At 63.8% G+C, this 54,650-nt stretch carries 57 protein-coding genes and 1 riboswitch (2 of these 58 only partly in view); of the genes, 33 read left to right on the top strand and 24 right to left on the bottom strand.

The genetic code is table 11. The features are described from left to right. Positions 1–265 carry the beginning of a CmpA/NrtA family ABC transporter substrate-binding protein gene (locus G8O24_RS00855; RefSeq protein WP_188095553.1) on the bottom strand. It extends 1,115 nt beyond the left edge of the window, so the window shows 265 of its 1,380 coding nt (coding positions 1–265); it begins with the start codon at positions 263–265; the stop codon falls past the left edge of the window. A gap of 160 nt (positions 266–425) precedes the next feature. Here G8O24_RS00855 and G8O24_RS00860 point away from each other — a divergent pair, with 160 nt between their 5' ends. Next, positions 426–2,351, top strand: a complete 1,926-nt coding sequence (locus G8O24_RS00860) for a sigma 54-interacting transcriptional regulator (RefSeq protein ID WP_188095554.1) — start codon at positions 426–428, stop codon at positions 2,349–2,351. A 119-nt stretch (positions 2,352–2,470) separates the two neighbouring features. On the opposite strand, the gene G8O24_RS00865 is transcribed toward G8O24_RS00860, so the two are convergent. Beyond that, the gene (locus G8O24_RS00865) at positions 2,471–4,012 is read right to left on the bottom strand and encodes a bifunctional AfsR/SARP family transcriptional regulator/alpha/beta hydrolase (RefSeq protein WP_188095556.1); all 1,542 of its coding nucleotides are present in this window, start codon (positions 4,010–4,012) and stop codon (positions 2,471–2,473) included. A gap of 136 nt (positions 4,013–4,148) precedes the next feature. Between G8O24_RS00865 and mddA the strand changes: the two genes are divergently transcribed. The 3 genes from mddA to G8O24_RS00880 are packed head-to-tail and all read left to right on the top strand — an operon-like array spanning position 4,149 to position 6,695. Then, positions 4,149–4,904 carry a methanethiol S-methyltransferase gene (mddA, locus tag G8O24_RS00870; protein WP_188095559.1) on the top strand — a complete coding sequence of 252 codons (756 nt, stop codon included), beginning with the start codon at positions 4,149–4,151 and terminating at the stop codon, positions 4,902–4,904. Continuing rightward, entirely contained in the window at positions 4,901–5,902 is a 1,002-nt protein-coding gene (locus G8O24_RS00875; RefSeq protein WP_188095560.1) for an NADPH:quinone oxidoreductase family protein, read from the top strand. Before mddA ends, G8O24_RS00875 begins: the two co-directional genes overlap by 4 nt. A gap of 37 nt (positions 5,903–5,939) precedes the next feature. Further along, positions 5,940–6,695, top strand: coding sequence for a hotdog family protein (locus tag G8O24_RS00880; RefSeq protein ID WP_188095562.1), 756 nt, complete (start codon positions 5,940–5,942; stop codon positions 6,693–6,695). A gap of 38 nt (positions 6,696–6,733) precedes the next feature. Here G8O24_RS00880 and treZ read toward each other — a convergent pair whose 3' ends face one another. After that, positions 6,734–8,596 carry a malto-oligosyltrehalose trehalohydrolase gene (gene treZ, locus G8O24_RS00885; protein WP_191093000.1) on the bottom strand — a complete coding sequence of 621 codons (1,863 nt, stop codon included), beginning with the start codon at positions 8,594–8,596 and terminating at the stop codon, positions 6,734–6,736. Between the two features lie 337 nt (positions 8,597–8,933). Here treZ and glgA point away from each other — a divergent pair, with 337 nt between their 5' ends. From glgA to G8O24_RS00905, 4 genes are all read left to right on the top strand, one after another. Beyond that, entirely contained in the window at positions 8,934–10,343 is a 1,410-nt protein-coding gene (gene glgA / locus G8O24_RS00890; RefSeq protein WP_188095564.1) for a glycogen synthase GlgA, read from the top strand. A 223-nt stretch (positions 10,344–10,566) separates the two neighbouring features. Continuing rightward, positions 10,567–10,848 carry a DUF3606 domain-containing protein gene (locus G8O24_RS00895; RefSeq protein WP_188095566.1) on the top strand — a complete coding sequence of 94 codons (282 nt, stop codon included), beginning with the start codon at positions 10,567–10,569 and terminating at the stop codon, positions 10,846–10,848. Positions 10,849–10,871: 23 nt separating this feature from the next. Further along, positions 10,872–13,109, top strand: coding sequence for a glycogen debranching protein GlgX (gene glgX / locus G8O24_RS00900; protein ID WP_188095568.1), 2,238 nt, complete (start codon positions 10,872–10,874; stop codon positions 13,107–13,109). A gap of 168 nt (positions 13,110–13,277) precedes the next feature. Beyond that, a complete protein-coding gene (locus G8O24_RS00905) occupies positions 13,278–14,498 on the top strand; it encodes a GGDEF domain-containing protein (RefSeq protein WP_188095570.1) in 1,221 nt (406 codons plus the stop codon). A 45-nt stretch (positions 14,499–14,543) separates the two neighbouring features. On the opposite strand, the gene G8O24_RS00910 is transcribed toward G8O24_RS00905, so the two are convergent. Continuing rightward, positions 14,544–15,440 carry a LysR family transcriptional regulator gene (locus G8O24_RS00910; RefSeq protein WP_188095572.1) on the bottom strand — a complete coding sequence of 299 codons (897 nt, stop codon included), beginning with the start codon at positions 15,438–15,440 and terminating at the stop codon, positions 14,544–14,546. Positions 15,441–15,553: 113 nt separating this feature from the next. Between G8O24_RS00910 and G8O24_RS00915 the strand changes: the two genes are divergently transcribed. From G8O24_RS00915 to G8O24_RS00925, 3 genes are all read left to right on the top strand, one after another. Continuing rightward, positions 15,554–16,306: an SDR family NAD(P)-dependent oxidoreductase gene (locus tag G8O24_RS00915; RefSeq protein ID WP_188095574.1), complete on the top strand. Its 753-nt coding sequence runs from the start codon at positions 15,554–15,556 to the stop codon at positions 16,304–16,306. Between the two features lie 174 nt (positions 16,307–16,480). Continuing rightward, positions 16,481–16,864 carry a nuclear transport factor 2 family protein gene (locus tag G8O24_RS00920; RefSeq protein WP_188095576.1) on the top strand — a complete coding sequence of 128 codons (384 nt, stop codon included), beginning with the start codon at positions 16,481–16,483 and terminating at the stop codon, positions 16,862–16,864. Between the two features lie 578 nt (positions 16,865–17,442). Beyond that, positions 17,443–19,098, top strand: coding sequence for an amidohydrolase (locus G8O24_RS00925; RefSeq protein WP_376708067.1), 1,656 nt, complete (start codon positions 17,443–17,445; stop codon positions 19,096–19,098). Between the two features lie 262 nt (positions 19,099–19,360). Here G8O24_RS00925 and G8O24_RS00930 read toward each other — a convergent pair whose 3' ends face one another. After that, complete coding sequence (locus G8O24_RS00930; protein WP_188095579.1) at positions 19,361–20,557, bottom strand: TrmJ/YjtD family RNA methyltransferase; 1,197 nt, start codon at positions 20,555–20,557, stop codon at positions 19,361–19,363. A 360-nt stretch (positions 20,558–20,917) separates the two neighbouring features. On the opposite strand from G8O24_RS00930, the gene G8O24_RS00935 reads away from it, so the two are divergent. Then, positions 20,918–22,132: an NADP-dependent isocitrate dehydrogenase gene (locus G8O24_RS00935; protein WP_188095581.1), complete on the top strand. Its 1,215-nt coding sequence runs from the start codon at positions 20,918–20,920 to the stop codon at positions 22,130–22,132. Positions 22,133–22,233: 101 nt separating this feature from the next. Beyond that, positions 22,234–22,734 carry a DUF3455 domain-containing protein gene (locus G8O24_RS00940; RefSeq protein WP_188095582.1) on the top strand — a complete coding sequence of 167 codons (501 nt, stop codon included), beginning with the start codon at positions 22,234–22,236 and terminating at the stop codon, positions 22,732–22,734. A gap of 4 nt (positions 22,735–22,738) precedes the next feature. Here the strand turns inward: G8O24_RS00940 and G8O24_RS00945 are convergent, their stop codons facing one another. Both G8O24_RS00945 and alaS read right to left on the bottom strand, forming a co-directional pair. Continuing rightward, positions 22,739–23,968: a cyclic nucleotide-gated ion channel gene (locus tag G8O24_RS00945; RefSeq protein ID WP_188095584.1), complete on the bottom strand. Its 1,230-nt coding sequence runs from the start codon at positions 23,966–23,968 to the stop codon at positions 22,739–22,741. A 5-nt stretch (positions 23,969–23,973) separates the two neighbouring features. Further along, a complete protein-coding gene (alaS, locus tag G8O24_RS00950; protein WP_188095586.1) occupies positions 23,974–26,652 on the bottom strand; it encodes an alanine--tRNA ligase in 2,679 nt (892 codons plus the stop codon). A 235-nt stretch (positions 26,653–26,887) separates the two neighbouring features. Next, positions 26,888–26,976, top strand: a riboswitch (glycine riboswitch). 145 nt (positions 26,977–27,121) lie between these two features. On the opposite strand from alaS, the gene gcvT reads away from it, so the two are divergent. The 3 genes from gcvT to gcvP all read left to right on the top strand — a co-directional run bounded on the left by gcvT (position 27,122) and on the right by gcvP (position 31,653). Further along, a complete protein-coding gene (gene gcvT, locus G8O24_RS00955) occupies positions 27,122–28,270 on the top strand; it encodes a glycine cleavage system aminomethyltransferase GcvT (protein ID WP_188095588.1) in 1,149 nt (382 codons plus the stop codon). Between the two features lie 9 nt (positions 28,271–28,279). After that, positions 28,280–28,648, top strand: a complete 369-nt coding sequence (gene gcvH, locus G8O24_RS00960) for a glycine cleavage system protein GcvH (RefSeq protein WP_188095590.1) — start codon at positions 28,280–28,282, stop codon at positions 28,646–28,648. Positions 28,649–28,788: 140 nt separating this feature from the next. Continuing rightward, complete coding sequence (gene gcvP / locus G8O24_RS00965) at positions 28,789–31,653, top strand: aminomethyl-transferring glycine dehydrogenase (RefSeq protein WP_188095763.1); 2,865 nt, start codon at positions 28,789–28,791, stop codon at positions 31,651–31,653. A 130-nt stretch (positions 31,654–31,783) separates the two neighbouring features. On the opposite strand, the gene G8O24_RS00970 is transcribed toward gcvP, so the two are convergent. The 3 genes from G8O24_RS00970 to recA form a co-directional block, all read right to left on the bottom strand. Further along, the gene (locus G8O24_RS00970; RefSeq protein WP_188095592.1) at positions 31,784–32,314 is read right to left on the bottom strand and encodes a type II toxin-antitoxin system VapC family toxin; all 531 of its coding nucleotides are present in this window, start codon (positions 32,312–32,314) and stop codon (positions 31,784–31,786) included. Between the two features lie 72 nt (positions 32,315–32,386). After that, complete coding sequence (locus tag G8O24_RS00975) at positions 32,387–33,124, bottom strand: hypothetical protein (protein WP_188095593.1); 738 nt, start codon at positions 33,122–33,124, stop codon at positions 32,387–32,389. A gap of 352 nt (positions 33,125–33,476) precedes the next feature. Then, positions 33,477–34,565, bottom strand: coding sequence for a recombinase RecA (recA, locus tag G8O24_RS00980; RefSeq protein ID WP_057747344.1), 1,089 nt, complete (start codon positions 34,563–34,565; stop codon positions 33,477–33,479). A gap of 280 nt (positions 34,566–34,845) precedes the next feature. Here recA and G8O24_RS00985 point away from each other — a divergent pair, with 280 nt between their 5' ends. Continuing rightward, positions 34,846–35,031: a hypothetical protein gene (locus tag G8O24_RS00985; RefSeq protein ID WP_188095595.1), complete on the top strand. Its 186-nt coding sequence runs from the start codon at positions 34,846–34,848 to the stop codon at positions 35,029–35,031. Positions 35,032–35,485: 454 nt separating this feature from the next. Here G8O24_RS00985 and G8O24_RS00990 read toward each other — a convergent pair whose 3' ends face one another. Further along, positions 35,486–35,689, bottom strand: coding sequence for a hypothetical protein (locus G8O24_RS00990; protein ID WP_188095597.1), 204 nt, complete (start codon positions 35,687–35,689; stop codon positions 35,486–35,488). Positions 35,690–36,208: 519 nt separating this feature from the next. After that, the gene (locus tag G8O24_RS00995) at positions 36,209–36,388 is read right to left on the bottom strand and encodes a hypothetical protein (RefSeq protein WP_188095599.1); all 180 of its coding nucleotides are present in this window, start codon (positions 36,386–36,388) and stop codon (positions 36,209–36,211) included. 212 nt (positions 36,389–36,600) lie between these two features. On the opposite strand from G8O24_RS00995, the gene G8O24_RS01000 reads away from it, so the two are divergent. Further along, positions 36,601–36,768: a hypothetical protein gene (locus G8O24_RS01000; protein ID WP_188095601.1), complete on the top strand. Its 168-nt coding sequence runs from the start codon at positions 36,601–36,603 to the stop codon at positions 36,766–36,768. 905 nt (positions 36,769–37,673) lie between these two features. Continuing rightward, positions 37,674–37,874, top strand: coding sequence for a hypothetical protein (locus G8O24_RS01005; RefSeq protein WP_188095602.1), 201 nt, complete (start codon positions 37,674–37,676; stop codon positions 37,872–37,874). 18 nt (positions 37,875–37,892) lie between these two features. On the opposite strand, the gene G8O24_RS01010 is transcribed toward G8O24_RS01005, so the two are convergent. Together G8O24_RS01010 and G8O24_RS01015 are read right to left on the bottom strand one after the other, a co-directional pair. Next, a complete protein-coding gene (locus G8O24_RS01010) occupies positions 37,893–38,147 on the bottom strand; it encodes a hypothetical protein (RefSeq protein WP_188095604.1) in 255 nt (84 codons plus the stop codon). A gap of 98 nt (positions 38,148–38,245) precedes the next feature. Continuing rightward, positions 38,246–38,545: a lysozyme inhibitor LprI family protein gene (locus G8O24_RS01015; RefSeq protein WP_188095606.1), complete on the bottom strand. Its 300-nt coding sequence runs from the start codon at positions 38,543–38,545 to the stop codon at positions 38,246–38,248. Between the two features lie 348 nt (positions 38,546–38,893). On the opposite strand from G8O24_RS01015, the gene G8O24_RS01020 reads away from it, so the two are divergent. Continuing rightward, positions 38,894–39,358: a PaaI family thioesterase gene (locus G8O24_RS01020; RefSeq protein ID WP_188095608.1), complete on the top strand. Its 465-nt coding sequence runs from the start codon at positions 38,894–38,896 to the stop codon at positions 39,356–39,358. A 135-nt stretch (positions 39,359–39,493) separates the two neighbouring features. Here G8O24_RS01020 and G8O24_RS01025 read toward each other — a convergent pair whose 3' ends face one another. After that, entirely contained in the window at positions 39,494–39,787 is a 294-nt protein-coding gene (locus G8O24_RS01025) for an HdeA family protein (protein WP_188095610.1), read from the bottom strand. Between the two features lie 186 nt (positions 39,788–39,973). Here G8O24_RS01025 and G8O24_RS01030 point away from each other — a divergent pair, with 186 nt between their 5' ends. Next, positions 39,974–40,216, top strand: a complete 243-nt coding sequence (locus G8O24_RS01030) for a PilZ domain-containing protein (protein ID WP_188095612.1) — start codon at positions 39,974–39,976, stop codon at positions 40,214–40,216. A gap of 337 nt (positions 40,217–40,553) precedes the next feature. Here G8O24_RS01030 and G8O24_RS01035 read toward each other — a convergent pair whose 3' ends face one another. Continuing rightward, positions 40,554–40,787 (bottom strand): hypothetical protein, encoded by a 234-nt coding sequence (locus tag G8O24_RS01035; RefSeq protein ID WP_188095614.1) that lies wholly within the window; start codon positions 40,785–40,787, stop codon positions 40,554–40,556. 152 nt (positions 40,788–40,939) lie between these two features. Between G8O24_RS01035 and G8O24_RS01040 the strand changes: the two genes are divergently transcribed. Beyond that, positions 40,940–41,344 (top strand): hypothetical protein, encoded by a 405-nt coding sequence (locus G8O24_RS01040; protein ID WP_188095616.1) that lies wholly within the window; start codon positions 40,940–40,942, stop codon positions 41,342–41,344. 113 nt (positions 41,345–41,457) lie between these two features. Next, positions 41,458–41,787, top strand: coding sequence for a hypothetical protein (locus G8O24_RS01045; protein ID WP_188095618.1), 330 nt, complete (start codon positions 41,458–41,460; stop codon positions 41,785–41,787). A gap of 70 nt (positions 41,788–41,857) precedes the next feature. Here G8O24_RS01045 and G8O24_RS01050 read toward each other — a convergent pair whose 3' ends face one another. The 3 genes from G8O24_RS01050 to G8O24_RS01060 are packed head-to-tail and all read right to left on the bottom strand — an operon-like array spanning position 41,858 to position 43,136. Beyond that, a complete protein-coding gene (locus tag G8O24_RS01050) occupies positions 41,858–42,214 on the bottom strand; it encodes a carboxymuconolactone decarboxylase family protein (protein ID WP_188095621.1) in 357 nt (118 codons plus the stop codon). 21 nt (positions 42,215–42,235) lie between these two features. After that, positions 42,236–42,703, bottom strand: coding sequence for a YeeE/YedE family protein (locus G8O24_RS01055; protein WP_188095622.1), 468 nt, complete (start codon positions 42,701–42,703; stop codon positions 42,236–42,238). 4 nt (positions 42,704–42,707) lie between these two features. Beyond that, positions 42,708–43,136 (bottom strand): YeeE/YedE family protein, encoded by a 429-nt coding sequence (locus G8O24_RS01060; RefSeq protein WP_188095624.1) that lies wholly within the window; start codon positions 43,134–43,136, stop codon positions 42,708–42,710. Positions 43,137–43,234: 98 nt separating this feature from the next. Between G8O24_RS01060 and G8O24_RS01065 the strand changes: the two genes are divergently transcribed. The 3 genes from G8O24_RS01065 (at position 43,235) to G8O24_RS01075 (ending at position 46,341) form a co-directional block, all read left to right on the top strand. After that, positions 43,235–43,555, top strand: a complete 321-nt coding sequence (locus tag G8O24_RS01065) for an ArsR/SmtB family transcription factor (protein ID WP_188095626.1) — start codon at positions 43,235–43,237, stop codon at positions 43,553–43,555. Positions 43,556–43,586: 31 nt separating this feature from the next. After that, positions 43,587–45,026, top strand: a complete 1,440-nt coding sequence (gene ccoG, locus G8O24_RS01070; RefSeq protein WP_188095628.1) for a cytochrome c oxidase accessory protein CcoG — start codon at positions 43,587–43,589, stop codon at positions 45,024–45,026. A gap of 151 nt (positions 45,027–45,177) precedes the next feature. Further along, complete coding sequence (locus tag G8O24_RS01075; RefSeq protein WP_188095630.1) at positions 45,178–46,341, top strand: GNAT family N-acetyltransferase; 1,164 nt, start codon at positions 45,178–45,180, stop codon at positions 46,339–46,341. A gap of 7 nt (positions 46,342–46,348) precedes the next feature. Here G8O24_RS01075 and G8O24_RS01080 read toward each other — a convergent pair whose 3' ends face one another. Both G8O24_RS01080 and G8O24_RS01085 read right to left on the bottom strand, forming a co-directional pair. Then, entirely contained in the window at positions 46,349–47,014 is a 666-nt protein-coding gene (locus G8O24_RS01080; RefSeq protein ID WP_188095632.1) for a DsbA family oxidoreductase, read from the bottom strand. A 66-nt stretch (positions 47,015–47,080) separates the two neighbouring features. After that, entirely contained in the window at positions 47,081–47,902 is an 822-nt protein-coding gene (locus G8O24_RS01085; RefSeq protein ID WP_188095634.1) for a helix-turn-helix domain-containing protein, read from the bottom strand. Positions 47,903–48,002: 100 nt separating this feature from the next. Between G8O24_RS01085 and G8O24_RS01090 the strand changes: the two genes are divergently transcribed. Further along, positions 48,003–48,233 (top strand): hypothetical protein, encoded by a 231-nt coding sequence (locus G8O24_RS01090; protein ID WP_188095636.1) that lies wholly within the window; start codon positions 48,003–48,005, stop codon positions 48,231–48,233. 40 nt (positions 48,234–48,273) lie between these two features. Then, positions 48,274–48,672, top strand: a complete 399-nt coding sequence (locus G8O24_RS01095) for a hypothetical protein (RefSeq protein WP_188095638.1) — start codon at positions 48,274–48,276, stop codon at positions 48,670–48,672. A gap of 182 nt (positions 48,673–48,854) precedes the next feature. Here G8O24_RS01095 and G8O24_RS01100 read toward each other — a convergent pair whose 3' ends face one another. Beyond that, positions 48,855–49,421: an SET domain-containing protein gene (locus G8O24_RS01100; protein WP_188095639.1), complete on the bottom strand. Its 567-nt coding sequence runs from the start codon at positions 49,419–49,421 to the stop codon at positions 48,855–48,857. Positions 49,422–49,587: 166 nt separating this feature from the next. After that, on the bottom strand, positions 49,588–50,325 hold the full coding sequence (locus G8O24_RS01105) for a TetR/AcrR family transcriptional regulator (protein WP_188095641.1): 738 nt from the start codon (positions 50,323–50,325) through the stop codon (positions 49,588–49,590). Between the two features lie 106 nt (positions 50,326–50,431). Here G8O24_RS01105 and G8O24_RS01110 point away from each other — a divergent pair, with 106 nt between their 5' ends. The 5 genes from G8O24_RS01110 (at position 50,432) to G8O24_RS01130 (ending at position 53,987) form a co-directional block, all read left to right on the top strand. Then, positions 50,432–51,829, top strand: a complete 1,398-nt coding sequence (locus G8O24_RS01110) for a carotenoid oxygenase family protein (protein ID WP_188095643.1) — start codon at positions 50,432–50,434, stop codon at positions 51,827–51,829. Positions 51,830–51,867: 38 nt separating this feature from the next. Continuing rightward, positions 51,868–52,350, top strand: coding sequence for an MAPEG family protein (locus G8O24_RS01115; RefSeq protein ID WP_188095645.1), 483 nt, complete (start codon positions 51,868–51,870; stop codon positions 52,348–52,350). Positions 52,351–52,425: 75 nt separating this feature from the next. Further along, complete coding sequence (locus G8O24_RS01120; protein ID WP_188095647.1) at positions 52,426–53,001, top strand: hypothetical protein; 576 nt, start codon at positions 52,426–52,428, stop codon at positions 52,999–53,001. A 13-nt stretch (positions 53,002–53,014) separates the two neighbouring features. After that, positions 53,015–53,569: an inner membrane-spanning protein YciB gene (locus tag G8O24_RS01125; RefSeq protein ID WP_188095649.1), complete on the top strand. Its 555-nt coding sequence runs from the start codon at positions 53,015–53,017 to the stop codon at positions 53,567–53,569. Between the two features lie 121 nt (positions 53,570–53,690). Beyond that, positions 53,691–53,987 carry a hypothetical protein gene (locus G8O24_RS01130; protein WP_188095651.1) on the top strand — a complete coding sequence of 99 codons (297 nt, stop codon included), beginning with the start codon at positions 53,691–53,693 and terminating at the stop codon, positions 53,985–53,987. A 152-nt stretch (positions 53,988–54,139) separates the two neighbouring features. Here G8O24_RS01130 and G8O24_RS01135 read toward each other — a convergent pair whose 3' ends face one another. Continuing rightward, positions 54,140–54,650 carry the final stretch of a fumarate hydratase gene (locus tag G8O24_RS01135; RefSeq protein WP_188095653.1) on the bottom strand. Its footprint extends 1,145 nt past the window's final position, so only the last 511 of its 1,656 coding nucleotides appear in the window; the start codon falls outside the window, past its right edge — the gene reads right to left on this strand; its stop codon occupies positions 54,140–54,142.

Here is a 54,650-nt window from a genome sequence, read left to right on the forward strand (position 1 = left end):
TCAGCGGAAAGAATTGCGACAGCGCGGCCAGCGCCGTGGAGGCGCCGACCGATTTCAGGAAGGCGCGCCGCGCCACATCTTGGGGAAACATCGCGCGCATCACGGCAGACGCAACGACGCCCTCGTAGCGCTGCTCTTCGCTCTCGACCGGCTCGCAAGCCAGCGCTGTCGCCTGCGCGTGCTCTTGCTCGGAACGATGCTGGCCGCAGGCACAGCCGGCGCGAAGGTTGCGATCGGGATCAAACGGATTGTCGAAAATGGACATCGGCCCTCCTGCGCGTCATTGCGAGCAGGAATTACGCAAAGAGCATGCCATCCCCTTCCGAGCGCCCAATGCATTGAAGGCACAGCATTTTCGCCTGCGCTTGGCTACTACGAAAACTCGTGATAAACGAAATTTCGTAGCCGAATTACGAGATCTCGCAATGGCAACGACGCCAACGTTCGCCCACGATGATGTGGCTCCCGTCGTCGACCCACGCGTCGCAGCCTTCGAATCGTCCGTCGAAGCGACGCTGCTGGTCGATCCCTACAGCGACCAGATCGTCGACGCCAATCCGGCTGCCTGCGGCCTGCTCGGCTATGACCGCGCGCTGCTGCGGCAGACCAAAGCCAGCACCCTCCACGCCGGCGAACTCCCCGCTCTCACCGTCTTCACCCAGGCCGTGCTGCACAAGGGCGCCTATTGGACCACCGCCCTCACCCCGCGCCATGCCACGGGGCAAACGCTCAGGCTCGAATATGCGGGCTGCCTCCTGCCCCATGACGGCCGCACGCTTTTGCTGCTGACGCTGACCGATCTCGAAGCGCGCCGCCGCCGCAATGTCGATGCCGCCGCCGAAGACCACATGCGCAGCGGGATTGCGACCTGGCAGCGGGTCGAGCGTGTGTTCCAGGACATCGAGCGCGAGAACCAGCTGATCCTGCGCGCTGCCGGCGAAGGCATCTATGGCGTCAATGCCGAGGGCAAGACCACCTTCGTCAACCCCGCGGCCGAGCGCATGCTGGGCTGGACTGCCGAGGAGTTGGTCGGCAAGGAGATTCACCCGATCGTCCACCACACCCATCACGACGGCCGGCACTATCACGACCATGATTGCCCGATCTATGCAGCGTTCCGCGACGGTGCCGTGCACCAGGTCGACGGCGAGGTGTTCTGGCGCAAGGACGGCTCGCCGGCCTGGGTCGAATACACCTCGACGCCCATTCGCGACCGCGGTGTGGTGGTCGGCGCCGTCGTGGTGTTTCGCGACGTCAGCCAGCGCCGCGAGGCCGACGAGAAGCTGCATGCCGCGCTCACCGAGGTCGACCGATTGCGCGAACGGCTGGAGCTCGAGAACGCCTATCTCCAGGAGGAAATCCGCATCGAGACCAATCCGCGCGGCATCATCGGTCAAAGCGAGGCGATCCAGAAGACGCTGCGCCAGGTCAAGCTGGTGGCACCGACCACGGCCGCGGTGATGATCACCGGCGAGTCCGGCACCGGCAAGGAGCTGATCGCGCGCGCCATCCACGAGGATTCCACCCGCAGCGACCGGCCGCTGATCCGCGTCAACTGTGCCGCGATCCCGCGCGAATTGTTCGAGAGCGAGTTCTTCGGCCATGTCCGCGGCGCCTTCACCGGCGCGACGCGCGACCGCATCGGCCGCTTCGAGCTCGCCGATGGCGGCACGCTGTTCCTCGACGAGGTCGGCGAGATCCCGCTGGAATTACAGGGCAAGCTGCTGCGCGTCTTGCAGGAGGGCAATTTCGAGCGCGTCGGGCAGGAGCGTACGCGGACCGTCGACGTCCGCGTCATCGCCGCGACCAACCGCGATCTCAAGCAGGAGGTGCAGCGCGGCCGTTTCCGCGAGGACCTCTATTTCCGCCTCAACGTGTTCCCGATCGAGACGGTGCCGTTGCGCGAACGGCGCGAGGACATTCCGCTGCTCGCCCAGCATTTTCTCAACCGCGAGGGCAAGGCGCTGAAGTCGAACTTGCGCCTCTCCGAGGGCGATGCGCGGCGGCTCGCCCGCTACGACTGGCCCGGCAATGTCCGCGAATTGCAGAACGTGATCGAGCGCGCCGCGATCCTGTCGCAGAATGGCCGCCTGCGGATCGATCTGCCGGATCCTTCAGGCGCACAGGCGCCTAGCGGCGCCGCCCGCCAGAAGGCCGACGCACGGCCGGCCGTCATGACCTCAGCGGAAATGCGCGACCACGAGCGCGCCAACATTCTGGCCGCGCTCGAGGCCTGCGCGGGAAAAGTGTTCGGCCCCGGCGGCGCGGCCGAGATGCTGGACATCAAGCCAACCACGCTGGCCTCGCGGATCAAGGCGCTGGGAATCGCGCCCCGTCCGCGGGCGATATGAACGTGACCGGGCAAAGACGAAAAAGAAGCGAGTTAGAGGAGCCTCCCACCTCTTTAATCTCCACGGTGACGGAAGTGGTGGGTTACGCCGTGCGAACCGCGCTTCGCGCAGTCGCAGGGCTAATCCACCCTACGAACAAACTCTCCGATCGCGTCCAGCGCCGGCTGCTGGTCGCCTGCAAAAAACCAGTGATCGTCACCGTCGAGCTCGACGAACTGCGCCCCCTTGATCCGGTGCGCGAGATCGCGACCGGCCGCGATGCGCACGGCCTTGTCGCCGCGCCGGTGCAGCACCAGTGTCGGCGCCCTGATGTGCGGCAGCAACTGGCGCACATCGGCATCGCGAAATGCGTCCAGCACGGCCGAGATGCCGCCCGGACTGGACGCCGCGCGGAGCAGCCCGGCCCACCAGGCACGCGCCTGCGGATCGCTGGCAAGGCTCGGCGCGAAGGCTTCGATCCCGACCGGCCCGCCCCATTGCGTGACGAGATGCCTGCTCCAGGCCTCATACTGACTGACGCGGAGCGCGTGCGGATAGTCCTCGGCCCAGCAGCCTTTGGCGAGCGCGCCGAACAGGATGAGCCCGGCGACGCGATGGGGATCATCGACCGCGAATTTGATGCAAGCCGGCCCGCATTCCGAGGCGCCGAACAGCACGACGCGCCGGGCGTCCGCGGCCCGCAGCACGGTGCCGATATCTTCCGCGGTGACGTCGATGCCGGGCGCCGAGCCGACCCGATCGGACAGCCCGATGCCGCGGCGATCGAACACGATCAGGCGCCCGAGCTGCATCAATGACGCCAGGAACGTCCGGCTTGCAGGATGCTCCCAGGCACGTTCCACATGCGAGACGAAGCCGGGCATGACCAGGATGTCGAGCGGACCGCTGCCATGGGTCTGGTACGCCAGATGCACACCCGCGCCCTTCACATAGCGCGTCGTCGGAAGCGCCTGCATCGCGGCGGCAGGATTCATCAGCGCCTCGGTTTCGGCTTCGGGCGCGACGCCGAGCTCGTCGCGCAGCCGCTGCGTCAGCGCCGCGTGATGCCGTTCGGCCGCGCTGCGGTCGCCCGACAACAGCAGGCTGCGGATCAGATGCCGGCCATAGACTTCGCTGAACGGATCGAGCTCGACCAGACGCCCGGCATAGGCGGTCGCGGCAGAATGATCGCCGGCGGCGTTCTTGTCCTGCACGAGACGTTCGAGTGCGTGCACGAGCCGTCCCCGCAATGCCTCGCGGCGAAAGAACGCCCACTCGTCGAATGCCGGCGAATCGTCCGGTGAGAAACCGGCAAGGAAATCCCCCCGGTAGATCTGGCACGCCTCTTCGAACGCAGCGCGGTCGCAGGCGCTCTCGAACAGATGCGTGTCGATCGTCAGCGCGAGCGATGGAGACCAGCGCACGCTGGTGCGATCGGTCTCGAACACGGGCTCGCCGAGCGCGAGCTCGATGCGATGAAGCAGGCGCCGCAAGCGCGCCAGCCCGGTCTCCCGATCGGCCTCAGGCCACAGCCACGTGGCCATGACGTCCCGCGCGACCGCGCCCCTGGCTTCGGCGAGATAGACCAGCAGCGCGAGGCCCTTGCGCAGGGCCAGCCTGATCGGGCGGCCACCGGCATGGACCTCCGGGAACCCGAACGCGCCAAGCAAGAAAGCCGTCATGGAGTTCTCCCTCCGCCCGGGGGACGCACAGGGGACGGTCGCGCGGTAGCCATCGGGCCAGATCGAGCCCCTTCGCAAGCGGGCGAATTAGGCTCCTGCATGCGGCACCACCGTGTCAGGCACAATAGGACAAAACATGGTCTCGCGCTTCCTGATCCTGCTCTACGCCCTCGTGAGCTACACCCTGTTCACGCTTTCATTTCTCTATGCGCTCGGTTTCGTCGGCAATTATGTCGTGCCGAAGTCGATCGACGTCGGCAACCCCGCAAATGCGAGCGAGGCCATTGTCGTCGATCTGCTGCTGATGAGCCTGTTTGCGATCCAGCACAGCGTGATGGCGCGCCCCGGCTTCAAGCGATGGTCCGCCAGATTGCTTGCCCCGGCCTGCCAGCGCAGCACCTATGTGCTGCTCTCCAGCCTCGTCCTCCTGTTGCTGTTCTGGCAGTGGCGTCCGATCCCGACCGTGATCTGGCAGACCGACGGGCTCGTGGCCTGGCTGCTGATCTCAGTGCATTGGCTCGGCTGGCTGATCGCGTTCGCTTCGACCCACATGATCGATCATTTCGATCTGTTCGGCCTGCGCCAGGCTGTCGCCGCGTGGCGCGGAGCCAAGATATCGGGTCAATCGTTCCGAACGCCCCTGCTCTACAAGATCGTACGGCATCCGATCATGCTCGGCTTCCTGCTCGCGTTCTGGGCCACGCCCGAGATGACCTCCGGCCATCTCTTGTTCGCGCTCGCCAACACCGCCTACATCCTGGTCGCGCTGCAGTTCGAGGAACGGGATCTGATCGCCGAGTTCGGGGCGACCTACCAAAACTATCGCCGGCGCGTCCCCATGCTGTTGCCGCGCCTGTTCGGTCGTCGCCAGACGGAAAGCGCGCCGCGATGAGAGCCGTGCTGTGCAGCTCCTTCACCGGACCGCAGGATTTGCGCCTCGGCGAGATCGCCGAGCCGAGGCCAGCCGCCGACGAGATTCTCATCGACGTCCATGCAGCCTCCGTCAGCTTCATGGACCAGTTGCTGGTCTCGGGCCTCTACCAGATGCGCCCGCCCCTGCCCTTCGTGCCCGGCACGGAAGCTTCGGGTGTCGTCGCCGCTGTCGGCGACGACGTCACACAATTCGCTCCAGGCGACCGCGTCGCATGCAGCAGCTGGACCGGCGGCTACGCAGAGCGGATGATCGCCAAGGAATCCAAGAGCGTGCGCCTGCCTGACGGCGTCGCGTTCGAGGCCGCCGCGACGGTGCTGCACGTCTACGGCACCGCCCATTACGCACTGGTCGAACGGGCTCGGGCGCGAGCCGGCGAGACCGTGTTCATCACGGGCGCCGCCGGCGGCGTCGGACTTGCCGCCGTCGATCTCGGCCGTCATCTCGGCCTGCGCGTCATCGCCGGCATCGGCTCCGACGACAAGGCCGCGCTGGTGCGCCGCTATGGGGCCAGCGAGGTCGTCAACTATCGCAGCGAGGATCTGCGCGACCGGATCAAGTCGCTCACCTCGGGCCAAGGAATCGATCAAGGAATCGATCAAGGCATCGATATCGGTTTCGACAATATCGGAGGCGCGGTCCTCGAGCAGATGGCCCGGCTGATGAACTGGGGCGGCCGGCTGATGCCGATCGGCTTCGCGAGCGGCACGATTCCACAGGTCCCGATGAACCTGCCGTTGTTGAAGAACTATGCGATCATCGGCGTCTTCGTCGGCGCCTGGGCCGAAAGATTTTCCGCCGAGGCAGCGCGCATGAACGAGACGTTGATGCTATTGCTTGCCGACGGAAAAATCCGCCCACACATCGATCGCATCCTCCCTTTGGAGGACGCCGGCAAAGCCATGCATGCTATCGCCGACAGGACAGTTCAGGGAAGAATTGTGCTCAAGATCCGATAGAGTGCGCGCGGACTTGTCAAGACAGGAAGGCCAGGCTTTGAGCGAGATCATCATCGACAAGCGCTTTTGCGGCCCGCCGAACTCCGGCAATGGCGGCTATGTGTGCGGCCGCCTGGCCCGGCAGATTGCGGGAGCCGCCGAGGTGACGCTGCGTGCGCCGCCTCCCCTGGACACACCGCTCGGCGCGAGCGCGACCGATGACGGCACATGGGAGCTTCGCGACAGCGCCAAGGTCGTCGCGACCGGTCGCGCGGTGGGTGTCGAGCTCTCACGACTGGAAACAGCCAGCTTCGAAGAAGCCCGCGCTGCGGAATTGCTGACGCTGGTCAAGCCGCACGAGCATCCGCTGCCGACTTGTTTCGTCTGCGGCCCCGCGAGGGCCAAGGGAGACGGCTTGCGCATCTTTGCCGGACCGCTCGGACGTCGTGCGCAGACTCCCGTCCTCGCGGCGAGTTGGGTCCCAGATCAGAACTTGAGCGACGACGATGGCCTCGTCGCACCCGAATTTCTCTGGTCGGCACTCGATTGTCCGACCGGCTTTGCCTGCAATTGCGATCCTCAAAGCAACGCCGTCGACAAGACGCCGCTCCTGCTCGGACGAATGTCCGCGCGCATCGAGACCCGCCCGCGTGCCGGCGACCGCTGCATCATCACGGCATGGCCGACCGGCCGCGACGGCCGCAAGCGCATGGCCGAGGCCGCGCTGCATGATGAGGCCGGGAGGTTACTGGCGGTGGCCCGAACGACATGGATTGCGGTGGATCGGAACGTGCAGCTTGGAGGAGCTTCATAGCGGCGGCACACGGCCCCTGGGCGCCGACCTGGGGCGTCTCACGCCTCCGCGAGTGTTACGGTGATATCGCCTGGCAACAATGCTCCTGCCTCTACCGCAAGTCCTCGCCACAGACATTCGGCCGCCACCATTTTCGGGAGAGGTAGCGGGTGGTCGGAAAAATTGGCGACAATCTGCAGAATGTCCCCCCTCGTCGTCTGCCAGCGCACGTCTATGCCGCCGCTGCCGGGATCGCCGAGAAGCTTGCGCTGCGCCGAAACAAAGCCGCGCTTGATGAGAGGCACGATCTTCTCGCGCCGTATCGTCAGCAGTTGCGTCGTCAACGCGCGGAACTTGGCGCTTGCGGGGGAATGGTCGATGCTGCTCCAGTCGAGCTTCGAGGCCCGGAAGGTTCTCTCGTCGCACGGGTCCGGAATCCGGGCGCGCATCTCGGGCGTCGAGAATGCCTTGAAATGCGAAAACTCCTTGCGCCGCCCCTCCCGCGTCAACTCGGCCGCTTCCCCGGTCCAGTCGGCAAAGAACAGGAACGGCGTCTCGACGGCCGCTTCCTCGCCCATGAAAAGCAGCGGAATGTGCGGATTGAGCAAGACCAGCGCCATTGCTTGCGCGAGCTTGTCCGGATGCACCAATTTTGACAGTCGCTCACCTAAAGCCCTGTTGCCGATCTGGTCGTGGTTTTGCGCAAAGAAGATGGTGGCCTCTGGCGGAAGGTGGCCACTCGGCTCGCCGCGTGGGGCATCGTGAAGCGGAAAGACTTCACCCTGGTAGGCGAAGCCTTCGGTTAGGGATCGCGCGAGGTGCTCGAGCGGCTTGTCGGCAAAAGCGCGATAATATCCTTCATTCTCGCCGGTCAGCAGCACATGCAGCGCGTTGTGGAAATCGTCGCCCCATTGCGCCTCGTAATATCTGGCTTGGCCGTTTGAACGATCGAGCAGATGGGCCTGATTGGCCTCGTTCTCCAGCATCAGATGCACGCGCCGGCCGGGCAATTGATGGCGCACGGTCTCGGCAAGCTCTATCAGAAAGTGTCGTTCGGAATCGTCCTTGAGAGCGTGAACGGCGTCGAACCGCAGCCCGTCGAAACCGTAGTCGCGCAGCCACATCAGCGCGTTCTCGATCAGAAACTCGCGCGCGAACGCACCGTCGCGTCCCTCGAGATTGACGGCCGGCCCCCACCCCGTGCTGTGGCGGGCGGTGAAGAAGTTCTCCGCATAGAGGTGCAGATAGTTCAGCTGCGGCCCGAAATGATTATAGACCACATCGAGATAGACCATGACGTCGAGGTCGTGGGCCGCGCGCAAAAGCGCCTTGAGATCCTGCGGCCTGCCGTAGCGTGCGTTGGGCGCATTCAGCAGCACGCCGTCATAGCCCCAATTATGCCGGCCGGGGACATCGTTGAGCGGCATCAGCTCGATGGCGGTGATGCCGAGATCGCGCAGATAGGGCAGCCGCGCCTCCACGCCGGCATAGGTGCCCTCTTGGCTGAAGGTCCCGACATGGAGCTCGTAGATGACCGCTTCCGCCCAAGGACGGCCGGGATAGAGGATGGAATCCCGGAAGGCCGCCGTGTCCACCACCTCGCTCGCTGCGCCGACATCATCCGGCTGGAACAAGGAGGCCGGGTCCGGGACGATCAGGTTCTCGTTGGTCCTGAACTGATAGCGCGTGCCGGCATGAGCCGTCGGGCTGAACAATTGGCACCAACCGTCGTCGTCACGCGGCATCAGCCGTGGCGGCTGGCCGATCTCCAGAAGTTCGACCAATCGCGCAGTCGGCGCCCAAAGGTTGAAAACGACCCCACCGTCGACAATCTCCGGACCGTGGCGCCGAGCCCGGCCCGCTATTCCCAGTCTGTGATTCAAACCTGCCCGCCTTTCAAATCGACGCCGAGGATAGGGCATGCTTCAGCGGCGGGTCGGCGGAGGAGCCGGTTTACGATCGCTTGATCATGCCTCAGCACGAAAAAGCTGGCGTGCTTGCATTCGTTCCTCGCAGCAGATTTGGCCTTGAAGGTCATGACACAGCGGTGCCTCGATGAGCCGCCACGCGTCTCGACGAGCGCCGGCCTGTGTACACTTTTGCACCGAGCCGCCAAGAAAAACCCAATTGTCGTCAGGCTTTAGGAACCTTTTGTGCGCCGCAGAATTAGATGCATAGCGCTTCGCTGAGGAAGCGCCCTGGAATTCAAAGATGGTTGGCAAAGGCCACAATCGTCCCCGCGGCAGGTGGGCATAGCGAATGCGGATTCTGTTCGCGACGCCCGAAGTATCAGACTTCATTCAAGTTGGCGGCCTTGCCGCGGTCTCGGCAGCTCTGCCGCGCGCGTTGCGCGATTTTGCCGACGTCCGCGTCATCATCCCGGGCTATCCGGCCGTGCTGGGCGGTTTGCCGGATATCAAGAATGCAGGGCGATGCGCACCGTTTGCCGCGCTACCCGCTTTCGACATCGACCTCGGGCACACCGCGGACGGGCTGGCCTATTATGTCGTCCGTTGTCCGGAGCTCTACGAGCGGGACGGCACGCCCTACGCCGACGGCCGCGGCGCGGACTGGGGCGACAACAATGTGAGATTCGCCACCTTCTCCTATGCCGCCGCACAGCTCGCCAGAGGCTTGGTCGACAAGGACTGGTCGGCTGACCTGGTCCATGCCAACGACTGGCAGTGCGCTCTGATACCCGGCTATCTCGAATGGCACTACGCGCACATCCCGACCGTCTTCACGATCCACAACCTCGCCTACCAGGGCGTCTTCGACAGGAGTTCGCTGGCACCGCTCGGCATTCCCGAGGCAAGCTTCAATATCGATGGAGTCGAATTCTACAATCGTCTGTCCTTCATCAAGGCGGGTCTCGTCTATGCCTCCCACCTGACGACCGTCAGCCAGACCTACGCCCGGGAGATCACCACCTCGGAGTTCGGCTGCGGCCTTGAAGGCCTTCTGCAGCAGCGGGCCGATCGCAACCAATTGTCCGGCATTCTGAACGGCATCGACGAGAGCTGGGATCCGCGGACCTGCTCGTCGCTGTTGCAGCCGTTTGGCGCCGGCGACTGGGCCGAACGCTCTTTGAATGCCGATAATGTCAGGGATCAGTTCGGCCTTGCGGTCTCGCGAGGTCCGCTGTTCGCCCTCGTCGCCCGGCTCGTTCATCAGAAGGGCATCGACCTCGTGATCGACAGCGCGCAAGCGATCGTCGATGCCGGCGGCCAGATTGTCGTCACCGGCAAGGGCGAGCCGCAATTCGAGCAGGCCCTGCTCCAGGCTCAAGCCCGCGCGCCGCGATCCATCGCCGTCAAGATCGGCTTCGACGATGCCGAGGCGCGGAAGATCTTCGCCGGCAGCGACTTCACGCTGATGCCCTCGCGCTTCGAGCCCTGCGGCTTGAGTCAGATGTACGCCCAGCGCTTCGGCTCGCTGCCGATCGGCCATCGCACCGGTGGTCTTGCTGAAACCATCGTCGATGGCGAGACGGGCTTCCTGTTCGACCGCGTCTCCGCTCCCGGTTTCCTCGGAAGCCTCTGCCGGGCCTTCTCGACGTTCGGCATGAAGGATCGACTCGATCACATGCGCAGGGCTGCGATGGCGCAAGCCTTCAGCTGGAGCCAGTCCGCCAAATCCTACGCCGAGCTCTACAAATCATCGATCTAGACAGGCGCCGAAAGCGAAGAACCTTCTGACGACTTTTTTCCGCCTGCCAACGCGCCGGCAAACGCCGGAGCTCGACTTTGCTCGCCCACCGCGACGATGAGCGCGCGATCAGGATGCCAATACCTTTGATCGGCTTGCGATCCTTGCGGACTGACGTCTTCAGTCAAGGCCTGGAACAGAAGTGTTGAGCGGCGGTTTACGATTTCACACAGGAGTTGCCGCCATGCGCCGCTCGATCCCCAAGCCGATCCGCAACAAGCTCGACCTTACCGACCGCGTTCAGATGCGCCTCGTCAGAAAGCGGCTGGGCCTCTCCGATGCCGAGCTGACCGCGATCGTGGAGCGGATCGGAAATTCCATCTCTGCGATCAGCAAGGAAGCTGCGCAGCAGCGCGCCAGCGCGCTGCCCAAGCCGGCCGATGTGCCTCCCGCGGCGGTGATCGCTTCGGCTGCGGCCAGTGAGCCAGCGCCGGCCGATATTGCCGCAACAGCACCGACATCCTGACCGGATTTTCATTGGGGGCAGACATGGACCAGAAAACCCATCCGGACGACGCCCTGACGCGGGCGGCGTCGAGCCTGCGCCGTTCACGGATCACCGAGGGCAAACCGTTTCCACTCGGCGCCACCTGGGACGGGCTCGGCGTCAACTTCGCGCTGTTCTCGGCGCACGCCACCAAGGTCGAACTCTGCCTGTTCGACGATGATGGTCAAACCGAGCTGGAGCGGATCGAGCTTCCGGAATATACCGACGAGGTCTGGCACGGCTATCTGCCGTCGGCGCGCCCCGGCACAGTCTATGGCTATCGCGTTCATGGGCCTTATGAGCCTGACGCCGGCCACCGCTTCAATCCCAACAAGCTCGTGCTCGACCCCTATGCAAGGCAGCTGGTCGGGCAATTGCGCTGGGGGCCGGAGCTGTTCGGCTACCAGCTCGATCACGCCGACAAGGATCTCTCCTTCGACGAGCGCGATAGCGCGCCCCTGATGCAGAAGTGCCGCGTCATAGATCCAGCCTTCACCTGGGGCACGGCGCGCAAGCCCGAAGTGCCCTGGGAACGAACGATCGTTTACGAAATGCATGTGAAGGGCTTTACCCAGCTGCACCCGCTGGTGCCCGAGGCGGACCGCGGCACGTTCTCAGGGCTCGCGCATAGCGAGATCCCCGCTTATCTGCGCTCCATCGGCATCACCAGCGCCGAGCTGTTGCCGATCCATGCGTTCGTCGACGACAGCTATCTGGTCGACAAAGGCCTGCGGAACTATTGGGGCTACAACTCCATCGCATTCTTCGCGCCGGAGCCGCGCTACCTGAAGACGCCGTTCGCGAACGAATTCAAGGAAATGGTCAACCAGTTCCACGCGCACGGCATCGAGGTCATCCTGGACGTCGTTTACAATCACACCGCGGAAGGCAACGAGCTCGGGCCCACGCTATCGTTCAAGGGCATCGACAACGCCAATTATTACCGGCTGCTGCCGGACCAGAAGCGTTACTACATCAACGACACCGGCACCGGAAACACCGTGAATCTGTCGCATCCGCGGGTGCTCCAGCTGGTTGCGGATTCGCTGCGCTATTGGGCAACCGAGATGCGGGTCGACGGCTTTCGCTTCGATCTCGCCACCATCCTGGCGCGCGAGCCCTATGGCTTCGACGAAGGCGGCGGCTTCCTCGACGCCTGCCGCCAGGATCCCGTGCTGTCCAGCGTCAAGCTGATCGCGGAGCCTTGGGACATCGGCCCTGGCGGTTACCAGGTCGGTCAGTTTCCGCCTGGCTGGGCCGAGTGGAATGACAAGTTCAGGGACACTGTCCGGGCCTTCTGGAAGGGTGATCCCGGCACTCTCGCTGATTTCGCCAAACGCATCACCGGATCCGGCGATCTTTTCAACAAGCGCGGACGTCGGCCCTGGGCCAGTGTCAACTTCGTTACGGCGCATGACGGCTTCAACCTCAATGATCTCGTCTCCTACAACGAGAAGCACAACGAGGCGAACGGCGAGGACAATCGCGACGGCCACAGCAACAACCATTCCTGGAATTGCGGCGCCGAAGGACCGACTGATGATCCTGACATCACGGCGCTGCGCGAACGCCAGAAGCGGAATATGCTCGCGACGATGCTGCTGTCCCACGGCACGCCAATGCTGCTCGCAGGCGACGAATTTGGACACACGCAGCGAGGCAACAACAATGCCTATGCCCAGGACAACGAAACCACCTGGCTCGACTGGATGGGCATCACGGCGAATGGCCGCAACCTTCGTGAATTCGCGCGCAAGCTGATCGCGACGCGCAAGGCCTTCCCGATCCTTTACCGCAGCCGGTTCCTGGTCGGCTCCCACAATGAAGAGCTCGACGTCAAGGACGTGACGTGGCTGGCCCCATCAGGCGAAGAGATGACCAGCGAGCAATGGCAGGACGGCAACGCCAAGTGCTTCGGCATGCTGCTCGACGGGCGCGCCCAGGAGACCGGCATCAAGCGCCGCGGCTCGGACGCCACCATGCTGCTGGTCTATAACGCCCATTACGACGTCGTGAATTTCACCCTGCCGCCCGTCACCGACGGAAGCCGCTGGCTGGGGCTGATCGATACCAATCAGCCTGAGGCCCAGATGCCTGCTTTCGAATTCGATCATGCGTACGCGGTGACGGGCCGGTCGCTCGTCGTCTTTGGTCTTGCCACCGAAAGCGCCGCGACGCGTCGCCTGCGTCAAGGTGTCGGCGCGCTGCTGGACATCGTCGAAGCGCCGCTCCCCGGCTAGATTGCCGGTCGAGCGGGAGGCATTCCTCGCGCGGCGGTGATGTCGCCGCCACGACCTTGATCGAATTTACCTTCCGTCAAGCAAGGCTTACGATCGGAGGAGGCCTGTAAAGGCGGCTTTAGCACCCCTTCGTCTTTGGTCATCCCCAAGAGAAGGGGATGCGCTGGAATGGTGTCCAACGGCGGACGATACAGCTTGCCGCGCTGGCGCGTGATGCGGTGGTTAACCGACGTCGGCCCCGACGTGCCGGCCGACATTCGCGCAGCGCTCATCGCCCAGCTCTTCGGTGCGATCCCGATCTTTGCGGGCGGCGCCATCAATTCCGTCGCGATCGCCGCCATCATCGCCTATCGCCAGCAGACCGGGCTGCTCGTCGCCTGGTTCGTGATCGAGCTCGCAATTTGCCTTGCCCGCCTCGCGGTTCTGGTCGCGGCGCATCGCGCCATCCGGCTGCACCGGCCCACCCCGACCGATCTTCATCTCTTGCTCTCGCTGGCCTGGAGTCTGAGCCTCGGATTGGGCGCGGTCGCGAGCATCGGCAGCGGCGACTGGCTCGTCGGGATGCTTGCCTCGATGTCCACGGCGGCAATGATCGGCGGCATCTGCTTCCGCAATTTCGGCGCACCGCGATTTGCCGGACTCATGATCCTGATCTGCCTCGGCCCCATCGTCGTTTACATCGCTTTTCTCGGCGAACCGATGCTCTACATCATGATCTATCAGGTCCCGATGTATCTTGGAGCAATGGCCGGCGCAGCGTTCCGGCTCAACAGGATTCTGATCACGACCATGCGGGCTGAGCGCGAGAACAGCCACCGCGCGCACCATGATGCGCTGACGGGTCTGCTGAACCGCGCCGGATTTCTCCATGCACTGGAGTCGAAGCTCGCTGAATCCGGTCGTGAGGACCGTCCCATGGCCCTGTTCTTCTCCGATCTCGACGAGTTCAAGCCGATCAATGACACGTTCGGCCATGCAGCCGGCGATCAGGTGCTCCAGGGTGTGGCCGAGCGACTGCGCGGCGCGGTACCCGAAGGCGCGGCGATCGCGCGGATGGGCGGTGACGAATTTGTCGCGCTGGTCGATGGCCTCACAGCCGAGCAGGCGCTGGCGTTGGGACAACGCATCGTCGGCGAGATCGCGGCGCCCTATCAGGTCGATGGAGAAACCCGCGTCAGCATCGGCGCGAGCGTCGGTATTGCGCTCTCCCCGGATCATGGCTCCCGAGTGGACGATCTGCTCGCGGTCGCAGATGCGGCTCTCTACGAGGCGAAGTCGGGCGGCAAGTCACGTTGCTGCCTGGCTTCGGTCGAGGTCGGCCTGACCGCGCTGCGCCGCCTTCAGCCCAGCGGCAGGCGCGCCATGACCGGGGCCAGCGCCGCCGCCTGAGCGCGACTGAGCCCGGCTGGATCGGCTCCGCCGTGGTCGTGCCCCTTATGAGACCAACGTCTTGGAAAAACCCGCCGCCAGATGATCGATCAGCGCGCGCACGGCGCGAGGCAGGCCGCGTCGTGTCGTGAACACGAGATGCACCATGCCCCGGTGGCCGCGCCATTCCGACAATACGCGGACGAGCTTGCCCTGCCCCAGCGCCTCCCGGCAGAGATGATCGGGCAGCAGCGCGACGCCGAGGCCGGCGACCGCTGCATCGCGCACCGCGCCGAAGTCGCCGCATCCCATGCGTGGTTCGTGCTTGTGAACGCGCGCCTGCCCGTCATCGGTCTGCAGATGCCATTCGACCAGAGTGTCTTCATCTGACGTCGCCAGGGTGGGGAGTGCAGCCAAATCGTCCACCGTCCGCAACCGGCTTGCCAGCTGCGGGCCCGCGACAAGGATGCGCGTGGACGTGCCGAGCGAGCGCATGGTGAGCGCGGCATCGCCCGTAAGCTCGGAGCGCACACGCAAGGCCAAATCAATCCGCTCGTCGATCAGGTCGACCGGCCGGTCGATGGCGACGAGTTGCAGGCGCACCTTGGGATAGCGGATCAGGAAGCTGGAAATGAGCCCGGAGATCTCAGCGACCATGCCGGTCGGGCAGCTGAAACGAATGCGTCCGTGCGGTTCGGCCTGCGCCTGCGTCACCAGCGCCTCGGCTTGCTCGGCCTCCGCCAGGATCGCGCGGCAGCGCTCGTAGAAGGCTTGCCCCACCTCGGTGACGCGAAAGCGCCGGCTCGACCGTTCGATGAGGCGCAAGCCGAGGCGCTGCTCCAGCCCGGCAATCCGCCGGCTGAGCTTTGACTTGGGCTCGCGCAAGGCCCGCCCGGCGGCGGCGAACCCGCCATGCCCCACCACTTCGGCAAAATAGGCGAAGTCATTCAGATCGGCCTTCATCGTTCCTCCCATAGAACGGTAAGTATCATATTTGGCCACTACTGACATCATCGTTCTATACGCATTTACCTCGGCAACGGCGCGTCTGGCGCAGCTTGCAAAGGAGACGGATGATGACTGACAGGTTCAACAACAAGGTCGTGGTGGTGACCGGCGGCACCAGCGGCATCGGGCTTGCCACCGCAAAAGCTTTCGCGGCCGAGGGCGCCTCGGTGTTCATCACCGGTCGTCGCCAGAACGCGCTCGAGGCGGCGGTGAAGTCAATCGGCGGCCGCGTGACGGGTGTGCAAGGCGACATGGCCAATCTGGCCGACATCGACCGCCTCTACGACGCCATCCAGAAGAAGCACCAGCAGATCGACGTGATCTTCGCCAATGCCGGCGGCGGCGAGTTCGCACCGCTCGGCGCGATCACCGAGGAGCACTATCAGCGCACGTTCGACACCAACGTCAAGGGCGTCCTCTTCACGGTCCAGAAGGCGCTGCCGCTGCTCCGCGACGGCGCGTCCATCGTGTTGAACGCGTCGACCACGAGCGTCTCGGGCACGCCCGCCTTCAGCGTCTATTCGGCGACCAAGGCCGCCGTGCGCAACTTCGCGCGCAACTGGATCCTCGACCTGAAGGACCGGCACATCCGCGTCAACGCCGTCAGCCCCGGCGTCACCGAGACGCACGGACTGAATCATCTGTTCGGCGGCAGCGAGCAAGCGGAAGGCACCAAGACCCAACTCGCCGGGCTCATCCCCGTCGGCCGCATCGGCCAGCCCGAGGAGATCGCCAAGGCCGTGCTGTTCCTCGCCTCCGACGAGGCAAGCTTCGTCAATGGCGTCGAGCTCTTCGTCGACGGTGGTCAGACGCAGATCTGAGCACGTTTCATCATTCGTAAGGTGGGCAAAGGCGCGAAGCGCCCGTGCCCACCGCATCCACATCAGATGATCGATCGAAGCACGGAGCGCACGCTTCCGCCTTCGCTCGTCGAGCTACAGCCGACAGATGGCTTTGCCCAGCCCACAAATCCCATGAAATTTTGGAGAGAACCGATGGCCCGGACCGATGAATCGGCCGATCGCATCCACGACCTGCTTCAGCGCAACCTCCAGGAGGTTTTCGGCGAGGGCGACGCGATGCGGCGCCGTGCCGCCATTGACGAACTTTGGACCGAGAACCCCACCCTGTACGTCCCGCCAGGCGTCATTGTCGGCCGCGACGCGATCGACAAATTCGCCGGCGATCTGCGGGCCACACATCCCCACTTCGTCTACACGCCGACCGGTGAGCCCCAGGCGCTTCACAACGCCGGACGCCTGGCGTGGGGATCAGGTCCGCGCGGCGAAGCCCCTGACTACACCGGATGGGACGTCATCATCGTGGAGGATGGCAAGATCGCTGCGCTTTACGTGTTCCTGGATCAGCGGGGGAAGTGACGGCGCGTTAGTAGGGTGGATTGGCCCGCAGATGTGCACAGCGCATCTGCGGGGCGCAATAAACCACTTCGTTTCGCAATCGATGAAGAGTGGCGGATTTTGCCTCCGGCCACGGCACGAATGGAATTTTCATGACCCGCCCTCCGCGCCCTCGGTGACAACGTGTCCGATCGTCGCGAATATATTCGTCGACGTAGGCCGATCGGAACGCGGGTCGATGCATTCGCCCGCAGCGGTGCGCGTCGAGACGATCCGGCGCCAGCGCCTCAAGTGGAGCCGAGAGACTCGCAATGTTACCGTCGCGGTCGGTCGCGAAGTTAATCACGGGACCGTCCGGATCGAGGTCCCCGAAACGTAGAGCCGCTGGAACGAACCGTAGTGCCGGCGTGCGAGACTCGCCTTCGTGCCGCGCCAGGCCCCATGCAGGCTGTCGCCGTCTTGTGTGATGACCAGACGCCATTGAACCTACGTTGGATCGCAGCTACCCTTGAAACTCTTCGTCCAGCAAAAACAAAATTCATGGGCATGTCATGGTTCGAAAGCTAACGGCATTTGCAACCGCTGCCACGAGCATGTGGATGGCCGGCATCGCATGTGTTAATGCGCAGCAGCCAGAGCTCAATGCTCCTGACCTGGTCGTCATCAACGGAAAGGTTCTGACGCTGGACGAGCGATCAACGGTCACGGAGGCCGTGGCGGTCGCAGATGGGAAGATCATGGCAACCGGGCCAAGTGCTTCGATCAAATCACTGGCAGGTCCGCGGACCCGCGTGATCGATGTGTCAGGCAAGACCGTCATCCCCGGATTGATCGATACTCACGCTCACTTCAAAGCCGCTGGCCTGGCCGACTATGTTGTCCTCATGGGCCGAGCCAAGACGGTCGCTGAAGCACTCGGGGCCATCAAGGCCTTCGCGGCGAAGAAGAAGCCGGGCGAGTGGATTATCGGTGGCGCTTGGCATCCGCCCTCCCAACTGGCCGAGAAGCGCTATCTTACGCGGCAGGAGATCGACAGCGTCGCCCCAGACAATCCGGTCTACCTTCGCACTGTTGGGCACTTCTCGATGGCGAATACGATGGCTCTGCAGCGGGTCGGGATTGACAAGACCACCGAGGACCCGAGCGGAGGAAAGTTTGAGCGCGACGCCGCCGGCGAATTGACGGGCCTGCTTGTGGAGACGGCGATCGATCGGGTCGAGAAGGCCGTACCGCCCTGGACGGAAGACGACGAAATCCGGCAATTCGCCATTGCCGAAGGCGTACTGAACAGCTTCGGCATCACCAGTGTCGTCGAGGGCGCGACAGAGGCGCGCGACATCCGCACCCTGCGGAAGCTTGTCGCGTCTGGAAAAGCGACGTTGCGCACCGGCGCGATGTTTCGGCCCGAGCCCCCGGCCGATCTGAACGCTTGGGAGGCGATCATCGCAGGCAATGGCGTCGCTTCGGGTTTTGGCGACGATTGGCTCAAGTTCGCCGGCATCAAGATCTTCTACGACGGTGGCATGACGCTGAAGACTGCGCTCATCCGCGACGTCTATCCCGATTCACATGACAACTACCATGGCATTGCGCAGCAAACACCTGAGCGGCTGAAGCAACTCATCTCGATCTGCAACCGCTATGACTGGCGTGTCGGTGTTCACGTCGTGGGTGACCTTGGTATTGACCAGGTGCTCGATGCGTTCGAGGCAGTGGATAAGGAAAAATCGATCCGTGACCGTCGTTTCGTCCTCATTCACGCCAGCCTGATCCGGCCAGAACAGATGGAGCGCGCGCAAAAGCTAGGAGTCCGTATCGATTTCCAGAACGTTTTCATGTGGGACAAGGCAGCCACCGTAGAACGATTTCTCGGGAAATCGACCGCTGACCGCGCTGTACCGACCAGGACTTTGATCGAGAAAATGGGGCTCGACAACCTCGGCGCCGGCACCGATTTTCCCGTGAACCCGATCAATCCCTTCCTCAACATGTACATCATGGTCACCAGGAAGGACCCGAGCGGAAACGTCTACGGCGCGGCAGAAGCCGTTACGCGCGAGCAGGCTTTGCGGCTCTACAGCAGCGCGGCATCGCGCTACACGTTCGACGAGGAGCGCAAGGGCACCCTTGAGCCCGGAAAGCTCGCGGACATTGTCGTGCTTTCCGCGGATTACACGGCCGTGCCGGAGGAGCAAATCAAGGACATCAAAGCGGATATGACGCTGGTCGGCGGCAAGGTCGTGTTTCAGCGCTGAAGCGCGTTATCAAGCCGGCGCTAACGTCGCGGTAACAAGCATTTTGACGAGAGAGCAGAGCGACGCGCTGCTAAAGGAGATCGGCAAGCAGCCCTCAAGCGTTTTCGAGCGAAGTGGATACCGGTTCGCGTCAAGAAAATGCGTCAAAATAAGAATCTAGAGCCCCGTTCCGATTCCATCGGAACGGAAAAGGCTCTAGTCGCGATCAGGTCACGGCGTGATTGCATGCGGCCAAGCTCGCTATGCTTGGGAAGCAGCGCCGTCACGTTTGCCTAAGACTCCTTTCCAGCCGCACCAGCTCCGCCTCCAGATCACGCTCCACATCCGCGGCCCGGATCTCCAGCACGCGATAGTCCCGCGCCTCCAGCCACGCCCGCCTTGACGCGCGGTCCGCCGCGATCGTTTCGCCCTCGCCCGGGTTGACCAGCTCGATCGCGATCCTATGCGGAAACGAGACGAAGTCCGGGATGTGGCGCCCCACGGGGGTCTGGCGCTTGAACTGGCCAGCGAAGCGGCGGTCGCGCGTCAGCGCCTGCCACAGCAGGCGCTCGGCATCGGTGGGGTTGCGGCGGAGCAGGCGGGCGAGGCCACGCACCGTCGAGCCGCTGTCGGGCGCGCCGCCGGCCTGGCCGTGCTCGGCCAAGAGCGCCCGCAGGCGCGTGGCCTGCTCGCCGTCGAGCACGCCGCCCTTGGCCGGGCCCTTGCGGCCTTCGGCGATCGCCATCACCACGCCGTGGAGGGTGTGCATGTCCTGCTTGGTCGGCTCCATCCGGCTGAAGATGTTGCGCAGATTGACCAGCATGGTGTCGCGCTTCTCGGCCGGGCGCAGGAATTCGACCCGGTCGAGCTCGCGCACGAGATTGTCGAAGAAGGCCTGCATCTGGTGCTGCGAGGCGCGCTCGGACCGTTCAGGCATCGCATGCGGCAGCGCGCCTGAGGTCGCGCGTTTGAACCATTCGTAGCCGACCAAGAGTACAGCCTGGGCGAGGTTGAGCGAGGCAAAGCCGGGGTTGACCGGGAAGGTGATGATGCGGTTGGAGAGTCCGACCTCCTCGTTGGTCAGGCCCCAGCGCTCCCGGCCGAACAGGATACCGGCCCTGCCGCCCGTGGCGATGTGCCCCGAAATCTCGGCGGCCGCCGCGTCCGGCCCGACCACCGGCTTGGCCTGGTCGTGTGGGCGTGCGGTGGTGGCGAACAACAGGTCGAGGTCGGCGACCGCCTGCTCGACCGTGTCGAACAGTTCGACCTTTTCCAGAATGTGGTCGGCGCCGGCGGCGGCCCGCTGGGCGGCGATATTGGGCCAGCCGTCCCTGGGGTTGACGATACGCAGGGCGCCAAGCGCAAAATTGCCCATGGCGCGCGCCGCCATGCCGATGTTTTCCCCGAGCTGAGGCTCGACCAGGATCACGATGGGACCATCGAGGGCGAGGCCCGTCTTGCTCTTGTCAGTCCCCGACATCTCGTTTCGCTTTCACACTGTCTCTCAAGGCCCTGCCAAGGCTCTCTTCAGGAATTGATTCAAAGCCGGCCTGGCCTTTCGGCCTCGCCCTATCCTGGGGCGGCCACCCGCTCGCCTGTCGTTTGCCTGTCCTGACAGAATTCTCAAGGGAAATAACGACTTGGATTCGGTTTTTGAATCTCGCCTGAAACTTGCGCCCCGGCCCCGGGCGCAGCAGTGGGCACGCCCCCCATCCGTGGAAGCTGGATCGGCTAAAAGTGCATAATCACTTGGCTTTCGCCCGCAGCTGTCAGGTGCTATGAGGCGGCGGATATTCACGTTGGCGCCGATGGCGCCGTTCCCAAGAGGGCTTTCCCGATCATGGCAAAAATCAAGGTATCCAATCCCGTCGTCGAGCTCGATGGCGACGAGATGACCCGGATCATCTGGCAGTACATCAAGGACAAGCTGATCAACCCGTTCCTGGATGTCGAGCTGCTCTATTTCGACCTGGGCATGGAGTACCGCGACCAGACCAATGATCAGGTGACCATCGACGCCGCCGAGGCGATCAAGAAGGTCGGCGTCGGCGTCAAGTGCGCCACCATCACCCCGGACGAAGCCCGGGTGAAGGAGTTTGGCCTCAAGCAGATGTGGAAGTCGCCGAACGGCACCATCCGCAACATCCTCGGCGGCGTGATCTTCCGCGAGCCGATCATCTGCAAGAACGTGCCGCGCCTGGTTCCCGGCTGGACCAAGCCGATCATCATCGGCCGCCACGCCTATGGCGACCAATACCGCGCCACCGACATCAAGTTCCCGGGCAAGGGCACGCTCTCGCTGAAGTTCGTCGGCGAGGACGGCACCGTGATCGAGAAGGAAGTGTTCAAGGCTCCGGGCGCCGGCGTCGCCATGGAGATGTACAATCTCGACGACAGCATCATCGACTTCGCCCGCGCCTCCTTCAATTATGGCCTGCTGCGCGGCTACCCGGTCTACCTGTCGACCAAGAACACGATTCTGAAGGTCTATGACGGCCGCTTCAAGGACATCTTCCAGGAGATCTTCGACAAGGAGTTCAAGAAGGAGTTCGACGCCAAGGGCCTGACCTACGAGCACCGCCTGATCGACGACATGGTGGCCTCGGCGCTGAAATGGTCCGGCGGCTATGTCTGGGCCTGTAAGAACTACGACGGCGACGTGCAGTCCGACACGGTCGCGCAGGGCTACGGCTCGCTCGGCCTGATGACCTCCGTGCTGCTGACCCCCGACGGCAAGACCGTCGAAGCGGAAGCCGCCCACGGCACCGTGACCCGCCACTACCGCGAGCACCAGAAGGGCAAGGAGACCTCGACCAACTCGATCGCGTCGATCTTCGCCTGGACGCGCGGCCTCGCCCACCGCGCCAAGCTCGACAACAATGCTGAGCTGGCCAAGTTCGCCTCGACGCTGGAGAAGGTCTGCGTCGACACGGTTGAAGAAGGCTACATGACCAAGGACCTCGCGCTCCTGGTCGGCGCCGACCAGCGCTGGCTCTCGACGACCGGCTTCCTCGACAAGGTCGCTGACAACCTCGTGAAGGCGCTGGCGGCGTAATTCGGCCGCGAATGATTTTCGCCCGGTCGGGGTTAAACATCATGATGGGCCGCGCGCAGGCGCGGCCCATATTTTTTGTGGCCCTTTGCGGAGATGCGACCATGTTCATCAAGCTTGCCGGCCCCTGCCTGCTGTCGCTCGCGACCATGATGGGACCCGTGGCGGCGGAGACGCTGCCTGACGCCATCGCCGCACCAGGCGAGACCTTGGTGCTCAGCGTCCACGCCGAGGGCGCACAGGTCTATGAATGCAGGGCGGCCGCAGACGGCAAACTGGCGTGGAGCTTCCGCGAGCCGATCGCGACGCTGCTGTCCGAGGGCAAAACCATCGGCCGCCACTATGCGGGGCCGAGCTGGGAGCACGCCGACGGCAGCGCCGTGGTCGGCAAGGCCGTCGGCAATGCGCCGGGTGCCACGTCTGCCGATATCGCCTGGCTGAAGCTGGAGGTCGCCTCCCGCCGCGGCAGCGGCGTGCTCTCGCCCGTCACCACCGTCCAGCGCATCAACACCCATGGCGGCAAGCTCGAAGGCGCTTGCGACAAGGCCGGCGACTTCAGGAGCGCGCCCTACTCGGCCGATTACATTTTCCTGAAGAAGGGCTGACCGCTCAGCGGTCGGTGTCCTCACGCTCGGCCTGCGCCAGTTCGGCGGGCGCCAGATCGCCGCCGGTCTCCTCCAGCCGCGCCTTGGCGGTCCTGTGGACGTGCGCCGCCAGCATCGGCATCCGCTCGATCAGGGCGTGAAAATGCTGCGCGTCCAGCACCAGAAGCCGCGTCTTGCGCGTCGCCGTCACCGTGCCGCTGCGTTTTGTCTTATGCAGCAGCGCGATCTCGCCGAAGAAGGTACCATCAGTGAGCCGCACCTGCTGGTTCGGCAACACGATCTCGACCTCGCCCGCGGTGATGAAATACATCGACGAGGCGACATCGCCCCGCCGCACCAGGATCTCGCCTTGCTCGACGGTGCGTGCCCGCAAGAGCTGCATGATGTCGGCGATCTCCGCGGCCGATAGATGCGAGAACAGCGGCACCCGCGCCAGCATGCCCCAGGTCACGACGAAGTCGCGCCGCTTCACTTCTTCCGCAAAGGCCGTCGAGATGATCGCGACCGGCAGCGCGATCATGGCGAAGCCCGAGATGATGGTGAAGACCGAGACGACCTTGCCGAGCGCCGTCACCGGCACGACGTCGCCGTAGCCGACGGTGCCGAGCGTCACGATCGCCCACCACATCGCCTGCGGGATGGTGCCGAGCTTGTCCGGCTGCACGTCGCGCTCGATGGCGTAGAGCAGCGAGGCGAAGGTCAGGACCGCGCCGGTCAGGATGACGAGACAGCCGACCAGCGCGCGCCGCTCGGCATGCACGGCAGCGAGCAGCGAGCGCATCGCCGGCGAGTAGCGGATCAGCTTGAAGAACGGCAGCACGCCGAGTGCCGCCAGCGTCGCGTGCCGCCCCGTGGCCAGCACGATCGCGGCCGGCAGGAATGCCATGAGATCGATGATGCCGAGCGCGGAGAAGACGTAGCCGAGCCGGTCTGAAAGCGGCGAGCCCTTGCGCGGCGTGTGGCCGGCCACCGTCCACAGCCGTGCGGCATATTCCAGCGCGAACACGACGGCCGCGAGGATGGTGATCGCGGAGAACAACATGCTGAACTGCGCATCCAGCTCCGGCACCGAGGCAAGCACCATCGCGGCGACGTTGAGCACGATGACGCCGATGATCAGCTGGATGAAGCGCGATCCGACCGAATAGGCGAGCGGATCGTGCTCCAGCAATTCATAGAGCCGATCCCTTAAGTTCGGATCGGAAAGCCCACGTCCTCGCGGACCGAGGCGCATGGCGTTTACGCAGCTCCCATCGCTTGTTCGATCGCAGCGAGCGCGTCCGAAGCCTTGGCGCCGTCGGGGCCACCGGCCTGCGCCATGTCGGGCCGGCCGCCGCCGCCCTTGCCGCCGAGCGCCTCGGAGGCAACGCGCACCAGATTCACGGCGTTGAAGCGCGCCGTCAGGTCGGCGGTGACGCCGACCACGACGCCGGCCTTGCCGTCCTCGGTGACGCCGACGATGGCGACGACGCCGGAGCCGATCTGCTTCTTGGCCTCGTCGGCGAGGCTCTTGAGATCCTTCATCTCGATGCCCTCGACCGCGCGCGCCATCAGCTTGACGCCGCCGACCTCGCGCACGCTCGAAGCTGCGCCGCCGCCGGCGGCCGCACCGCCGCCCATCGCCAGCTTCTTGCGGGCGTCGGACAATTCGCGCTCGAGCTTCTTGCGCTCCTCCATCAGCGCGGTGATGCGCGCCGGGACGTCGTCGATCGAGGTGCGCAGCTCGCTTGCCGCGGTCTTCGCCAGCGCCATGGTCTCGTTGGCATGCTTGCGCGCGTAGTTGCCCGTTAGCGCCTCGATGCGGCGCACGCCCGAGGCGACCGCGCTCTCGCCCGTGAGCGTGATCAGGCCGATATCGCCGGTGCGCCGCACATGCGTGCCGCCGCAGAGCTCGACCGACCAGCCGAGCGCGTTGGCGCCGCGCTCGCGCGCGGTCTTGCCCATCGAGACGACGCGAACCTCGTCGCCATATTTCTCGCCGAACAGGGCGCGCGCGCCGGCCTCGCGGGCCTCGTCCACACCCATCACGCGCGTGGTGACCTCGTCGTTTTCAAGCACGACGTCGTTGGCGATGTCCTCGACGCGGGCGAGCTCTTCGGCCGTGATCGGCTTCGGATGCACGAAATCGAAGCGGAGGCGGTCCGGCGCCACCATCGAGCCGCGCTGGGCGATGTGGTCGCCGAGCACCTGGCGCAACGCCTCGTGGATCAGGTGCGTCGCCGAGTGATGCGCGCGGATCGAGGAGCGCCTCGCATGATCCACCTCGAGCTGCAACGCGGTGCCGACCTTCACTTCGCCGCCCTCGACGGTGCCGACATGCACGAAGAAATCGCCGAGCTTTTTCTGGGTGTCGGTGACGCGGAACTTGATGCCGCCCTCGCCCGTCAGCACGCCGGTGTCGCCGACCTGGCCGCCTGACTCCGCATAGAACGGCGTCTGGTTCAGCACGATCGCACCGCTCTCGCCGGCCTTGAGGCTGGCCACTTCCGCACCGTCCTTGACCAGCGCGGACACCACGCCCTCGGCGCTCTCGGTCTCGTAGCCCAAAAACTCGGTCGCCCCGAGCTTCTCGCGCAGCGGGAACCAGATCGCTTCGGACGCCGCTTCGCCCGAGCCCTTCCAGGACTCGCGCGCCTTGGCCTTCTGCCGCTCCATCGCGTCGGTGAACGCGGCCTGATCGACGCCGATGCCGCGCGACTTCAGCGCGTCCTGCGTCAGGTCCAGCGGAAAACCATAGGTATCGTACAGTGTGAAGGCGACGTCGCCGTCGAACATGTCGCCCTTCTTCAAGGACGCGCTCTTCTCGTCGAGAATGGCGAGGCCGCGCGACAGCGTCTTGCGGAAGCGGGTCTCTTCCAGCCGCAGCGTCTCCTCGATCAAATTTTCCGCGCGCATCAAATCGGGATAGGCTTGGCCCATCTCGCGGACCAGCGCCCAGACCAGCCGATGCATCAGCGGCTCTTTGGCGCCGAGCAGCTGCGCATGGCGCATCGCGCGGCGCATAATCCGGCGCAGCACATAACCGCGACCTTCGTTGGAGGGCAGCACGCCGTCGGCGACCAGGAAGGCCGAGGAGCGCAAATGATCGGCGATGACGCGGAACGAGGCGACGTTCTGCTCGTTCGGCCCGCTGCCGAGCGCCGACGATGTCGCGTCGATCAGATGACGGAACAAATCGGTCTCGAACACGCTGTCGACGCCCTGCATGATGCAGGCCATGCGCTCCAGGCCCATGCCGGTGTCGATCGAGGGACGCGGCAGGTCCACGCGCTCCTCCTTCGTCACCTGCTCATATTGCATGAACACGAGATTCCAGAATTCGAGGAAGCGATCGCCGTCCTCTTCCGGCGAGCCCGGAGGGCCGCCCCAGATGTGGTCGCCGCGATCGATGAAGATCTCCGAGCACGGGCCGCACGGGCCGGTGTCGCCCATCGCCCAGAAATTATCCGAGGTCGGGATACGGATGATGCGGTCGTCGGAGAAGCCGGCGATCTTCTTCCAGAGCCCGTGCGCCTCGTCGTCGGTGTGGTAGACGGTGACGAGCAGTTTGTCCTTCTTCAGCCCGAAATCCCTGGTGATGAGCTTCCAGGCCAGCTCGATCGCGCGCTCCTTGAAATAGTCGCCGAACGAGAAATTGCCGAGCATCTCGAAGAAGGTGAGATGGCGCGCGGTGTAGCCGACATTGTCGAGGTCGTTGTGCTTGCCGCCGGCGCGCACGCATTTCTGCGATGTGGTGGCGCGCTGATAAGGCCGCTTCTCGACGCCGGTGAAGACGTTCTTGAACTGCACCATGCCGGCATTGGTGAACATCAAGGTCGGATCGTTGCGCGGCACGAGTGGCGAGGACGACACGATCTCGTGGCCGTTCTCGGCAAAGAAGTTCAGAAAGGTCGACCTGATCTCGTTGACGCCGCTCATGTTCATCCAATCGGGTGTGCTTGGACCCGCACACCTGCCATCCAAACCTGGCGATTTGGGCTGATATCTGCGGGCCAAAGCGCTTTTAGACAAGGCCGGCTTTCCTGTCCAGAAACTGTGCAAGGAGATGTGCAGGCAGATCAAAGCGTTGCCGCAGGCGCGCAATCCCGTTGAAAGCCACATTCCCTGCGTTGACAGGCTTGGCCGTCCCGTGGTCTGTACCCATTTGTATCGTACGGCCACGTCGGGAGAGACCGGCACGCTTGCCGGCGCCGAAGGAGCAACCGCCCCGGAAACTCTCAGGCAAAAGGACCGCGTGGCTTTGACGACATCTGGAAAGAGGCGCTGGCGGGCTTAAGGTCCTGATAGCGTCCGCCGACGGGATAATACTCTCAGGCACAGCGACAGATGGGGCTTCGACTGGTGTCCCAGGGGAATCGTCCCCGGGGAACCGCCGAGGGCCCCTGTGATGTCCGTGCGTGACGACAAAGACTCCCTGAAACGTACCCCCCTTTACAATCTTCATCTGTCGCTGGGCGGCAAGATGGTGCCGTTCGCGGGCTATGACATGCCCGTGCAATACCCGGCGGGCGTGCTGAAGGAGCACCTTCATACCCGAGCCTCTGCCGGCCTGTTCGACGTCTCCCATATGGGCCAGATCGCGCTGCGGCCGAAATCCGGCAGGATCGAGGATGCCGCCCGCGCGCTGGAGCGGCTGGTGCCGCAGGACATCGTGGCGATTGCCAAGGGGCGGCAGCGCTACGCCCAGTTCACCAATGCGGACGGCGGGATCTTGGATGATCTGATGGTCGCCAATTTCGGCGATCACCTGTTCCTGGTGGTCAATGCCGCCTGCAAGGAACAGGACGCGGCGCATCTGCGCGCGAACCTCTCGGACACCTGCATCATCGATTCGCTGGACGACCGTGCGCTGATTGCGCTGCAGGGCCCGAAGGCGGAATCGGCGCTGGCGAAATTATGTGCAGCAGCGCCCGCCATGACGTTCATGGATGCCGGCCCGCACATAGTTGCCGGCATCAAGTGCTTCGTCTCGCGCTCGGGTTATACCGGCGAGGACGGTTTCGAGATCTCGGTGCCCGCGGCCGACGCCGAACGTTTCGCCAAAACCCTGCTGGAAAATCCCGACGTGATGCCGATCGGCCTCGGCGCCCGCGACAGCCTGCGGCTCGAGGCCGGGCTCTGCCTCTACGGCCACGACATCGACACCACGACCACGCCGGTCGAGGCCGCGCTGGAATGGTCGGTGCAGAAGAGCCGCCGCAGCGGCGGTGCCCGCGCCGGCGGTTTCCCGGGCGCGGACAAGATCCTCGGTCACTTCGATCACGGTGCGCCCCGCCGCCGCGTCGGGCTGCGCGCAGAGGGCCGCGCGCCCGTGCGCGAGGGCGCATTGCTGTTTGCCGCTGGCGAAGGCGGCGAGCCGATCGGACAAGTCACCTCGGGCGGCTTCGGCCCGAGCCTGAATGCACCAGTCGCAATGGGCTATGTGCCCGCTGCCTCAAGCGCGCTCGAGACAAAGCTCTTTGCCGAGGTGCGCGGCCAGCGCCTCCCGCTTCAGGTCGCCGCCATGCCTTTCGTGAAAAACACCTACAAACGCTGAGGATCGAAAATGACCACGACGCTGTACACCTCCGACCACGAATGGCTCGCGATCGACGGCGATATCGCCACCGTCGGCATCACGGACTACGCGCAGTCCCAGCTCGGCGACGTCGTATTCGTCGAGCTGCCCAAGGTCGGCCGCGCCTTGAAGAAGGCCGAGGCGGCCGCCGTCGTCGAGTCGGTCAAGGCCGCCTCCGACGTCTACGCACCGATCTCGGGCGAAGTGGTCGAGAGCAACGAGGCGCTCGCCGCCGAGCCGGCGCTGGTGAACTCGGACGCGCAAGGTGCGGCCTGGTTCTTCAAGATGAAGATTGCCGACAAGAGCGAGCTCGGCGGCCTGATGGATGAAGCCGCCTACAAGGCACATACGGCGTGAGATGAACGCGATGTTTCCACATCGTCATGGCCGGGCTTGTCCCGGGCATCCACGGCCTTCTCGAGGCACGAAGAACGTGGATGCCCGGGACAAGCCCGGGCAAGACGGCGACGACAGATAAACCAAAGCGAGGACCCATGATGACCGCGCAGCGCAAATCCAATGGCGAGACCACCTCCTTCGTTCGCCGCCACATCGGCCCATCAGTGCGCGATGTCACCGCCATGCTCGAGACGGTCGGCGCCAAAAGCGTCGACGCGTTGATGTCGGAAACGCTGCCGGCCTCGATCCGGCAGGCCGCCCCGCTCGATCTCGGCAAGCCCCTGAGCGAGACCGAGGCAATCGCCCATATGGCCGAGCTCGCGCGTCAGAACCAGGTCTTCACCTCGCTGATCGGCCAGGGCTATTCCGGCACCATCCTGCCCGCGGTGATCCAGCGCAACATCCTGGAGAACCCGGCCTGGTACACGGCCTACACGCCCTACCAGCCCGAGATCAGCCAGGGCCGGCTGGAAGCGCTGTTCAACTTCCAGACCATGATCTGCGATCTCACCGGCCTCGACGTCGCCAACGCCTCGCTGCTCGATGAGGCGACCGCCGCCGCCGAAGCGATGGCGCTCGCCGAGCGGCACTCGAAGGTCGAAGCCAAGGCCTTCTTCGTCGACAAGGACGTGCATCCGCAGACGCTGGCGGTGATGCGCACCCGCGCCGAGCCGCTCGGCTGGAGCCTGATCGTCGGCGATCCCCTCACCGATCTCGACACATCAGACGTGCTCGGCGCGCTGCTGCAGTATCCGGGCTCTTCCGGCGCATTGCGCGACCTCCGGCCCGCGATCGCGGCGCTGAAGGCCAAGGGCGCGCTCGCGATCGTTGCCGCAGATCTGCTGGCGCTGACGCTGATCGCCTCACCCGGCGAGCTCGGGGCCGACATTGCCATCGGATCGGCGCAGCGCTTCGGCGTGCCGATGGGCTATGGCGGACCGCACGCGGCCTATATGGCGGTGCGCGATGTGCTGAAGCGCTCGCTGCCCGGCCGCATCGTCGGCCTCTCCGTGGATTCGCGTGGGGCACCCGCCTATCGCCTCGCGCTGCAGACCCGCGAGCAGCACATCCGCCGCGAGAAGGCGACCTCCAACATCTGCACCGCGCAGGTGCTGCTCGCCGTGATCGCTTCGATGTATGCGGTCTATCACGGCCCGGAGGGCCTCGCTCAGATCGCGCGCAACGTGCATCGCCGTGCCGCCGTGCTGGCCGCGGGCTTGCGCAAGCTCGGCTTTGCGCCGCAATCCGACAGCTTCTTCGACACGCTCAGCGTCGATGCCGGCACCAGGCGCGCCGAGATCATCGCGCGCGCAGCCGCCGAGACAATCAATCTCGGCATCGCTGATACGAGCTTGCGCATTGCGCTCGACGAGACGACGACATCGGCGACGGTGGAAGCCGTGTGGCGCGCCTTCGGCGGCCAGCTGTCCTACGCCGAGATCGACGCCACCACGCGCGAGGCGCTGCCGGACGCGCTGAAGCGCACCACCGCTTTCCTGACCCATCCGGTGTTCCACGCCCATCGCTCGGAGACCGAGATGCTGCGCTACATGCGCAAGCTCAGTGATCGCGACCTCGCGCTCGATCGCGCGATGATCCCGCTCGGCTCCTGCACGATGAAGCTGAACGCCACCACCGAGATGATGCCGCTGACCTGGCCGGAATTCGGCTCGCTCCACCCGTTCGCCCCGCGCGAGCAGGCCAAGGGCTATCACGCGCTGTTCGCCCGGCTGGAAAAATGGCTGTGCGACATCACCGGCTATGACGCGATCTCGCTGCAGCCGAACTCGGGCGCGCAAGGCGAGTACGCCGGCCTGCTCGCGATCCGTGGTTATCATGCCGCGCGCGGCGAGAGCCACCGCAAGATCTGCCTGATCCCCTCCTCCGCCCACGGCACCAACCCGGCCTCGGCCGCGATGGTCGGCATGGAGGTCGTGGTCGTGTCTTGCGAGAAGAACGGCGACGTCGACGTCAATGATCTCCGCGCCAAGGCCGAGAAGCATTCCAACGACCTCGCCGCTGTGATGATCACCTATCCCTCGACGCACGGCGTGTTCGAGGAGCATATCCGCGAGATCTGCGACATCGTGCACGGCCATGGCGGCCAGGTCTATCTGGACGGCGCCAACCTCAATGCGCAGGTCGGCCTTTCCAGGCCCGGCGATTATGGCGCCGATGTCAGCCATCTCAACCTGCACAAGACCTTCTGCATCCCGCATGGCGGCGGCGGCCCCGGCATGGGCCCGATCGGCGTCAGGGCGCATCTTGCTCCGTTCCTCCCCGGTCATCCTGCGACGCAGGCCGACGCGCCGGTCGGACCGGTCTCGGCCGCGCCGTTCGGCTCGGCCTCGATCCTCACCATCTCCTACATCTACATCCTGATGATGGGTGGCGAAGGCTTGAAGCGCGCCACCGAAATCGCGATCCTCAACGCCAACTACATTGCCGCGCGCCTCGATCCGCACTTCCCGGTGCTCTACAAGAACGAGAAGGGCCGCGTCGCGCACGAGTGCATCGTCGATCCTCGTCCGCTGAAGACGACCTCGGGCGTCACCGTCGACGACATCGCAAAGCGCCTGATCGACTACGGCTTCCACGCCCCGACCATGAGTTTTCCGGTGCCGGGCACGCTGATGATCGAGCCGACCGAGTCGGAATCCAAGGCCGAGCTGGACCGCTTCTGCGACGCCATGATCGCGATCCGCAAGGAGATCGCCGAGGTCGAGGCCGGCCGCTTCAAGATCGAGGCTTCTCCCCTGCGCCACGCCCCGCACACCGTGCACGACATCGCCGACGACGATTGGAAGCGCGCCTACGCCCGCAGCGAAGGCTGCTTCCCCGCAGGCAGCTCGCGCACCGACAAATATTGGAGCCCTGTGGGGCGCGTCGACAACGTCTATGGCGACCGCAATCTGGTGTGCTCCTGCCCGCCGGTGAGCGATTACGCGCAAGCCGCGGAGTAACGGCTTCGTAGGGTGGGTTAGCGGGCGGCTGCGCAAAGCGCAGTCCGCTCGCGTAACCCACCGCTTCTGCTTCCGCGGTGACCGACAGTGTGAGTTAAGTCTTCGGCTAGCCTGTGGCGGTTTCTGAGCATCATCCTGCGTCGGGTTCGTCCTCTGGCGGCCCGGCTTCTTTCTCGTCAACTGGTTCATTCATGGCTGCGGCTTGGCGTTCCAGCAACTCCAAAAAGTCGTGCTGATCGTCCTTGTCTCTTACGGGTAGCGGGAGTTCGTGAACTCCAACTACTTTGAGACCAGCGCTTTCAGCCGTGGTTTTCAGTGGGCCATCATTCGTATAGAGAACTTTTGCTCCAGCTACGCGCGCAATGGCCGCAATCTGTCGGTCGAATTTGATCTTTTGCCACGGCGCATCGATTCCGCCCTTCTTATCGCCGGTAGCGAGAAAGGTCTTATTCATCTCCGCCAACTCAATAGCGGCCCGCGTATCAAACGGCTCGATTTTGAATACGGTCGTCTTTTGTAAGATGGCTACATACCGGAGCCCCGCAGCCGAGATCGTAAGAACCTCGCTGACCACCGGAGTCGGAATGATAATAGTCTGCTTGGTCTTATGGAGGTTCTGAACAAGCAGCTCCATACGTTCCTTGCAGCGCTCGAGCGGCATTCGTCGGGTCAATCGGTGGTCGCGCCTGATCCCACAACAGCAATGTCAGCACGGCGCTGTCAAAAACCACCATTAATCAGACTCGCTATCTCCGTGCCTCAAAGCATCGAGAGCAGCAAGTGGATCATCAGGCCAATCAGCGTTCACTGCTTTGAGAGAACCAACAACGGATATCAAATCGTCTGCGCCAAGAGGCTCAAAACCATGGACAGTGAAACGATCCATGCTCCATTCACCATCCTCGTCTCGGCTCCACCTACCCTGTCCAAGCAAACGGATCGGTTCAAATAGGAGCTTACTAATCTCCTTAGCCAAGGCTCGCTTGGCGTAGATGTGAGTCAGGACCTTTTCAGGAGTTTCCAATTGAAGGGGCACAGATTCACTCTTGCCGCCGATGCTGATAAGCCTACCGTCCAAGCTGCCGGGTTGCTGTATACCCGTAATTGCCTGTGGTACTGGCGCACGAATGCCTGGGAACGGGATTACCTCGGCGGCGCCCTCAAGAAACACAGCATCGCCACCGTCTTCGCGAAGCATGCTGTTGATCTTGCGATAAGCCCGTCTCACATCTAGAGGAGCAATCCCGGCGCGTATCTGCGCCGCTCGCGTTTGGATCTGCGGGATAGCTTCTTCATCAACTTTAAAAACCGGAGAGGTGCTAGCGCTCACGACTTGAGTAAGGTGGAAGTGCTGGGGCGAACCCAACATCGTCATCAACTCTTTGATGTACTCCATCAAGCGGTCGAGCGGCATCGTTTCGGCGGTATAGGCGCCGTCGATCTTCCACCTGAACTCTCGGTACTTCACCATCACTGCAGCCCTTCGAGAGATAAGTCCCGATAGGTGAAGCTTATAATCCCTATACCACGAATTGGATGCGCGCCGCGAGCCTCATTGCCCACTCCTGGCGTGCCTGAGTCAATCTCACCGAAGTATATCGCCTCAGATGCCGCGGCTAACCTGGTGGCGCACAGGGTTAATTCCGCGTTTAAGAATTGAAAAACACCTGTGAACGGGCGTTGCTTCGGGGCGTGGCTTCACAGCGCACCGCGTCGCATTCTGCTGCGTCCCGGGCATCCACCCCAAAACGAAAACGGGCACTGACGACGTCGGCAACTCAACGTCCTCAGCGCCCGCTCCTCGCGAAGTTTTACGCGAAGGCTTACTCGTCCGCGGGCTCTTCGCCGTCGGCGTCGCTCTCGGGCGTGCCGGCCAGGATCTGCTCGGAAATGAGGCCGGAGTTCTGGCGGATCGCGGTCTCGATCTTGGCGGTGATGTCGGGGTTGGACTTCAAAAAGGCTTTCGAGTTCTCGCGGCCCTGGCCGAGGCGCTGGCTGTCATAGGAGAACCATGCGCCGGACTTTTCGACGATGCCGGCCTTGACGCCGAGATCGAGAATCTCGCCCATCTTGGAGACGCCCTCGCCGTACATGATGTCGAACTCGACTTGCTTGAAAGGCGGCGCCAGCTTGTTCTTCACCACCTTCACGCGCGTGGTGTTGCCGACCACTTCGTCGCGCTCCTTGATCGCGCCGATGCGGCGGATGTCGAGGCGGACGGAGGCATAGAATTTCAGCGCATTGCCGCCGGTGGTGGTTTCGGGCGAGCCGTACATCACACCGATCTTCATGCGGATCTGGTTGATGAAGATCACCATGGTGTTGGACTTGTTGATCGAGGCGGTCAGCTTGCGCAGCGCCTGGCTCATCAGGCGGGCCTGCAGGCCCGGCAGCGCATCGCCCATCTCGCCTTCGAGCTCGGCCTTCGGCACCAGCGCCGCGACCGAATCGACCACCAGCACGTCCACCGCACCCGAGCGCACCAGCGTGTCGCAGATTTCCAGCGCCTGCTCGCCGGTGTCGGGTTGAGAGATCAAGAGCTCATCGATGTTGACGCCGAGCTTGCGGGCATAGACCGGGTCGAGCGCGTGCTCGGCGTCGATGAAGGCGCAGATGCCGCCCTTCTTCTGGGCCTCCGCCACCGTGTGCAGCGCCAGCGTGGTCTTGCCCGACGATTCCGGCCCGTAGATCTCGACGATGCGCCCCTTCGGCAGGCCGCCGATGCCGAGCGCGATATCGAGCCCGAGCGAGCCTGACGACACCGCCTCGATGTCCATCGAACGGTCGTTCTTGCCGAGCTTCATCACCGAGCCCTTGCCGAACTGGCGCTCGATCTGGGAGAGCGCGGCGGCCAGAGCTTTACTCTTGTCCATGGAAGATCCTTCGACGATACGCAGGGCAGTTGTGGACATTGGGTCGTGCTCCTTATGGCGAGGATTCGGGTGCGGGACAAACGATTGGCGGCGGATCGTCGATAAAAACAATGTACACTATTTGTTCTAGGTTCGCAATATGTTCTTTTGGAAAATTGGGTACTGGCCTGTTTCAACCCATGGTGGCCTGGTTTGAAAATCCCAGTGGCCGGTTTTGAATTTCCGTGATCTGCCTCACGGCACGTTGCGCGTGGGGGATCTAGTCTCCTCAACCTAACGAGGCGGATGGTCGCTTCGTTGAACAACAGGAGACGGAGACATGGAACGCGAAATCAATCCGCTTTCGTGCGACGAACTGGAAATGATTTCGGGCGGGGAACCGAATCTTCTCCTCCAGATCCATATTCCTGGGTTTGATTTCAAGTACTACGATACCGGGTCAGGAATAGGCTATTCGTGGGGGCACGTGTGCGCCACCAATGGATCGAGCATAAGATGCGATTAGCAATAAATCGGCGCTGCAAGAGGCCGCCTCACCCTTGGGGGCACATGGTCCGCCTCAACAAGCCGAAGTAACTCAGCCACCTTTTCTCGGTAGGCGCGGTCATTACTCATGACTCAGCCCTCCGATCCAGGGTGGCTGGTTTTGAATTTGCGAGTGGCCTGTTTCGGCCAGTACCGGGAATTGGGGGCTGTCCGTATTTGACCCCGGTGCCCTATTTCGAATTTGTGAGTGTCCTAAACTCGCTTGAGGGCGCAAATTGGCGACATGGGGACAATGGCTCTCAAGCTTCTCCTATTCGCCGGGACGGCGCTGTTTTGGACAGGCCCCGGCTTTAATCCTCGCTACGGATGGCCCATTTCCATTGGCATATGCATCATGGCCGCCATCGCCCTTCACTTCGCTGCGCCGTAAGGCCGCCTCCGTCGGCGGCCTCTGGTCTTCTTTCGTCCGGCCTTCACAAGCCTAATGCGAAACCCACGGCAACGCTGCCCATAATGAGTTCGCCTGCCACTTGACCCAAGCTCATGCCGGGTCCGCCGTAGGGCACATATGCACCTGGCGCTTTCGGGTCTAGCTGGCCTCGGCCATCATTCATCATGCCGCCGCGAACGGCATCGAGATCCTCGACGGAAAGCAAATCCACATCCAGCTTGTTCATGTTTATCCTCCTGGGGTAAGGGACCATTCCCTTGACACCTAGGAGTAAGCGGTGCGGCTTTTCGGCGCGGTGATCCCTGTCACACAGGAACGCAGCCCAGGCGCCCGTGATGTCCGCTGAACAGACCGCCTCAGTTGGCGGCCTCTTTCACGACAATCCCTTGCCGTCGTCCTCGTCGCGCTCGTCCCCAAAATCAAGCTGATACTGTTCTCCGAACCTCGGATCGTGCGTGTCCATTTATCGATGAAGTCCAGTCGGGCGGTCCGGGCCTGCCCCGGTGCCCTGAGTTGATTTTTGGTGGCCTAGTTTGGGTTTTCGGGCGGACTGGCTTGATGGCGCCGGAGAAACCACGGCTTCACAAAGGCGTAGCCAAAGAAGCACAAGACGGCCGCAGGCAGGATCAAGGGCAGCAACATCAGGGACATCGAACACTCCGCAATCGGAGCATCCGTAGGTTGGTGCCCTTACGCTGTCCTTACGGAACGGTCATGTTGGAAACATTTTGAAACAAAGATCGCCTCAATTGGCCTCGGCCGGGTGTTTGGCGGCTCCCAAGATCAACAGCGCCAGAGGCGCCAGCGGGCCGACTGCGACGGCGATCCAGAGCCACCTTGCCGACGATCTGCTGCGTTCGCGCGCCATCGCGCCTGCGAGCGGGATCGATCCAATCGAGGCGATGACGAAAAGCCAGTAGGCCATGACCATCTCCAATGCCGCACGATATGGTAGCATGAAAGTCATGGACGGCCCTCGCCTCCGCAAAATGTGAGGCCGTCCTTGTCTCGCGAAGATGATGTGCATCAACGCTGCCAAGCCGTGCTGCCGTCATAATTTCGTAATCCTTCGGCACAGAACTTTTCATTGGTCACAGACTTTCCTCGGGATGGGGCCAGGCGATGGGGAATCGGATCATGACGGAACACACGCACAACGATGCCATCAGGCGCAATTCCCTGCGCGAGGCTGCGCTCGAGGAGATGGCGAAGTTCGAGCGCAGGGAAAGCGAGTTCCGCAGGAAGGATCGCGCCGAGCGCGCCGCCGATCTCCGCCTGCCCCTGGACGAGATCCAGGTGCATTAGGACGCAATCCGGCGGTTACCTACTGTGCATGGGGTTGTTTTGCGGATCTGGCGAGATCCGCCCCACCGGCTGCATCAAGTCCTCGCATCGGCTCCCGCTACATCAGCGCCAGCAGCACGATGCCGACGACCAAGACCACGAAGCCAGCCGCCGTCGCGGCGGCGAATGACCGCTCTACCTTGTCCATGATGCCACCCCGCTGTCGGCGCGCCACGTATCCCCCATGGCTTCGCCGTGCGCGCAAAGTGTCGCCAACGGATGTGTCCTAATTTGTGCGGGCGGATGTCTGAATTGGGACGCGAGCGCGCCTCTCAATGCCCTCGTAAGCCCCGCACAAGCTTGCGTAAGGCACCTGTCAGCCGAATGCTCTAGCGTCGCCTTGCCCGCTGGACCAACACCGGGCCTCCATACCCAGTCGACCCCGCTCGTCCCGAGCGGGGTCTTCTGTTTTGTCGGCCGAGCGACGAAGCTGCCGAACCCTTGCGGGATTCCGTCCGCGATCAGATCCGCCTCGCTCTGTCAGGCTGCCGTAAGCTGAGCGGGCTACGGTCGTCCCGCTATGGTGTTGCAGCCCAGCACCTCAGCCTCCAATAACCTTCTGCCCCGCCCGGCTCTCTCCTGGCGGGGTTTTTTCTGACGCGAAGACACGAGACCCGCGCGCATTCGATGTCGCCTGGTTTCCCCCGTGGTTCTCCGGGCAAGAACAGAGTTCCTGACCTAATCACGACCCGCAGCATCCATCGCCCGCCAGTCTTTCGGAATCCGATTTCGCTTGTTTCGAACTGCGCGCGCTTGCCGAATTCCGATGACTTGTCCTCGACTTAATCCCAATTTTTGCTTGTGAAAGGAATATTACCTCGCCCAACATGTTACCCGACATGACAAGGTGAATCGTGGAGGTGACCATGAATCACAGGGGTGTTGAGTTCACGGTTGCAAAGACGGCGGTTCCGGGTGTCTGGCAATGGCAGTTCCGGATCGGCGACGAAATCAGGACAGGCAAGACCGAGACGAAGATCGACCTCCTGGCCATCCGTCGGGTGCAGCTGCGCATCGATCGAGAGCTCAAGGCCATGGGCCGCAAGAGGGCTGAGGCGTCAGGTTGAAAGGCCGGAGCGGGACGGCTAGTCGGCGCTGGGCAGCCGCCGCATGGTGAATTCGATGTCGCCGCCGGGCAATTCGCGCCAGGTTTCGACCTCGCTCATATAGCCGGCCTTGGGATAGCGCGCGAAGAAGGCCTGCGCTCTTGCCCGCGCTGCCGCGCGCGGCAGGGTGAAGCTCTCGCGCAAATAACCGTCGCCGGCCGTGCCGGATGGCCTGGCGGCTCGCTTGCGCCGGCGCGCCATCCGCTCGGCGAGGTCCTGCGGCCGATCCGCCATATCCTGCCTCCTCAACGCAACACTGCGAGAGAATGTAGGATCCGGTCCTCGCGAAGGCGAGTCCTGACGGAGGCGTCCCCCGCCTCCGGGGACCCCGCTCAATTTGCCGCCGTGCCGCCGGACTTGGGCTTCTTGGGCGTGCTGGTGGCGGCTGACGCCTTCGGCGCTGGCTGCTTCGGCGGGTCGGCGCGCATTCCGCCCCATGGATCATTGGAGGCCTTGGCGTCCGGGATCTTCTTCAACGTCTCCTTGTAGGCCTTGTCACGCTCAGCATCGGCGGCCTTCTCGTCGTCCGTCTTGGAGGGGGTATCCGCCAGCAGATTGATATGGGGCGCGTCCTGCGCGAAAGCCGGTCCGGCCAGCACCGCCAGCACCGCCGCCATACGGAAAAGCTTCATCACTCACTCCTTGATCATCGATAGAGGGGCGGATTCCGCGCCCGGTCCTTCTTCACGGCTCCGAGCGCCGCTTCAATCCACTAGAGCCGATCCGATCTGCACGATTTCGGCCCGTGAAGCCAGTCATCCCAGATCGGACCGCACTTGGTGCAGCCGTTCAGCGCCAGAGCGAACGCAGTCAGGCAAAATACCAGGATACACCGACGCAACATCGTCCACCACGCTTCCAAGCGTGGCATCATATCGGGCGAAGTCGGGCATTTTCAAGCCGACGACCCCGGTGACTTCGCCGCAGCCAGGCGGGCAGCATGAGCGAAACATCCGGCAACACAGGAGGGAATGACAGCAATGCCATCGCAGCCAGACGATGAGTTCGGCATCACCGAGGCCCGACGGATCCTCGGCGAGGTCTTTGCACCCTGGATCCAGGATCTCAACCTCTCCGTCGAGCGCATCGAGCACATCCCGCCTCCCGAAGCACCGGACTGGCAGCCGGGCGCGCTGCTGCGCATGCCGTTCTCGGAGCGGCTATGCCGCAACGGCGGCGTGGTCTGCGGCCAGGCGCTGATGGCGCTGGCCGACACCGCGATGGTGATCGCGAATCTCGCCGCCAACCGCGGCTACCGTCCGATGACGACGGTGGACCAGACCACGCATTTCATGCGCGCAGTCTCATCGTCCGACGTGCTGGCGGACGCGCGCGTGGTACGGCTCGGACGCACCATGAGCTTCGGCCGCGTCACCCTGCTCTCCGCCTCCGACAACAAGCAGGTGGCGATGGTGTCGGGCGCGTTTGCGATGCTGCCGGGCTGAGCATCGTCCGAGGGAGGAGAGCCGCGTGGGCATAAAGCTCACCTGGGCTCTCCGCCACGATTGCGTCGATGCGAAGCGCGCTTTGATCGCGCTTCGCTCGGCACCTCCAAGAATTACTCAAGAATTACTCAAGAATTACTTGCCGAGAATTTCGTCAGCCGCGGTGACGACGCTGACGGTCGGATTCTTTCCGCAATAGGAGCCGAACTTCTTGGCATTCTCGATGAACACCTCGGTGTCGATGATCGCGTTGTCCTCGTCGCCCTTGTACCAGCCGTCCATCCAGGTCAGCACGACCGCGATGTTGTCCTCCCCGCTCTCGAGGAACTGCCTGCATGTCATGGTCGAGAGGTCCCACTTGACGGCATGGGCGGGCATCGACATCAGCGACAGCGCCGCGACGAACAGAAGCGAGAGTGTGGTCTTCATCGGAATCTCCATCGGCGCATAACGCCATAAAGCAAAAGGCTTGCGGGATAAACTCGGCGGAACGTGACCAGCCGCATCAACGTCGTAAACGAAGTCTGAAGCGCTGTGCAAGTAGCGACAGTATTGAGTTTAGTTCAACGTAATTTCTATGCACTACTTCACAATCATCATTGTGGATCAACGCAGATGACCGAGAAGCGTGCAGCGCAACGTCACCGGGTCTTCAAGGGTGGTACGATCACCTATGAAAATAGGGGCATTTCGTGCACGGTGCGAAACATGTCGGAAGGCGGCGCGGCAATCGACCTCGATGCTCCCGTCACACTGCCGCAATCATTCACGCTCTCGATCGCGCGTGACAATTTCGTGCGCAATTGCCGCGCCGTCTGGCGCAGCGAGCGGCGCATCGGCATCGCTTTCGTGCAATAAGACATGCGATGTGAACGACGGTTCGCATCACATCCACAACACGACTATGATTGCGTGATACGGCGAACGCATCGCCGGCATTCGACGTGACGCGACGATCGTGAGTGCGATCCAGCGAGAGCCTCCGTTGAAGGAGGCGGGGAAGGTCAGGCTGTCCCCGACGAACGATGTCGTTGGCCGACTTGATCGGACCTGATGCCGCGCAAGGAGCAAGACCGCAAACCGGGGAGATCACCGCTCCCTGGCCTGCCAAGTGAAGCTCGGCTGCACCACGAGCAGCACAATGCCGACCGGATATCTCGGTCGGCCATCTCCGCCTCGCTCTATTCACTTTGCTCTATTTCGACTTCTTCGCCGGCTCGCTCGGACGCGCTCCACCCCAAGGGTCGTACTTCTCCTTGGGCTCCGGAATGCGCTCGAGCGCAGCCTTGTAGGCCTTCTCATCAACCTTGGGCGTGTTGTCAGCCTTGGCGCCGCGCTCGTTGGGCTGTCGCCGGCCACCTCCCATTTGCGCCTGCGCCGAACCAACCGTCAGCGCGAGCACCGCGGCCGCTATGACCAAAACCCTCATTGGCGCAATCTCCTTCGTCTGGCGCACAGACTAGCCTGCAATCCCGTCATAGCCAATGCGACGGCTCCCACGCCTTCAGCAAATGTTGATCGAGCAGGACTTCGTCCCGCCGAATTCGCCCCTATCTGTTGGCCCGCAGGGGACCTTCACGAATGTTGCGGATTGTTGCTCGTGTGGCGATGCTCGCCGGCACGCTCGCGCTCGGCGCGTGCGGCTTTGCCGACAGCCGGGCGCCGGTGCCCGAGTTCATGCGTCTCAAGGAAGCCGAGCAGCAGCCGCCCGAACCGCCGCCTGACGTCAAGCGCGTCGTCCGCGAACAGATCGATGTGGTCTTTCTCAGCACATCCTATCCGCGCGAGGTGCAAGTCGCCGTGCCCCATCACGAGGTCCGCGGACCCGGCTGGACCGCCTGCGTCCGCGCGCAGCTCACCTCGGCCACCGGTTCGGCGCTGGGCGTCCAGACCTACATTGTGACGATCAAAGGCGGCAAGATCGTCGATCGGCGACGCGCGGAAGCCGACGACATCTGCGGCTCGGAAGCTTACGAGCCGATCTAAAGATGGATCTCAGTACGCGACGTTCCGGTTCCGGGAAAAACCTGTAATTCACCCGGAACGATCGTCGCCTCCCATTCTTGTTACCGCCGAGGGCAGTTTCGGAGGAGGACAGGATGAGGACGTTCACGATTGCACTGCTGGCCGGTGTCGGGGCTCTCGCCGCGGCGAGCGGCGCGAGAGCCGCGGACCTGTACACGACCAGCGAATACAGCAGCCCCGATCTCATGCAGGAGGTCCGGCTGGTCTGCGATGACGCCGGCAATTGCTATCGCACCCATGGCGGTGCCCGCGTGATCGTGGGCGACTCCTACGCCCGCATGCCGCGTGAGCGCTACTACGAGCGCCGCACCTATCGCGACTGGGATGACGGCCCGCGCGCGGGCGTCGGCATCCGCGCGCCCGGTGTCAGCGTGGGCGTCGGAGTGGGCGACGACCGCTGGTAAGCGGCGGGATATGATTGACGGGACCGGACGAGAGACTCGTCCGGTCCCGTTCGTTTGACGGCAGATCGGATCAGGCCGCGACCACCTGCTGACGGAATTGCTCGTACGCCGCGATCGCATCGGCAGCGTACATGAGCGAGGGGCCGCCGCCCATGTAGACGGCCATACCAAGTGCTTCCTCCACCTCTTCGCGCGTTGCAGCGAGCTTGACCAGCGCTTCGATGTGAAAACCGATGCAGCCGTCGCAATGCGCGGCAACACCGAGCGCGAGCGCAATCAGCTCCTTGGTCTTCTTGTCGAGCGCGCCGTCGCGCGTGGCTGCTTGGGCCAGCGCAGCAAATCCCTTCATCGTGTCGGGAATGTCGCTGCGCAGCTTCTTCAGGTTGGCGGAAATATTCCGGGTGATCTCTGGAAAATTCTTGTCCATACAACCTACTCTCTGTTGGCTTCAGGTTTCGACCGGATCGGCTGGTGCGACGTAACGCGTCACCGAGGGCAAATGAGCGATGAAGCGGGCGAGCAACATGCCGACGCACATCGCAGCAACGAAAATGAGCGCAGACACCGAGCCAAAACCGAGCGCAGTCAGCGCCGGTCCCGGGCAGAAACCTGCCATTCCCCAACCGATGCCGAAGATGGTGGGCCCCACTATTATTCGAGGATCGATATCCGTGCGCGTCGGAATGTAGAAGCGCCTGGCGAAGAACGGCCGCGCGAGCTTCAGGACGCGGTTGAATCCGAGGAAGGTCACGGCAACCGCCCCGGCCATCACAAAGGCCAGGCTCGGGTCCCACGTCCCCGCCGGAATGCCGCCGACATCCAGGAAGTTCAACACCTTTGCCGGATTCGACATGCCGGAGACGATGAGACCGAGGCCGAAGACCAGGCCGATTGCGAATTGAATGAGAACGGCCATCGCGTCAGCTCCAGTGCCGCATCACGAAGACGGTGACCGTGCCGGCAGCCATGAAGGTCCCGGTCGCAACCAGCGAACGCACCGAGAGCCGCGACAGACCGCAGACACCATGACCGGATGTGCAGCCGCTGCCCCACACCGATCCAAAGCCAGTGAGCACGCCCGCAACAATCAGCACCGGCAATCCCGCAGCGATCGTCTGCTCGGGCAGGCTTCCGGTCGCAAGCCGCACCGCCACGGGTGCAGCAACAAGGCCCGCCACGAAAGCAAACCGGCCGGCAAACTCGCCATCCTCGTAAGGTGGGAATAGCCGTGCCGCGATACCGCTGACACCTGCGATCCGCCCCGTCGCCCACATCAGGAGCACGGCGGAGAGACCGATGAGCGCTCCGCCAAGCAGCGAGGCGAGCGGCGTGAAAAACGTGACCGTCATCTTGATCCTCCGGATCGAGCGCCCATAAGGCGCGGCACCAGACACCCGTTTATTTCCATTGTTTCTTATTTTCGAATATACTAATATGTTGGCCAGCCATGACACGCAAGCCCCGAAATCAGGAATTGATCGCTCTGGAGGAAAAGGCCGAGGAGGCCACCCGTCTGCTCGCTGCCATGGCCAATCCGAAGCGGCTCATGGTTCTCTGCAACATGCTCGATGGCGAAAAGTCTGTCGGCGAACTCGCCGACATCGCCGGCCTCTCCTCGGCTGCACTATCCCAGCATCTCGGAAAGATGCGCGCTTTGAGCTTGGTCAAAACCAGACGCGAGGGGCAGACGATATACTACAGCCTTGCGAGCCGGGAAGTGCGCGCGGTGCTGGATACGCTTTACCGCCTTTTCTGCGCAACGGATTAGGGATTCGCAGGCGCAACACGGGGAGCTTGCCATGACCGACGACACTTTCATCGAGGGACCTCTCTACGAGAAGCGCAAGAAGGTCTATCCGCAGTCGGTGCATGGCCCGTTTCGCCGCATCAAATGGGCGATCCTCTGCGTCACCCTCGGAATTTATTATCTGCTGCCGTTCTTGCGCTGGAATCGCGGGCCCGGACTGCCCGACCAGGCCGTCCTGATCGACCTGCCGCATCGCCGCTTCTATTTCTTCTTCATCGAGCTGTGGCCGCAGGAGGTCTATTACTTCACGGGTCTTTTGATCATCGCGGCGATGACGTTGTTCCTGATGAACGCGGTCGCCGGCCGGCTGTGGTGCGGCTATCTGTGCCCGCAGACTGTCTGGACCGACCTGTTCTACGCGGTCGAACGCTGGGTCGAGGGCGACCGGCGCGAGCGTATGCAGGGCGACAAGCGCTACTGGACGTTCGATCACGTCCGCAAAGTCGCGCTGAAGCACTTTCTCTGGATCATGATCGCCTGGTGGACCGGCGGAGCTTGGGTGCTGTATTTCGCCGACGCTCCGACGCTGGTGAAGGATCTCGCCACCTTCCAGGCGCCGTTCATCGCCTACCTCTGGATCGGGATTCTGACCGGTACGACTTATCTCTTCGCCGGACATGCACGCGAACAGACCTGCATCTACATGTGCCCGTGGCCGCGCATCCAGGCGGCCCTGACCGACGAATGGGCGCTCAACGTCACCTATCGTCGCGACCGCGGCGAACCGCGCATGTCAGTGAAGAAGGCGGAAGCCGCCCGCGCCCATGGCGGCCTCGCCGGCGACTGCGTCGACTGCCATCAGTGCATCAATGTCTGTCCGACCGGCGTCGACATCCGTCACGGAATTCAGCTCGGCTGCATCCAGTGCGGCCTGTGCATCGATGCCTGCGACAACGTCATGCGCGAGATCGGGCGGCCCGCCGGCCTGATCGGCTATGACACCGACATCAACATGCAGCGCCGCCGCGACGGCAAGGCGCCGGTCTACAGGTTGGTCCGCCCGCGCACGATGATCTATGCCGCAGCCATCGCCATCGTCGGCAGCATCATGCTCTATGCGCTGGCGACGCGCGCGACCATGGACGTCAACGTGCTGCACGAACGCAATCCGCTGTTCGTTCAGCTCTCCGACGGCGGCGTGCGCAACGACTACACCGTGCGCATCCTCAACAAGGGCGCGGAGCGATCGTTCGCGCTCGATGTCTCCGGCCTTCCGGGCGCGACCATTCGTGTCGCCGGCGTTGCGGCCGGCCCTGACGGCAAGCCGGTCGTCGAGGTGGGGCAGGACCAGACCCGCGAGGTCCGCCTTTCGGTTCAGGTCTCCCCGGCCAACGTCCCGCCGGCGTCGCGCGACATCACCATCGCCATCACCGACACCGCCGGCGCCGGAACGGCGAGCGCCCGCGACCACTTCATTCCGGGCGACAAGTGATCCAGATCCGGCGGCGTGCCGCCGGATGCTCAATGGGACGTTAACAATACCGCTCGAATTGACGCGGCATTCCAACGGTATTTTCCAATCTTTGCGCTAAGCCTGACGCGATGACGCCGGCGAATGCCTGCGTGAATGGGGACGACGGGACGTGGTCGACATCGCGCACCAGGCTGCGATCCATCCGGCATCGGCGAAGGATGCAACGCCCGCGCTCGTCCCGCTGACGGCGATCGAGCCCGGCCAGTGGCGCACGCTGGCGCAGCGGGCGGTCGAACCGAATGGCTATTACCTGCCCGCCTGGGAGTTCGCCGTCAGCGCGACCGCGCGCGGCCGCATTGGCGCCTCGGCCCTGTCCGTCTACGGCAGTTCCTCGACGCAGCTGATCGGGTTGATGCCGGTGGTCTCGCTCTGGCAGGCCTGGAAGATTCCCCTGCCCGCTCTGGCGAGCGCGCATCCCTATGGCACGCTGTGCAGCCCGCTGATCGACCGCGATGCGTCCGCCGAGGCCGCGACGCGTCTGTTGCAGCAGGCGCGCAAGGCCGGTGCGCATGCTCTGATCCTGCGCGATGTCGCGCTCGATGGCGCGGCGATGGCCACGCTCAAGGAAGCACTCGGCCGCGACGACCTCAAGCCCCGGATACTCGGCTCCTATGTCCGCGCCAGCCTCGATGCGACACAGGATGGTGACAGGCTGCTGCACGAAGCACTCGGTACCAAGAAGCTCAAGGAGCTGCGCCGGCAGCGCCATCGCCTCGCGGAGCATGGCGCCATCAGCTTCGAAGTCGCGCGCAAGGTGGATGAGATCAAGCCGGCGCTGGAAACGTTCCTGCAGCTCGAAGCCAGCGGCTGGAAGGGCCTGCGCGGCACCGCGCTGATGCAGGATGCGGGCGATGCGACCTTCGTCCGCCGCGCTGTCCCGGCGCTCGCCGAGACCGCGCAGTGCGAGATCGTGACGCTCCGCGCCGGCGCGACGGCGGTCGCCGCCGGCATCGTACTGCGCCATCAGGATCGCGCCTTCTTCTTCAAGCTCGGCATCGACGAACGCTTTGCAAAACATTCGCCGGGGGTGCAGCTCACGCTCGATCTGACGCGTCACCTCTGCGCCGATCCCCTCATTGCGAGCGCGGATTCCACCGCGAGCGCGGATCATCCCATGATCAACCCGATCTGGCGCGGGCGCTTTGCGATCGGCGATGTGCTGATCCCGCTGCGACGGAACGATCCGCTCGTTGCACTGATTCACGCGGCGCTGGTCACACGCGGCCTGGCGCGCGAGACGGCCCGTCGCGCGATCCACCTGCTCCGCAAATAGGCCGGCGTTACTCCGCCGCCTGCGCGTTGATCTCCGCCGAGACCTGGCGGATGGCGCGGGCGAGCAGGTTTGGATCCTGCGCGCCGGAGACGGCGTATTTCTGCGCGAACACGTAGGTCGGCACCCCCGAGATGCCCTTCTCGGCGGCCTCCTGCGCATCGGCCGACACGCGCGCGACGTCCTCGTCGGTGGCCAGACGCCTGCGCACGTCCTCGGCATCAAGGCCGACATCGGCCGCCGCTTGGACCAGCACGTTGACGTCGGTGAGATCGCCGCCGTCGCGGAAGTACAGCTCCATCAGGCGCTGCTTCATCTCGGGCGCCTTGCCGATCGCCTCGGCCCACAGGATCAGCCGATGGCAATCGGTCGTGTTGGGCTGGCGCGCGACCAGCTCGGGCTTGTAGAGAAGCCCCTCTTCGCCGGCAGCCGCGACCACCCGGCCGGCAATACCCTTATAGGCCTCGACGGAGCCGAACTTGGTGGTGAGATAATCCTCGCGGCTGATACCCTCGCGCGGCACCCACGGATTGAGGAAGAACGGGCGGAAGTTGAGCTTGACGGGAACGTCGGGCACGAGCGCCAGCGCACTCTCGATCCGATGCTTGCCGATATAGCACCACGGGCACACAACGTCGGAGACGACATCGATCTGGAGCGGTTTCAGCGTGCTCATGAGCGCCTCCTTCGGGCGATGCGGTGTTGCCGCAAGATAAGCCGAACGCGGCCCGAGGCAAGGGCGCTAGCCCATATTCGCCGCCGTTTGCCTCAGCCACGCCGCAGTGCGCTCGTCTGCCGGAAAGAACGTCTCCAACGCCAGCTCCGAGAGGGTGATGTCGACCGGCGTTCCGAAAACCATGGTGGTGGAGAGGAAACTTAGTATCCCGCCGTCATGGCGCAGCTTGAAGGGGATGGCGACATTGTCGCTCGACAGCGGCGCCGCGCGCGCCGGAATGGGATAGCTCTTCAGGTCGTTGTAGAGCCTGATCAATTCAGGGTCGGCCGTGGCCTCGCATTGCCGGTGCAGCCGCTCAAGGAGGTGCGCGCACCATTCCGCGAGATTGACGGTGCGCGGCGCCAGCCCCTCCGGATGAAAGGCGAGCCGCAGGACGTTGAAGGGCTGGCCGAGCAACCGTTCCGGAACCCCTTCGAGCAGCGGCGCCACCATGCGGTTGGCGGTCACCAGATTCCAGTGCCGGTCATAGGCCAGCGCCGGATTGGGCTCGTGGGCCTTGAGGACGAGGTCGATCGCCTGACGGGCTGACTTCAAGGCGGGATCCTCCAGCGGGCGCTGCGGAAAGGCTGGCGCAAAGCCTGCGGCGACCAGCAGCACGTTGCGTTCGCGCAAGGGCACATCGAGGCGCTCGGCGAGGCGCAACACCATCTCGCGCGACGGCGCAGCGCGGCCTGTCTCGACGAAGCTGAGGTGACGCGCGGAAATCTCCGCCTCGCCGGCGAGGTCGAGCTGGCTCATGCGGCGGCGCTGCCGCCATTCGCGCAGATGATCGCCGATATGGATCGGCTGGCTGGGTTCGGCGCGTGCCGTGGATGCGTGTGCGTTCATGGTGCAAAACCTATCATGCGTATTTCACCCCTTCCATTACCCGCGAGGTAATCGAATTGGGCCGCCGACCAGCGCATCTTCCTGGCACAGGAGAATGACCATGATCGCGCTGCTGCTTTATCGCACCCTTGCCGACCACCTTCTTCCCTGGGCGATGACGCTCGCGACCCGGATGCTGGCGCGCAGCCTCAACATGCCGGAGCCGCTGGTGCATTCGACCGGCGACTATGTCGTCGCGCAGGTCACCGCCTTCGAGCACAGCGTCGGCAAGAGCCTCTGCCCGTTCCGCCTCGCCCGCCTGCTCCGCGCCTGGTGGCGCTGCAGGCATTGAGTTCCCCGCAAGCCTACCACCCCAACCATGGAGACTCCTTATGATCGACGCATCCACCTTCCTGCGCCGTGCCCTGCTTGCCGATGCCGTCTTCAGCGGCATCGCCGCGCTCGGCTTCACGTTTGGTGCAGGTGCATTCGCCGCCCTGTTCAATCTGCCCGAGGCACTGCTGCGTGAAACCGGCCTGTTTCTGATCGCCTACACCGCGCTGGTCGGCTGGCTCGCTTCGCGCGCCGCGATCCTGAAGCCGCTCGTGCTGCTGGTCGTGGTCGGCAACGCCGCCTGGACAGCCGGCAGCATCGCACTGCTGTTGTCGGGCGCGGTGTCACCGAACCTCGCCGGCGAGCTCATGGTCGTCGCGCAGGCAATCGCGACCGGCGTATTCGCCGAGCTGCAATATGTGGGCTTGCGGAAGAGCGGGCGTGTGGTCGCTGCGTGATGCTCCCGTGTCCCGGACGCGCTGCAACGCTCCCGCGTTGTGGCGCAGAGCCGGGACCCACGCCGGACCGATTGCGGCCGGAGACGGCGCGCGCAAGCATTCAAGCCGCGGCGAATGGAGCAACCGCAGCCTGAGGACCAGTCAGAGAACTGATATGAAATCCGGCGGCCGCCAGGCGGGAACTACGCCTTCGCGCGGCCCACTTTGCCCGCAAAATGCTTGCCGTTCAGCTTCTTCTTTTTTGCCGCGGCGGTTTTCGCGCCCGCCTTCTGTGCTTTGCGCTCCGCGCGTGCCTTCACCTTGGCGCGCTCGGCCCTGGCCTCGGCGCGCTGCTTCTTGCGCTTGTTTTCGCAGGAGGGGCACTTGCAGCCGATCGGCTTCAGATAGGCTTTGAAATAATCGGTGCCGTAATCGTAATTGATCTCCTCGCCCGGCTCGATGTTCTTGATGGCGCGGATGAACACCTTGCGCTCGCGCGGACGAACGTCGGATTCGGCGTTAGGCCGGCAGGAATGGTTGATGTAGCGGGCGAGGTTCTTGCGCACCGAGCCGTCGATGGTCCAGCGGCCGTTGAGCTCGAACAGATATTTGTTCTCGATCTCGTCCTGCTCAGGAATGCGGCAGTCCAGGATCGGTCCGAAATAACGGATGATCCGGGTACCCTTCTTGATCGGCATGGTGGCGAAGAGGCCAAGTCCGGTCTTGGAACGGCCGACGCGATAGGCTTTGCGGGGAGCGATGGCTGGCATGATCGAGTGTACAGAGGACGCGGACCAGGCTGATGAGCCCGAACGAAGCCGCTCTTCTAGAACGATTCCGCGCCGCTGTCAGGCCTGTCCCTATCACCTTTGATGCTTGCCCACAGTGAAGAATGCGCAAGGCCGCAAGTTCCGCGGCATCGAGCGTTTCCTCCGATCAGGTGCCTGGCAGTCTTCCCGCCACCGTCGACTTCAGGATCGCTTCCAGCAATTGCTCCGCCGTCGTGCCTGCCGGGAGGCGCTGCAGAATGTCTTCGAGCCGCCCGTCGAGCAGCAGCATGGTGAAGCCGTGCACCATCGACCAGGCGCGCGCGATTGCGGCACCCTGCTCGATGGTCAGCGCGTCACCGCTGATCGACTCCTGCCGCATCGCGCCGATGGCATTGGCAAGTCCGGCAAACGAGGATTCGGCGGCCTCGTGCAGCGACGGCCTGGAATAGTCGAGCCGCTCGGTGCGGAACATCAGACCGTACATGCCGGGATGGGCCTGGGCGTAGGCGACATAGGCTTTTGGCCGCGCCAGCGCCCGCTCCTGAGGCGATGTGGCCGCGTCGCGGGCACACGCCATCGCAGCGTTGAACTGGCGGAAGCCGATCGCCGCGAGCTCGCTGACGAGCCCGGTGAGATCACCGAAATGATGGGTCGGCGCCGCATGCGAGACACCCGCCTCGCGGGCCACGGCGCGCAGCGTCAGACCGGCGAGCCCGTCGCGCTCCAGCACCCGTTCGGCCGCCTCGAGCAGAGCCTCGCGCAAGGCGCCGTGGTGATAGGGCGTCTCGGTCTTCGCAGCCGCCGGACGGCGCACGGGACGAGATGCAGGTGATGTCTTCTTCGAAGCGCGCGCCTGGCGCGCCGTTTCGCCGCTGGTCTGGGTGCTTATGTTGCTCTTGGCCATTTGCAAGCTATATGACGCAATATTGACAGTGTAAAGATTTCACTTGACGGAAGCCGCACATGTCTCTATTCGATCTTTACGCTGTAAAGATAGGGAGGGATATGCCGTGCATCAGGATGCGACCGCAGAGCGCCGCAACAATATCGCACCGATTCCGTTCGAGGCGGACGCGCCTTTCCTCAAGATCCTTGGCGAATTGCCGCGCGAGTTGAACGGCACGCTCTATCGCAACGGGCCCAATCCTCAGTTCGATTCCCCCGGCGCCCACTGGTTTGTCGGCGACGGCATGCTGCACGCCTTTCATCTCGAAGAGGGACGCGCCGCCTACCGCAATCGCTGGGTCCGCACCCCGAAATGGCTCGCCGAGCACGATGCCGGCCGCGCCCTGTTCGGCGGCTTCGGACGCAGGCTGCCGGATGCGCCCGCGAACCTGACCGACGGCGGCGTCGCCAACACCAACATCATCTTTCATGCCGGCAAGCTGCTCGCACTTGAAGAAGGACATCTGCCGACCGAGATCGAGCCAGGCACGCTTGCAACGCGCGGCTATTGCAACTATCAGAGCCGCATTGCCGGCCCTTTCACCGCGCATCCGAAGGTCGACCCTGTCACGGGCGATCTGGTGTTCTTCGGCTACAATGCCACTGGGCCGCTGACGCCTGCCCTCTCCTACGGATCGATCGATGCGACCGGCAAGGTGACGCGTTTCGAGCGCTTCGAGACGCCCTATGCCAGCATGGTGCACGACTTCATCGTCACCGCGAACCACGTGCTGTTTCCGATCCTGCCGCTCACAGGCAGCATGGAGCGCGCGATGAGCGGCAAGCCGCCCTACGCCTGGGAGCCGGACAAAGGCGCCTATGTCGGCGTGATGAAACGTAACGGTATGGCCAAGGACATCGTCTGGTTCCGCGGTGACGCCTGCTATGTCTTCCACATCATGAATGCGTGGGAGGACGAAAGCCGCATCGTCGCCGACGTCATGCAATTCGAGGAAGCGCCGCTGTTTCCGCATCCCGATGGTCGGCCGACGGATCCGGAGAAATCGCGCGCGCGCCACTGCCGCTGGACCTTCGACCTCTCCGGCAATGCCGACCGCTTCCAGCAGACTTATCTGGACGATCTCACCGGCGAATTCCCCCGTATCGACGATCGCCGTGCAGGCTTGAAGAACCATCACGGCTGGTACGCCTGCGCCAATCCACGTCTGCCGATGTTTGGCGCTTTGTCCGGCATCGTCCATGTCGACGGCACCGGCAAGCGGCTCGGCCAATATCTGCTGCCCGCGGGCGACACGATCTCCGAACCTGTGTTCGTCGAGCGATCGAAGGATGCGGCGGAAGGCGACGGCTGGCTGCTGGCGGTGGTCTGGCGCGCGCGGGAGAATCGCAGCGATCTTGCCGTATTCAACGCCACCGACATCGAGGCCGGCCCCGCCGCGCTGGTGCAGCTCGGCCATCGCGTGCCGGACGGCTTTCACGGCAATTGGGTGGGAGCGCAGTAGCTCTCCCTCAATTCCCGGGCGTCATCAGGAGATTTCGCATGTACGTCCCCGCGATCACTGCGAACTATCTCGCCGTTCTCGCCCTGATCTACGCGGCGCTCGCGCTCGAGGTCATTCGGCTACGGCGGAGCAGCAAGGCACCGTTCGGCGACGGCGACGACGAAAGCCTGCGCAGTGCGATCCGCGCCCACGGCAATTTCATGGAATACGTTCCGATCATCGCGCTGATGACTGCGCTGCTCGAAATGTCCGGCGCATCACCCTTGCGCATTCACCTGCTGATGGCCGCGCTCGTGCTGTCGCGGCTATTACATCCGCTCGGCATGTCCACGACGCCGGGTTCGCTCAAATTCACGATCTGCCGGGGCGGCAGCATTGTCCTGACTATCGGCGTTCTGGTCTCCTGCGCGCTGACCATCCTGTCGCGCCTTCCCTGGGCTGCCATGGCCGAGGAGATATCGGAGCAAGCCATTGCTACAATTGAGTTTTTACAGGTAATTCACGTCATTTTGACACTGTAAAGATTTTCCTTGACCCGACGCCGCACCTGAACTATCAATCTTGACATCGTAAAGATTGGTGCGACCGAGGCGACCATGACGATCTTCCTGATCCTTGCCCCCTACGGCGTCTACACTTTCCTGATGTTCATGACGTCGGCCACGGTCAGCGTTTTCGCGGGCTCGGCCATCTGCCTCGTCACGATTGCGATCGATGTTGCACGCGGCCGCTCGGTGAAGATCCTGGCCGCCGGCTCGGCGATCCTGTTCGCAGGGCTCGGCCTCTACCTCGCGCTGCGCGCCCCTGCGCTCAGCCCGCTCGGCGTCAAGCTCTCGGTCGATATCGGCATCTTCGTCATCTCGCTCGGCTCGATGCTCGCGCGCCGGCCCTTCACGCTGCAATACGCGATCGAATCCGTTCCGGCCGAGACCGCGGCAATGCCCGGCTTCCTCACCGCCAACTACATCATCACCGGCGCATGGACGATCGCCGCTCTGCTGATGATGGCCGCCAACATCGTGTTGCTCTACTTCCCGGGCCTTCCAGTGTGGTCGGGCCTGGCGGTCGCCTTCGCCGCCCGCAACAGCGCGATCTATTTCACCAAATGGTATCCCGAATATCGTCAGATCAAGTATGGTGCGCCTGATGGCGCGCTGCCCGAAGCCCGGTGAGACAGGACCGACAATGAAGGACGTATTCGCCCGCCTCGCCTCCGACTTCCTGTCGGCCATCGTCTTCCTAGTGATCTATCTAGCGACCGACAACGTCATTCTGGCGACGTCGGTGGCGATCGCGGGCGCGATCGCGCAAGTGATCTACGCCCGGATCAAGGGGCGCGAGCTCGGCTACATGACCTATGCGAGCACGGCCCTCGTGATCGTGCTCGGCACGGTGACGCTGCTGACCAATGATCCCCGCTTCATGCTGGCCAAGCCCGCGGTCGCCCATTTCGCGATCGGCGCGATCATGCTCAAGCGCGGCTGGATGCTGCGCTACATGCCGCCGATGGTCGTCGAGACGGTGCCGGAATATGTCACCGCCGCGGGCTATGCCTGGGCCGCGCTGATGTTCGTCCTCGGTGCCGGCACGATCGCGGTCGCCGCCACCGGCGATCTGAAGCTGTGGGCGTTCTACATCTCGGTGGTCGCGGGCGGCGCCAAGGTCCTCGCCTTCGCCGTGCAATACGTCGTGTTCAGGCTCGTCGTCACCAGCCGCCGGCGCGCCGCCGCCCGCGCCTGATTGGCCGCGCGGGGGGAGCGTCGAGGCGGCGTTAGGCAGCGGCTTCAAGTTGCGCTATAGGCTCTGGCTTGGACCGGCTGCGGATCGTCGCAGCCCGCCGGGATTTATTCGGGAGACGCGAATGGCCGTGGACGGCAACTGGAATCTGACCATGACGACGCCGATGGGCGAACGCCAGGCGACGCTGAGCCTGAAGGCGGCCGGCGGCACGCTCACGGGGACGCAAGGCGCGGAAGGCAATACCGCCGAGATCTTCGACGGCACCGTCAACGGCGACAATTTGTCCTGGAAAGTCTCGATCACCAGCCCGATGCCGTTGACGCTCGAATTCACCGGCACCGTGTCCGGCAACACCATCAGCGGCGAGATGGGCATCGGCCCGATGGGCAGCTTCCCGTTCACCGGCGTACGGGCTTGATCATCTCCCTCGCCCCGCTCTTGCGGGGAGAGGGTCGGGGTGAGGGGCTCTCTCCACGCACGAGACTTCCGCGAGACCTGTACCCCCTCACCCGCCGCGCTCTGTGAGCGCGTCGACCTCTCCCCGCAAGCGGGGAGAGGTGAAAACAAGCCTCAGCCCAGGTTCAACTCCTTGAAGAAGTCGTTGCCCTTGTCGTCGATGATGATGAAGGCGGGAAAGTCGACGACTTCGATGCGCCAGATCGCTTCCATGCCGAGCTCGGGATATTCGAGCACCTCGACCTTCTTGATGCAGTGCTCGGCAAGGTTCGCCGCGGCGCCGCCGATCGAGCCGAGATAGAAGCCGCCATATTTCTTGCAGGCCTCACGCACCGCCGGCGCGCGGTTGCCTTTGGCGACCATCACCATCGAGCCGCCGGCGGCCTGGAACTGGTCGACGAAGGAATCCATGCGGCCCGCCGTGGTCGGACCGAACGCGCCGGAGGCGTAGCCCTCGGGCGTCTTGGCCGGGCCGGCGTAATAGACCGGGTGGTTCTTGAAATAGTCGGGCAGCGGCTCGCCCTTCTCCAGCCGCTCGCGGAGTTTCGCGTGCGCGCTGTCGCGCGCGACGATCATGGTGCCGGTCATCGAGACGCGGGTCTTGATCGGGTACTTCGAGAACGTC

The organism is Bradyrhizobium campsiandrae, from assembly GCF_014529705.1.
Taxonomy (GTDB): domain Bacteria; phylum Pseudomonadota; class Alphaproteobacteria; order Rhizobiales; family Xanthobacteraceae; genus Bradyrhizobium; species Bradyrhizobium campsiandrae.

Excerpts from the sequence above, each read along its gene's own strand:
- G8O24_RS00860 (WP_188095554.1), top strand. The coding sequence starts at position 426 with ATGGCAACGACGCCAACGTTCGCCCACGATGATGTGGCTCCCGTCGTC.
- G8O24_RS00865 (WP_188095556.1), bottom strand. The coding sequence starts at position 4,012 with ATGACGGCTTTCTTGCTTGGCGCGTTCGGGTTCCCGGAGGTCCATGCC.
- mddA (WP_188095559.1), top strand. The coding sequence starts at position 4,149 with ATGGTCTCGCGCTTCCTGATCCTGCTCTACGCCCTCGTGAGCTACACC.
- G8O24_RS00875 (WP_188095560.1), top strand. The coding sequence starts at position 4,901 with ATGAGAGCCGTGCTGTGCAGCTCCTTCACCGGACCGCAGGATTTGCGC.
- treZ (WP_191093000.1), bottom strand. The coding sequence starts at position 8,596 with ATGCCCTATCCTCGGCGTCGATTTGAAAGGCGGGCAGGTTTGAATCAC.
- glgA (WP_188095564.1), top strand. The coding sequence starts at position 8,934 with ATGCGGATTCTGTTCGCGACGCCCGAAGTATCAGACTTCATTCAAGTT.
- G8O24_RS00895 (WP_188095566.1), top strand. The coding sequence starts at position 10,567 with ATGCGCCGCTCGATCCCCAAGCCGATCCGCAACAAGCTCGACCTTACC.
- glgX (WP_188095568.1), top strand. The coding sequence starts at position 10,872 with ATGGACCAGAAAACCCATCCGGACGACGCCCTGACGCGGGCGGCGTCG.
- G8O24_RS00905 (WP_188095570.1), top strand. The coding sequence starts at position 13,278 with ATGGTGTCCAACGGCGGACGATACAGCTTGCCGCGCTGGCGCGTGATG.
- G8O24_RS00910 (WP_188095572.1), bottom strand. The coding sequence starts at position 15,440 with ATGAAGGCCGATCTGAATGACTTCGCCTATTTTGCCGAAGTGGTGGGG.
- G8O24_RS00915 (WP_188095574.1), top strand. The coding sequence starts at position 15,554 with ATGACTGACAGGTTCAACAACAAGGTCGTGGTGGTGACCGGCGGCACC.
- G8O24_RS00920 (WP_188095576.1), top strand. The coding sequence starts at position 16,481 with ATGGCCCGGACCGATGAATCGGCCGATCGCATCCACGACCTGCTTCAG.
- G8O24_RS00925 (WP_376708067.1), top strand. The coding sequence starts at position 17,443 with ATGGCCGGCATCGCATGTGTTAATGCGCAGCAGCCAGAGCTCAATGCT.
- G8O24_RS00930 (WP_188095579.1), bottom strand. The coding sequence starts at position 20,557 with ATGTCGGGGACTGACAAGAGCAAGACGGGCCTCGCCCTCGATGGTCCC.
- G8O24_RS00935 (WP_188095581.1), top strand. The coding sequence starts at position 20,918 with ATGGCAAAAATCAAGGTATCCAATCCCGTCGTCGAGCTCGATGGCGAC.
- G8O24_RS00940 (WP_188095582.1), top strand. The coding sequence starts at position 22,234 with ATGTTCATCAAGCTTGCCGGCCCCTGCCTGCTGTCGCTCGCGACCATG.
- G8O24_RS00945 (WP_188095584.1), bottom strand. The coding sequence starts at position 23,968 with ATGCGCCTCGGTCCGCGAGGACGTGGGCTTTCCGATCCGAACTTAAGG.
- alaS (WP_188095586.1), bottom strand. The coding sequence starts at position 26,652 with ATGAGCGGCGTCAACGAGATCAGGTCGACCTTTCTGAACTTCTTTGCC.
- gcvT (WP_188095588.1), top strand. The coding sequence starts at position 27,122 with ATGTCCGTGCGTGACGACAAAGACTCCCTGAAACGTACCCCCCTTTAC.
- gcvH (WP_188095590.1), top strand. The coding sequence starts at position 28,280 with ATGACCACGACGCTGTACACCTCCGACCACGAATGGCTCGCGATCGAC.
- gcvP (WP_188095763.1), top strand. The coding sequence starts at position 28,789 with ATGACCGCGCAGCGCAAATCCAATGGCGAGACCACCTCCTTCGTTCGC.
- G8O24_RS00970 (WP_188095592.1), bottom strand. The coding sequence starts at position 32,314 with ATGCCGCTCGAGCGCTGCAAGGAACGTATGGAGCTGCTTGTTCAGAAC.
- G8O24_RS00975 (WP_188095593.1), bottom strand. The coding sequence starts at position 33,124 with ATGGTGAAGTACCGAGAGTTCAGGTGGAAGATCGACGGCGCCTATACC.
- recA (WP_057747344.1), bottom strand. The coding sequence starts at position 34,565 with ATGTCCACAACTGCCCTGCGTATCGTCGAAGGATCTTCCATGGACAAG.
- G8O24_RS00985 (WP_188095595.1), top strand. The coding sequence starts at position 34,846 with ATGGAACGCGAAATCAATCCGCTTTCGTGCGACGAACTGGAAATGATT.
- G8O24_RS00990 (WP_188095597.1), bottom strand. The coding sequence starts at position 35,689 with ATGAACAAGCTGGATGTGGATTTGCTTTCCGTCGAGGATCTCGATGCC.
- G8O24_RS00995 (WP_188095599.1), bottom strand. The coding sequence starts at position 36,388 with ATGGCCTACTGGCTTTTCGTCATCGCCTCGATTGGATCGATCCCGCTC.
- G8O24_RS01000 (WP_188095601.1), top strand. The coding sequence starts at position 36,601 with ATGACGGAACACACGCACAACGATGCCATCAGGCGCAATTCCCTGCGC.
- G8O24_RS01005 (WP_188095602.1), top strand. The coding sequence starts at position 37,674 with ATGAATCACAGGGGTGTTGAGTTCACGGTTGCAAAGACGGCGGTTCCG.
- G8O24_RS01010 (WP_188095604.1), bottom strand. The coding sequence starts at position 38,147 with ATGGCGGATCGGCCGCAGGACCTCGCCGAGCGGATGGCGCGCCGGCGC.
- G8O24_RS01015 (WP_188095606.1), bottom strand. The coding sequence starts at position 38,545 with ATGAAGCTTTTCCGTATGGCGGCGGTGCTGGCGGTGCTGGCCGGACCG.
- G8O24_RS01020 (WP_188095608.1), top strand. The coding sequence starts at position 38,894 with ATGCCATCGCAGCCAGACGATGAGTTCGGCATCACCGAGGCCCGACGG.
- G8O24_RS01025 (WP_188095610.1), bottom strand. The coding sequence starts at position 39,787 with ATGAAGACCACACTCTCGCTTCTGTTCGTCGCGGCGCTGTCGCTGATG.
- G8O24_RS01030 (WP_188095612.1), top strand. The coding sequence starts at position 39,974 with ATGACCGAGAAGCGTGCAGCGCAACGTCACCGGGTCTTCAAGGGTGGT.
- G8O24_RS01035 (WP_188095614.1), bottom strand. The coding sequence starts at position 40,787 with ATGAGGGTTTTGGTCATAGCGGCCGCGGTGCTCGCGCTGACGGTTGGT.
- G8O24_RS01040 (WP_188095616.1), top strand. The coding sequence starts at position 40,940 with ATGTTGCGGATTGTTGCTCGTGTGGCGATGCTCGCCGGCACGCTCGCG.
- G8O24_RS01045 (WP_188095618.1), top strand. The coding sequence starts at position 41,458 with ATGAGGACGTTCACGATTGCACTGCTGGCCGGTGTCGGGGCTCTCGCC.
- G8O24_RS01050 (WP_188095621.1), bottom strand. The coding sequence starts at position 42,214 with ATGGACAAGAATTTTCCAGAGATCACCCGGAATATTTCCGCCAACCTG.
- G8O24_RS01055 (WP_188095622.1), bottom strand. The coding sequence starts at position 42,703 with ATGGCCGTTCTCATTCAATTCGCAATCGGCCTGGTCTTCGGCCTCGGT.
- G8O24_RS01060 (WP_188095624.1), bottom strand. The coding sequence starts at position 43,136 with ATGACGGTCACGTTTTTCACGCCGCTCGCCTCGCTGCTTGGCGGAGCG.
- G8O24_RS01065 (WP_188095626.1), top strand. The coding sequence starts at position 43,235 with ATGACACGCAAGCCCCGAAATCAGGAATTGATCGCTCTGGAGGAAAAG.
- ccoG (WP_188095628.1), top strand. The coding sequence starts at position 43,587 with ATGACCGACGACACTTTCATCGAGGGACCTCTCTACGAGAAGCGCAAG.
- G8O24_RS01080 (WP_188095632.1), bottom strand. The coding sequence starts at position 47,014 with ATGAGCACGCTGAAACCGCTCCAGATCGATGTCGTCTCCGACGTTGTG.
- G8O24_RS01085 (WP_188095634.1), bottom strand. The coding sequence starts at position 47,902 with ATGAACGCACACGCATCCACGGCACGCGCCGAACCCAGCCAGCCGATC.
- G8O24_RS01090 (WP_188095636.1), top strand. The coding sequence starts at position 48,003 with ATGATCGCGCTGCTGCTTTATCGCACCCTTGCCGACCACCTTCTTCCC.
- G8O24_RS01095 (WP_188095638.1), top strand. The coding sequence starts at position 48,274 with ATGATCGACGCATCCACCTTCCTGCGCCGTGCCCTGCTTGCCGATGCC.
- G8O24_RS01100 (WP_188095639.1), bottom strand. The coding sequence starts at position 49,421 with ATGCCAGCCATCGCTCCCCGCAAAGCCTATCGCGTCGGCCGTTCCAAG.
- G8O24_RS01105 (WP_188095641.1), bottom strand. The coding sequence starts at position 50,325 with ATGGCCAAGAGCAACATAAGCACCCAGACCAGCGGCGAAACGGCGCGC.
- G8O24_RS01115 (WP_188095645.1), top strand. The coding sequence starts at position 51,868 with ATGTACGTCCCCGCGATCACTGCGAACTATCTCGCCGTTCTCGCCCTG.
- G8O24_RS01120 (WP_188095647.1), top strand. The coding sequence starts at position 52,426 with ATGACGATCTTCCTGATCCTTGCCCCCTACGGCGTCTACACTTTCCTG.
- G8O24_RS01125 (WP_188095649.1), top strand. The coding sequence starts at position 53,015 with ATGAAGGACGTATTCGCCCGCCTCGCCTCCGACTTCCTGTCGGCCATC.
- G8O24_RS01130 (WP_188095651.1), top strand. The coding sequence starts at position 53,691 with ATGGCCGTGGACGGCAACTGGAATCTGACCATGACGACGCCGATGGGC.